General features: G+C 52.1%; 68 protein-coding genes and 2 tRNA genes (2 of these 70 cut by a window edge). 18 read left to right on the forward strand and 52 right to left on the reverse strand.

Annotation, left to right across the window (positions count from 1 at the left end; genetic code table 11):
• On the reverse strand, window positions 1-2 hold a 2-nt sliver of the coding sequence (locus ACS5NO_RS12555; protein ID WP_439415464.1) for a hypothetical protein. It extends 319 nt beyond the left edge of the window; a 2-nt sliver of its 321-nt coding sequence is all that appears in the window; its start codon straddles the left edge of the window (only 2 of its three bases are visible, at window positions 1-2); the stop codon falls past the left edge of the window.
• Between the two features lie 49 nt (window positions 3-51).
• Window positions 52-717, reverse strand: a complete 666-nt coding sequence (locus ACS5NO_RS12560; RefSeq protein WP_439415465.1) for an AAA family ATPase — start codon at window positions 715-717, stop codon at window positions 52-54.
• A 328-nt stretch (window positions 718-1,045) separates the two neighbouring features.
• Between ACS5NO_RS12560 and ACS5NO_RS12565 the strand changes: the two genes are divergently transcribed.
• Window positions 1,046-2,464 (forward strand): amidohydrolase, encoded by a 1,419-nt coding sequence (locus tag ACS5NO_RS12565; RefSeq protein WP_439415466.1) that lies wholly within the window; start codon window positions 1,046-1,048, stop codon window positions 2,462-2,464.
• A 16-nt stretch (window positions 2,465-2,480) separates the two neighbouring features.
• Here the strand turns inward: ACS5NO_RS12565 and ACS5NO_RS12570 are convergent, their stop codons facing one another.
• The 5 genes from ACS5NO_RS12570 to ACS5NO_RS12590 all read right to left on the reverse strand — a co-directional run bounded on the left by ACS5NO_RS12570 (window position 2,481) and on the right by ACS5NO_RS12590 (window position 6,024).
• Complete coding sequence (locus ACS5NO_RS12570) at window positions 2,481-3,263, reverse strand: M15 family metallopeptidase (protein ID WP_439415467.1); 783 nt, start codon at window positions 3,261-3,263, stop codon at window positions 2,481-2,483.
• 490 nt (window positions 3,264-3,753) lie between these two features.
• Complete coding sequence (locus ACS5NO_RS12575) at window positions 3,754-4,581, reverse strand: hypothetical protein (protein ID WP_439415468.1); 828 nt, start codon at window positions 4,579-4,581, stop codon at window positions 3,754-3,756.
• 643 nt (window positions 4,582-5,224) lie between these two features.
• Window positions 5,225-5,683 carry a helix-turn-helix transcriptional regulator gene (locus ACS5NO_RS12580; protein ID WP_439415469.1) on the reverse strand — a complete coding sequence of 153 codons (459 nt, stop codon included), beginning with the start codon at window positions 5,681-5,683 and terminating at the stop codon, window positions 5,225-5,227.
• A gap of 11 nt (window positions 5,684-5,694) precedes the next feature.
• The gene (locus tag ACS5NO_RS12585; protein ID WP_439415470.1) at window positions 5,695-5,859 is read right to left on the reverse strand and encodes an SHOCT domain-containing protein; all 165 of its coding nucleotides are present in this window, start codon (window positions 5,857-5,859) and stop codon (window positions 5,695-5,697) included.
• A 51-nt stretch (window positions 5,860-5,910) separates the two neighbouring features.
• Entirely contained in the window at window positions 5,911-6,024 is a 114-nt protein-coding gene (locus tag ACS5NO_RS12590; RefSeq protein ID WP_439415471.1) for a TM2 domain-containing protein, read from the reverse strand.
• Between the two features lie 264 nt (window positions 6,025-6,288).
• On the opposite strand from ACS5NO_RS12590, the gene ACS5NO_RS12595 reads away from it, so the two are divergent.
• The 8 genes from ACS5NO_RS12595 to ACS5NO_RS12630 all read left to right on the forward strand — a co-directional run bounded on the left by ACS5NO_RS12595 (window position 6,289) and on the right by ACS5NO_RS12630 (window position 10,267).
• A complete protein-coding gene (locus ACS5NO_RS12595; RefSeq protein WP_439415472.1) occupies window positions 6,289-6,531 on the forward strand; it encodes a hypothetical protein in 243 nt (80 codons plus the stop codon).
• Window positions 6,528-7,010 (forward strand): hypothetical protein, encoded by a 483-nt coding sequence (locus ACS5NO_RS12600; protein ID WP_439415473.1) that lies wholly within the window; start codon window positions 6,528-6,530, stop codon window positions 7,008-7,010. The genes ACS5NO_RS12595 and ACS5NO_RS12600 overlap by 4 nt, the downstream gene beginning before the upstream one ends.
• Window positions 7,011-7,361: 351 nt before the next feature.
• Window positions 7,362-7,643: a hypothetical protein gene (locus ACS5NO_RS12605; protein WP_439415474.1), complete on the forward strand. Its 282-nt coding sequence runs from the start codon at window positions 7,362-7,364 to the stop codon at window positions 7,641-7,643.
• Window positions 7,636-7,839, forward strand: a complete 204-nt coding sequence (locus ACS5NO_RS12610) for a hypothetical protein (protein ID WP_439415475.1) — start codon at window positions 7,636-7,638, stop codon at window positions 7,837-7,839. The genes ACS5NO_RS12605 and ACS5NO_RS12610 overlap by 8 nt, the downstream gene beginning before the upstream one ends.
• Window positions 7,840-7,902: 63 nt before the next feature.
• Window positions 7,903-7,975: transfer RNA gene (locus ACS5NO_RS12615), tRNA-Met, on the forward strand.
• Window positions 7,976-8,200: 225 nt separating this feature from the next.
• Window positions 8,201-9,655 (forward strand): hypothetical protein, encoded by a 1,455-nt coding sequence (locus tag ACS5NO_RS12620; RefSeq protein WP_439415476.1) that lies wholly within the window; start codon window positions 8,201-8,203, stop codon window positions 9,653-9,655.
• A gap of 2 nt (window positions 9,656-9,657) precedes the next feature.
• Window positions 9,658-9,921: a hypothetical protein gene (locus ACS5NO_RS12625; protein ID WP_439415477.1), complete on the forward strand. Its 264-nt coding sequence runs from the start codon at window positions 9,658-9,660 to the stop codon at window positions 9,919-9,921.
• Between the two features lies 1 nt (window position 9,922).
• Entirely contained in the window at window positions 9,923-10,267 is a 345-nt protein-coding gene (locus ACS5NO_RS12630) for a hypothetical protein (protein ID WP_439415478.1), read from the forward strand.
• A 528-nt stretch (window positions 10,268-10,795) separates the two neighbouring features.
• Here the strand turns inward: ACS5NO_RS12630 and ACS5NO_RS12635 are convergent.
• The 5 genes from ACS5NO_RS12635 to ACS5NO_RS12655 all read right to left on the reverse strand — a co-directional run bounded on the left by ACS5NO_RS12635 (window position 10,796) and on the right by ACS5NO_RS12655 (window position 14,998).
• On the reverse strand, window positions 10,796-11,218 hold the full coding sequence (locus tag ACS5NO_RS12635) for a hypothetical protein (protein ID WP_439415479.1): 423 nt from the start codon (window positions 11,216-11,218) through the stop codon (window positions 10,796-10,798).
• Entirely contained in the window at window positions 11,208-12,338 is a 1,131-nt protein-coding gene (locus tag ACS5NO_RS12640; protein WP_439415480.1) for a hypothetical protein, read from the reverse strand. The genes ACS5NO_RS12635 and ACS5NO_RS12640 overlap by 11 nt, the downstream gene beginning before the upstream one ends.
• A gap of 632 nt (window positions 12,339-12,970) precedes the next feature.
• Complete coding sequence (locus ACS5NO_RS12645; protein WP_439415481.1) at window positions 12,971-13,591, reverse strand: hypothetical protein; 621 nt, start codon at window positions 13,589-13,591, stop codon at window positions 12,971-12,973.
• Window positions 13,551-13,895 carry an STAS-like domain-containing protein gene (locus ACS5NO_RS12650; protein WP_439415482.1) on the reverse strand — a complete coding sequence of 115 codons (345 nt, stop codon included), beginning with the start codon at window positions 13,893-13,895 and terminating at the stop codon, window positions 13,551-13,553. Before ACS5NO_RS12650 ends, ACS5NO_RS12645 begins: the two co-directional genes overlap by 41 nt.
• Window positions 13,892-14,998 carry a hypothetical protein gene (locus ACS5NO_RS12655; RefSeq protein WP_439415483.1) on the reverse strand — a complete coding sequence of 369 codons (1,107 nt, stop codon included), beginning with the start codon at window positions 14,996-14,998 and terminating at the stop codon, window positions 13,892-13,894. Before ACS5NO_RS12655 ends, ACS5NO_RS12650 begins: the two co-directional genes overlap by 4 nt.
• Before the next feature lie 436 nt (window positions 14,999-15,434).
• Here ACS5NO_RS12655 and ACS5NO_RS12660 point away from each other — a divergent pair, with 436 nt between their 5' ends.
• The 4 genes from ACS5NO_RS12660 to ACS5NO_RS12675 all read left to right on the forward strand — a co-directional run bounded on the left by ACS5NO_RS12660 (window position 15,435) and on the right by ACS5NO_RS12675 (window position 18,394).
• Complete coding sequence (locus ACS5NO_RS12660) at window positions 15,435-16,031, forward strand: recombinase family protein (protein WP_439415484.1); 597 nt, start codon at window positions 15,435-15,437, stop codon at window positions 16,029-16,031.
• 47 nt (window positions 16,032-16,078) lie between these two features.
• Window positions 16,079-16,336 carry a hypothetical protein gene (locus ACS5NO_RS12665; protein WP_439415485.1) on the forward strand — a complete coding sequence of 86 codons (258 nt, stop codon included), beginning with the start codon at window positions 16,079-16,081 and terminating at the stop codon, window positions 16,334-16,336.
• Between the two features lie 185 nt (window positions 16,337-16,521).
• Entirely contained in the window at window positions 16,522-17,601 is a 1,080-nt protein-coding gene (locus ACS5NO_RS12670; protein ID WP_439415486.1) for a three-Cys-motif partner protein TcmP, read from the forward strand.
• Window positions 17,602-17,674: 73 nt separating this feature from the next.
• Window positions 17,675-18,394: a DUF5131 family protein gene (locus tag ACS5NO_RS12675; protein WP_439415487.1), complete on the forward strand. Its 720-nt coding sequence runs from the start codon at window positions 17,675-17,677 to the stop codon at window positions 18,392-18,394.
• Window positions 18,395-18,522: 128 nt separating this feature from the next.
• On the opposite strand, the gene ACS5NO_RS12680 is transcribed toward ACS5NO_RS12675, so the two are convergent.
• Window positions 18,523-18,945, reverse strand: coding sequence for a hypothetical protein (locus ACS5NO_RS12680; RefSeq protein WP_439415488.1), 423 nt, complete (start codon window positions 18,943-18,945; stop codon window positions 18,523-18,525).
• Window positions 18,946-19,050: 105 nt separating this feature from the next.
• On the reverse strand, window positions 19,051-19,236 hold the full coding sequence (locus ACS5NO_RS12685; RefSeq protein WP_439415489.1) for a type II toxin-antitoxin system HicA family toxin: 186 nt from the start codon (window positions 19,234-19,236) through the stop codon (window positions 19,051-19,053).
• Window positions 19,237-19,434: 198 nt separating this feature from the next.
• Between ACS5NO_RS12685 and ACS5NO_RS12690 the strand changes: the two genes are divergently transcribed.
• Together ACS5NO_RS12690 and ACS5NO_RS12695 are read left to right on the forward strand one after the other, a co-directional pair.
• Window positions 19,435-19,638 (forward strand): hypothetical protein, encoded by a 204-nt coding sequence (locus ACS5NO_RS12690; RefSeq protein WP_439415490.1) that lies wholly within the window; start codon window positions 19,435-19,437, stop codon window positions 19,636-19,638.
• A 213-nt stretch (window positions 19,639-19,851) separates the two neighbouring features.
• Entirely contained in the window at window positions 19,852-20,139 is a 288-nt protein-coding gene (locus ACS5NO_RS12695) for a hypothetical protein (RefSeq protein ID WP_439415491.1), read from the forward strand.
• Window positions 20,140-20,467: 328 nt separating this feature from the next.
• Here the strand turns inward: ACS5NO_RS12695 and ACS5NO_RS12700 are convergent, their stop codons facing one another.
• The 13 genes from ACS5NO_RS12700 to ACS5NO_RS12760 form a co-directional block, all read right to left on the reverse strand.
• On the reverse strand, window positions 20,468-21,958 hold the full coding sequence (locus ACS5NO_RS12700; RefSeq protein ID WP_439415492.1) for a hypothetical protein: 1,491 nt from the start codon (window positions 21,956-21,958) through the stop codon (window positions 20,468-20,470).
• The gene (locus ACS5NO_RS12705; RefSeq protein WP_439415493.1) at window positions 21,942-22,505 is read right to left on the reverse strand and encodes a hypothetical protein; all 564 of its coding nucleotides are present in this window, start codon (window positions 22,503-22,505) and stop codon (window positions 21,942-21,944) included. Before ACS5NO_RS12705 ends, ACS5NO_RS12700 begins: the two co-directional genes overlap by 17 nt.
• 48 nt (window positions 22,506-22,553) lie before the next feature.
• Window positions 22,554-22,964, reverse strand: a complete 411-nt coding sequence (locus tag ACS5NO_RS12710) for a hypothetical protein (protein WP_439415494.1) — start codon at window positions 22,962-22,964, stop codon at window positions 22,554-22,556.
• A 38-nt stretch (window positions 22,965-23,002) separates the two neighbouring features.
• The gene (locus tag ACS5NO_RS12715) at window positions 23,003-23,374 is read right to left on the reverse strand and encodes a hypothetical protein (RefSeq protein ID WP_439415495.1); all 372 of its coding nucleotides are present in this window, start codon (window positions 23,372-23,374) and stop codon (window positions 23,003-23,005) included.
• Window positions 23,374-23,589 (reverse strand): hypothetical protein, encoded by a 216-nt coding sequence (locus ACS5NO_RS12720; RefSeq protein ID WP_439415496.1) that lies wholly within the window; start codon window positions 23,587-23,589, stop codon window positions 23,374-23,376. Before ACS5NO_RS12720 ends, ACS5NO_RS12715 begins: the two co-directional genes overlap by 1 nt.
• A 60-nt stretch (window positions 23,590-23,649) precedes the next feature.
• A complete protein-coding gene (locus tag ACS5NO_RS12725; protein ID WP_439415497.1) occupies window positions 23,650-24,369 on the reverse strand; it encodes a hypothetical protein in 720 nt (239 codons plus the stop codon).
• Between the two features lie 85 nt (window positions 24,370-24,454).
• A complete protein-coding gene (locus ACS5NO_RS12730; RefSeq protein WP_439415498.1) occupies window positions 24,455-25,429 on the reverse strand; it encodes a hypothetical protein in 975 nt (324 codons plus the stop codon).
• Between the two features lie 52 nt (window positions 25,430-25,481).
• Window positions 25,482-25,958 (reverse strand): hypothetical protein, encoded by a 477-nt coding sequence (locus ACS5NO_RS12735; protein ID WP_439415499.1) that lies wholly within the window; start codon window positions 25,956-25,958, stop codon window positions 25,482-25,484.
• A complete protein-coding gene (locus tag ACS5NO_RS12740) occupies window positions 25,951-26,808 on the reverse strand; it encodes a S49 family peptidase (protein ID WP_439415500.1) in 858 nt (285 codons plus the stop codon). Before ACS5NO_RS12740 ends, ACS5NO_RS12735 begins: the two co-directional genes overlap by 8 nt.
• Window positions 26,809-26,875: 67 nt before the next feature.
• Window positions 26,876-27,259, reverse strand: coding sequence for a DUF1353 domain-containing protein (locus tag ACS5NO_RS12745; RefSeq protein WP_439415501.1), 384 nt, complete (start codon window positions 27,257-27,259; stop codon window positions 26,876-26,878).
• Between the two features lies 1 nt (window position 27,260).
• Complete coding sequence (locus tag ACS5NO_RS12750) at window positions 27,261-27,770, reverse strand: hypothetical protein (RefSeq protein ID WP_439415502.1); 510 nt, start codon at window positions 27,768-27,770, stop codon at window positions 27,261-27,263.
• Window positions 27,771-29,162: a hypothetical protein gene (locus ACS5NO_RS12755; RefSeq protein WP_439415503.1), complete on the reverse strand. Its 1,392-nt coding sequence runs from the start codon at window positions 29,160-29,162 to the stop codon at window positions 27,771-27,773. It abuts the gene before it with no gap.
• A gap of 2 nt (window positions 29,163-29,164) precedes the next feature.
• A complete protein-coding gene (locus tag ACS5NO_RS12760; protein WP_439415504.1) occupies window positions 29,165-29,716 on the reverse strand; it encodes a hypothetical protein in 552 nt (183 codons plus the stop codon).
• On the opposite strand from ACS5NO_RS12760, the gene ACS5NO_RS12765 reads away from it, so the two are divergent.
• Window positions 29,715-29,870: a hypothetical protein gene (locus tag ACS5NO_RS12765; RefSeq protein ID WP_439415505.1), complete on the forward strand. Its 156-nt coding sequence runs from the start codon at window positions 29,715-29,717 to the stop codon at window positions 29,868-29,870. The genes ACS5NO_RS12760 and ACS5NO_RS12765 overlap by 2 nt on opposite strands.
• Here the strand turns inward: ACS5NO_RS12765 and ACS5NO_RS12770 are convergent.
• From ACS5NO_RS12770 to ACS5NO_RS12790, 5 genes are all read right to left on the reverse strand, one after another.
• Window positions 29,867-30,355: a hypothetical protein gene (locus tag ACS5NO_RS12770; RefSeq protein ID WP_439415506.1), complete on the reverse strand. Its 489-nt coding sequence runs from the start codon at window positions 30,353-30,355 to the stop codon at window positions 29,867-29,869. The two genes, ACS5NO_RS12765 and ACS5NO_RS12770, sit on opposite strands and share 4 nt — an antisense overlap.
• Window positions 30,356-30,457: 102 nt before the next feature.
• Entirely contained in the window at window positions 30,458-32,026 is a 1,569-nt protein-coding gene (locus tag ACS5NO_RS12775; protein ID WP_439415507.1) for a hypothetical protein, read from the reverse strand.
• A 21-nt stretch (window positions 32,027-32,047) separates the two neighbouring features.
• Entirely contained in the window at window positions 32,048-35,800 is a 3,753-nt protein-coding gene (locus tag ACS5NO_RS12780) for a hypothetical protein (RefSeq protein WP_439415508.1), read from the reverse strand.
• 24 nt (window positions 35,801-35,824) lie between these two features.
• A complete protein-coding gene (locus tag ACS5NO_RS12785) occupies window positions 35,825-36,415 on the reverse strand; it encodes a hypothetical protein (protein WP_439415509.1) in 591 nt (196 codons plus the stop codon).
• A 90-nt stretch (window positions 36,416-36,505) separates the two neighbouring features.
• The gene (locus ACS5NO_RS12790) at window positions 36,506-37,300 is read right to left on the reverse strand and encodes a DNA adenine methylase (RefSeq protein ID WP_439415510.1); all 795 of its coding nucleotides are present in this window, start codon (window positions 37,298-37,300) and stop codon (window positions 36,506-36,508) included.
• 131 nt (window positions 37,301-37,431) lie between these two features.
• Here ACS5NO_RS12790 and ACS5NO_RS12795 point away from each other — a divergent pair, with 131 nt between their 5' ends.
• Together ACS5NO_RS12795 and ACS5NO_RS12800 are read left to right on the forward strand one after the other, a co-directional pair.
• Window positions 37,432-37,677, forward strand: a complete 246-nt coding sequence (locus ACS5NO_RS12795) for a hypothetical protein (RefSeq protein ID WP_439415511.1) — start codon at window positions 37,432-37,434, stop codon at window positions 37,675-37,677.
• Window positions 37,674-37,985 (forward strand): hypothetical protein, encoded by a 312-nt coding sequence (locus ACS5NO_RS12800; RefSeq protein WP_439415512.1) that lies wholly within the window; start codon window positions 37,674-37,676, stop codon window positions 37,983-37,985. The genes ACS5NO_RS12795 and ACS5NO_RS12800 overlap by 4 nt, the downstream gene beginning before the upstream one ends.
• On the opposite strand, the gene ACS5NO_RS12805 is transcribed toward ACS5NO_RS12800, so the two are convergent.
• The 20 genes from ACS5NO_RS12805 to ACS5NO_RS12900 all read right to left on the reverse strand — a co-directional run.
• Entirely contained in the window at window positions 37,936-39,342 is a 1,407-nt protein-coding gene (locus ACS5NO_RS12805; protein WP_439415513.1) for a hypothetical protein, read from the reverse strand. The two genes, ACS5NO_RS12800 and ACS5NO_RS12805, sit on opposite strands and share 50 nt — an antisense overlap.
• Window positions 39,339-41,372, reverse strand: coding sequence for a DUF5977 domain-containing protein (locus ACS5NO_RS12810; RefSeq protein WP_439415514.1), 2,034 nt, complete (start codon window positions 41,370-41,372; stop codon window positions 39,339-39,341). Before ACS5NO_RS12810 ends, ACS5NO_RS12805 begins: the two co-directional genes overlap by 4 nt.
• 623 nt (window positions 41,373-41,995) lie before the next feature.
• Window positions 41,996-42,226 (reverse strand): hypothetical protein, encoded by a 231-nt coding sequence (locus ACS5NO_RS12815; RefSeq protein WP_439415515.1) that lies wholly within the window; start codon window positions 42,224-42,226, stop codon window positions 41,996-41,998.
• A gap of 2 nt (window positions 42,227-42,228) precedes the next feature.
• The gene (locus ACS5NO_RS12820) at window positions 42,229-42,705 is read right to left on the reverse strand and encodes a hypothetical protein (protein ID WP_439415516.1); all 477 of its coding nucleotides are present in this window, start codon (window positions 42,703-42,705) and stop codon (window positions 42,229-42,231) included.
• On the reverse strand, window positions 42,702-43,577 hold the full coding sequence (locus ACS5NO_RS12825) for a hypothetical protein (RefSeq protein ID WP_439415517.1): 876 nt from the start codon (window positions 43,575-43,577) through the stop codon (window positions 42,702-42,704). Before ACS5NO_RS12825 ends, ACS5NO_RS12820 begins: the two co-directional genes overlap by 4 nt.
• Complete coding sequence (locus ACS5NO_RS12830; RefSeq protein ID WP_439415518.1) at window positions 43,577-44,527, reverse strand: DUF6712 family protein; 951 nt, start codon at window positions 44,525-44,527, stop codon at window positions 43,577-43,579. The genes ACS5NO_RS12825 and ACS5NO_RS12830 overlap by 1 nt, the downstream gene beginning before the upstream one ends.
• Window positions 44,524-45,810 carry a hypothetical protein gene (locus tag ACS5NO_RS12835; protein WP_439415519.1) on the reverse strand — a complete coding sequence of 429 codons (1,287 nt, stop codon included), beginning with the start codon at window positions 45,808-45,810 and terminating at the stop codon, window positions 44,524-44,526. The genes ACS5NO_RS12830 and ACS5NO_RS12835 overlap by 4 nt, the downstream gene beginning before the upstream one ends.
• Before the next feature lie 5 nt (window positions 45,811-45,815).
• Window positions 45,816-46,106 (reverse strand): hypothetical protein, encoded by a 291-nt coding sequence (locus tag ACS5NO_RS12840; protein ID WP_439415520.1) that lies wholly within the window; start codon window positions 46,104-46,106, stop codon window positions 45,816-45,818.
• Between the two features lie 19 nt (window positions 46,107-46,125).
• Window positions 46,126-46,488, reverse strand: coding sequence for a hypothetical protein (locus ACS5NO_RS12845; protein ID WP_439415521.1), 363 nt, complete (start codon window positions 46,486-46,488; stop codon window positions 46,126-46,128).
• Window positions 46,448-46,762: a hypothetical protein gene (locus tag ACS5NO_RS12850; RefSeq protein WP_439415522.1), complete on the reverse strand. Its 315-nt coding sequence runs from the start codon at window positions 46,760-46,762 to the stop codon at window positions 46,448-46,450. Before ACS5NO_RS12850 ends, ACS5NO_RS12845 begins: the two co-directional genes overlap by 41 nt.
• Window positions 46,759-47,151, reverse strand: coding sequence for a hypothetical protein (locus ACS5NO_RS12855; protein ID WP_439415523.1), 393 nt, complete (start codon window positions 47,149-47,151; stop codon window positions 46,759-46,761). The genes ACS5NO_RS12850 and ACS5NO_RS12855 overlap by 4 nt, the downstream gene beginning before the upstream one ends.
• The gene (locus ACS5NO_RS12860) at window positions 47,141-47,503 is read right to left on the reverse strand and encodes a hypothetical protein (protein WP_439415524.1); all 363 of its coding nucleotides are present in this window, start codon (window positions 47,501-47,503) and stop codon (window positions 47,141-47,143) included. Before ACS5NO_RS12860 ends, ACS5NO_RS12855 begins: the two co-directional genes overlap by 11 nt.
• Before the next feature lie 41 nt (window positions 47,504-47,544).
• Window positions 47,545-48,012: a C40 family peptidase gene (locus ACS5NO_RS12865; RefSeq protein ID WP_439415525.1), complete on the reverse strand. Its 468-nt coding sequence runs from the start codon at window positions 48,010-48,012 to the stop codon at window positions 47,545-47,547.
• Window positions 48,009-48,578 (reverse strand): hypothetical protein, encoded by a 570-nt coding sequence (locus tag ACS5NO_RS12870; protein ID WP_439415526.1) that lies wholly within the window; start codon window positions 48,576-48,578, stop codon window positions 48,009-48,011. The genes ACS5NO_RS12865 and ACS5NO_RS12870 overlap by 4 nt, the downstream gene beginning before the upstream one ends.
• Window positions 48,578-48,763, reverse strand: a complete 186-nt coding sequence (locus ACS5NO_RS12875; protein ID WP_439415527.1) for a hypothetical protein — start codon at window positions 48,761-48,763, stop codon at window positions 48,578-48,580. The genes ACS5NO_RS12870 and ACS5NO_RS12875 overlap by 1 nt, the downstream gene beginning before the upstream one ends.
• Before the next feature lie 207 nt (window positions 48,764-48,970).
• A complete protein-coding gene (locus ACS5NO_RS12880; RefSeq protein WP_439415528.1) occupies window positions 48,971-50,263 on the reverse strand; it encodes a hypothetical protein in 1,293 nt (430 codons plus the stop codon).
• A gap of 237 nt (window positions 50,264-50,500) precedes the next feature.
• A tRNA-Ser gene (locus tag ACS5NO_RS12885) sits at window positions 50,501-50,591 on the reverse strand.
• 61 nt (window positions 50,592-50,652) lie between these two features.
• Complete coding sequence (locus ACS5NO_RS12890; protein WP_439415529.1) at window positions 50,653-51,720, reverse strand: asparaginase; 1,068 nt, start codon at window positions 51,718-51,720, stop codon at window positions 50,653-50,655.
• A 1-nt stretch (window position 51,721) separates the two neighbouring features.
• On the reverse strand, window positions 51,722-52,501 hold the full coding sequence (locus ACS5NO_RS12895; RefSeq protein WP_439415530.1) for a TatD family hydrolase: 780 nt from the start codon (window positions 52,499-52,501) through the stop codon (window positions 51,722-51,724).
• On the reverse strand, window positions 52,498-53,269 hold the 3' portion of the coding sequence (locus tag ACS5NO_RS12900) for a glycosyltransferase (protein WP_439415531.1). 221 nt of this gene lie beyond the right edge of the window; 772 of the gene's 993 nt are visible here — the last part of the coding sequence; the start codon falls outside the window, past its right edge; its stop codon occupies window positions 52,498-52,500. Before ACS5NO_RS12900 ends, ACS5NO_RS12895 begins: the two co-directional genes overlap by 4 nt.

The raw sequence follows: 53,269 nt of genomic DNA on the forward strand, positions 1-53,269 counted from the left end.
ATAACAGACGTTTTTTAAGAGGTTAAAAATAACGTATTTTTCAACGTTATTTCAGACGTTTATTTCTGCGCCTAATTTTTCCATAATTATCTTGAAAACCATCGTGATTTCGTGAATGGCTTTCTGGTCAGCAGGCTGGTTTTCGATGACGCCAAGACCATTGCTGGAGGCATTGGCAAAACTCTTGCGTGAAACGATGGGCGGTCCCACGTATTCGATGACGCTGCTTTCCTGCAGCAGTTCTGCCGAGTCTTTGTTGTCGGTGCCTTTCGGATCGGCCCGGTTCAGAAGGGCAAACGCGTGAAGGTCGGTGGGTTTCAGCGCACGGACTTCTTTCACCAGCGTCTCGACGTCGGCGATGGTCCACAAATCGAAACTGCGCGGGTTAAAAGGAACCAGCAGTGCATCCGATACAAACAGGGCCGCCCGCTGGCTCATCGTATCGCGTCCCCCGGAGTCGATGACAATGTGATCGAACTTGGGTTTGAATTTTGCCACCTGCTGGCGGACAGCATCACCGGTCAAAACCGTTGCTGTATAACCGCTGTTTCCGTCGGTGTTCACTTCCCGCCATTTGGAAAATTTGGTGGCCGTCTGCTGTTCGTCGGCATCCACCAGCAACACATCAAAACCCTGTTTGGACAACCATACGGTGAGGTTTGTAGCAATGGTAGACTTCCCGCTACCCCCCTTAATGCCACCTAGAGTAAAAATCATACTGTTCAGATTAACGTTGATTGAAACGTCAAATATACTGCAAAGAATCACCTTATAAAAAACGTCTTAATTAACGTCAAATGGAAGGTGAAACGAAGACCAGTTCTCTTACCTGGGAGAGTGAACGGCTGAAATCTGACCTACTGGAAGCGAAGATGATGGCTCTAAAAAAGGTAGTCGAAAGAAAGGGTTAGAGAGCTTTTTTGTTGTCAATGTTACTTCATCCTTCTATATTTAGCCTAATTCAATTGATAATTTTGAGTTTTAGCAATATTTCCAAATTTTACACCTAAAATTTCTATTTATGTTCCAGATAAAGTCAGCATTTATGCTGTTGGTAGTAGTATTGTTGGGTCAATCCGCGCGCGCTCAAAAAGAAAAAACAGCGGCTATTTCTCAATTAGACAAACAATATTCCCATTATTCGGCTCTCGCGCAGCGAATCTGGAAACTGGCTGAGCCTGGTTATCTGGAAAACGAAACCAGCAAACTGCTCCAGAAAGAATTACAGGATCAGGGTTTCAGCATCACGACGGGCGTGGCGGATATGCCTACGGCCTTCGTGGCCAGTTTCGGGAAAGGCGCACCGGTGATCAGTATTCTGGCTGAAATGGATGCCCTGCCCGGTTTGTCGCAGGATTCCGTGCCGGTGCGCAAACCGCTCGTACCGAATGCCTATGGTCACGCCTGTGGGCATAATCTGTTCGGAGTGGGTTCGGTCGCTGCGGCCATAGCGGCCAAAAACTACCTGCAGCAGTCCGGTAAATCTGGCACGATTCAGTTGGTAGGCACTCCGGCCGAAGAAGGCGCGGGTGGTGGTAAAACGTATCTGGTCAAGGCGGGTCTTTTCGATAAAGTCGATGCGGTGCTGCACTGGCATCCGGGCGATAACAACAGCGCGAGTCCGTCGTCCTCGCTGGCCTACCGCGTTGCTACCTTTCAGTTCAACGGATTGGCCGCCCATGCTGCAGCCGCTCCCGAAAAAGGCCGGTCGGCCCTCGATGCCGTCGAAGCGATGAACTACATGGTCAACATGATGCGTGAACACGTGACGTCCAGCACCCGGATTCACTATGTTATCAAGAAGGGCGGTCTGACGTCCAACATCGTTCCCGACTACGCCGAGGTGGAATACACCATTCGCCATCCGTCGGCAAAAGGCCTGGAAGAAGTGTGGGCGCGGTTGATGAAAACCGCTCAGGCGGCTGCGCTCGGCACCGAAACGACGATGACCCACGAAGTGATGGCGGGGCTCTATAACCTGCTGCCGAATGAAACCCTGGCGAAGCTCATGCAAAAAAATCTGGAGCAGGTAGGGGGCAACAAGTATACGCCCGCCGAAACGGAATTCGCCAACAAAATCCGTAAAACCGTTAATTCGGAAAGTCTGCCGCCCTTAAGTCGCGCTTCCGACATTCAGCCGTATGCCCTGAACGGTGTGGGTTCGGCGTCCACGGATGTCGGAGATGTCAGTTGGGTGTTGCCAACGGTCGGGCTGTCGGCGGCCACCTGGGTGCCGGGCGTTCCGGCGCATAGCTGGCAGGCCGTAGCTTGCGATGGCATGTCGATCGGTTTTAAAGGCATGCTGGTGGCGGCCAAAACCATTTCGCTGACGGCCATCGATCTTTTTCAGCAACCGGCCGTCATCGAGCAGGCCAAAGTTGAATTGAACAAAGCGCGGGGCGAAGGGTTCGTCTACAAATCGCTGGCCGGTGATCGGAAACCACCACTGGATTACCGGAAATAAAGTCTGGGAGGAGTCTTTACATCAGCCTGGCTATTTCAAAGTGCATGCCGTCGAGCCGGGTAAAGTGACCACCCCAGTAAAAACCGTGTTTGTTGGCAATCGGGACCAGTTCGCGCAGACTCCCTTTTTTTCCGACGAGAGCGGGCATCGTCGACAGCATGTTCTGGGGTACATTGATATCGAAAGCCGTACCGAAAGCGTGGTTGCTCAACTCGGTGCGGCTGCCCCGGACAAACCGGGGTACGAACGATCCGGCGTAGCTCAACACCAGATCGATCAAGCCCTCGTTCTCCCACTCGGCCCACATAGACACCAGTTGGGGAGTAGCCAGATGGTGAAATCGAATGGTGCCATTGGCCGGAGCACCGGTTTTTCCGATCAGTTGCGGTATGGTTACTTTGACGATGTTTTTGGATTCCCAGTCGTCCAGGATCTTGATGTTTTCCGGATTTCCGGGAATGGGGGCAGCCGCGAATTTAAACTTTCCGAACAGTGCCTGACGGGCGGTTAGGCCAGCAAGTGGGGCGAAATCGGGTTTCTGAGGCCAGTTGGGTCCTTCTTTGGCCGGGTCGGGGTTGGTCAAAACCGGGAAGCCCAGTTGCATGGCAACGCCGACGGTTTTGTTGCCGACAACGCCATCGTCCAGCAGGTTATTTTTCTTCTGAAAAGCAACCGTCGCTTCGTGCGTCCGCAGGCCAAACTTGCCATCGGCCACACCGAGTTCAAAACCCTGCCCGATCAGGAATAATTGCCATTTTTTAACGTCGGCTCCTTTGCTGTTTTGTTTGAGGACTTGCATGGTTACGGTGCGTTGGAAAAAGAAAGATACGGTTCACCAACGGGGTTCCATACCGATGGAGAATAGCCCGGTTTGAACGTGCCTGGTCAGGAATACAGTACTGAAATAGAATGGAGAAAATAATAACGTTGAGTAATGGTAGCTTTTTTTAAAAGAAACGAACGGTTTAACGGTACACGTAAATAAAATGGTTAACAGTAGGGTATCTGTAATGAACCGGAATCACATTATAACTTTAAATCACCGTAGTTTAAACGGGTAACAAAAAAATAATGTCGGGTTTGTACTTCGTATTGCTTGACCGATTGATGATCATGACTAAACGTACAAAAACTTTTTAAAGGATTACGCCTTGTATTTAGCAAACGGTAAAGATCCCCGCTTTTACGCTTTGAACACCGCTGTCGAGCGGATTCTTTGTGTTCTCGACTATCCTGAATCAATCTATTTTTATTCTGGCTGTCGAGTGAATTTTATCTTAACCGAAGAGTCAACGCGCATCCTTCAATCCGTCGATTACCGCTGTTTCCACCCAAAAAATATCACCGTCCCGGGAAAAGAACAGGTATTTTCCATCATTGGTCAGGAAAGGACAAAACTCGTAGGCACCGGTATTGATCGCAGAACCCATGTTTTTTGCTTGTTGCCACTCGCCGGTGTTGTTCTTGAAGCTGATGTATAAATCGCCTTTGCCAAACCCGTCCGGGCGCTCGGCGCAGAAAATGACGAATTGTTCATCCGGTGACACGAAAACATCGGCTTCGTAATGGGTTGTGTTGACAGCAGGAGGTAGAGGCTGGGAAGCCTGGAATTTCCCCATTACAGACCGGGAAAACCGGATATCATAATTCTTATCCGTTGAGGCATCGGTGCCGCCATTCGACGAAAAATACATCGTACCCGCTTTCGTGATGGACATGTAATACTCATTCTTGCTGGTGTTGATGGCGGTTCCGGCATTAATCGGCACAGTCGACCAACCGTCTTTTTTTCGCTCAAGATACCAGATGTCAAAATCCTTCTTCTGGCCCTGCCCATCGACCGCCCGATCCGAAATAAAATACAAACGATTTCCATCCGGCGATAAAAATGGATCATTGTACTCGTATCGATCACTGCCAATGACGGTTTTGGGCGCGGTCCAGGCCTTGTTTTCAAACCGTATGCACCGAATCTGGGGTTTTTTATTGATGATAACTGCGTAATAAAATTCCGTACCGTCGCTCGAAAAAACCGACCCATATTCGTAATGATCTTTCAATGAAACCAGGTCAGGGGCAAATACGCTGGGTATCCGGCCCGGCAGATTCTGATTCAAATACGAGGTGGTTTTTTGCGCTTGCAACGAACCGGAGCAAATGAGTAATAGCGCAAGTACTGTCCGTAAACAATTCATAAGAGGGTAGAGGTTTGAATGAAACTGGCCTTGATAAATCTAATTTTAACGAAAATCATACCAGATAGTAAGTGGTTAAACTACAATAAATTGCTGAAATTCTGAACAGATATTCCGGTGCGGGATCACACCTTTTGTGCGGTATTGAACGGATTTTGTGGGTCGTAAATACGGAATGATTATATCAACAAAAAAGTCACTGCCTAACCAGACAATGACTTTCCAATTCATTAACCTAATGTATAGGTTAAAAGTACGAGTCCCTCTTTATCGAAGCTGTCTGATTTGGGAATGATCCTGTCAATTTTGGGAATAAATGAACCGGATTACCGATTTCACTTAGACGTGCCGGTAGTAAGTCAATCCGGCGTAGAAACGGAACCTTATAAAATAAAATAACCCGCTCATTGTGAGTGGGTTATTTTTCGCAGAGAGAGCGGGATTGGAACGCTCCCTATATTTTCAGTAGGTAATTATTTGAATTTAAACCGATTACGCTTCTTGCTTCTGAAGCGTTTAGTAGACGTAACCGTATCTGTAACCTCGGCAATGCCAAAAAAATAGATTACGCCGGTTGGGCGTAACCTAAACGAATGATTTTCGTGGCAGGGTGTTCGATGGTTAAAGACCGGTCCACAGTTACGTCTTCAGACTTTCCCACGAGAGCGTCGACTGTGCGTTGCAATCCGGCAATCTGCTGATCTTTGACTTTCAGCTGTTCAAGCAGCTTTGAAAAGTTTTGCTCCAATAAGATTAAGTGTTCCTGAAGGTAGCCGTCTGCCTTTGCGGACTCTTTTTGGTTCCCTCTGAGCATCTCACCTTCCCCATTCATTAACCAAGTTGGGTTTATATCTGGGAACTTCTTGAAGATTGCCTCAAGGACATCGTAGCTTGGTCTGGTTTTCCCTTTTACAATGCTTTCAATTGCGTTGTAACTTTTTTCGATAGCTTTTGCAAAGCTGCTGGTGTTCATATTGAACTCCTTAATCAGTTTACTGAGTCGTTCGTGAATTGTTGTATCCATGATTTAAGATTTTACATTTTTCTCAACAACTGTTCTTTTTGCTGCTCGTACTCTTGGTCAGTAATCATATTGTTTTGACGCAATGCAGCCAATTTTTCAAGCTTCTCTACATTAGAAATCTTTTCATAACCTTGTCTGCCCGCATTGTATTTATTGTTGAAAGATTCTTCGCTCATTGAAATCAATATTATACACTCAATAAGTGCAATTACTGCTGGAATAAATGTTCAGCAAAACAGTAGATAAGCAACTCCCCACCCAGTTTGGCGTAAGTAGAATTTATGTATTCCCAAGCCGCCAAGAAAGAATGCTAGAAGAGCTGCTGTTGATTTTGATTTCATAGAATGGTGTATTTTCTGGTTGAAAGAGAAAAAATGTTGTACTGTAATTAGTGTCCTCACTTCTTTGTAATATATTGAATATCAATGATATATGAATAGTAAAAAAAATTTACACCATAATTAGTTTTTTATTCACCAATATTGGTGTATAATTGCCTGCGAATTCATTACGAACTTACTACGATTTGGTTAATAATCACCAAAAATTGTGTGAATTCTTCGTAAACGGTCAAATAAAAAGTTGGAAGGCAAAACCGGTAGGCAATGAGATTCCTGGACGAAACGCTGATTGAAAAGTGGGAAGACGGCTCCATTCCGAAAAAAGCGAAAGGGGAGTTGGTGAAGAAGTTCAATCTACAATTTCATTATACGCCCACGTCGAACGCGTTTAATGAGTTGATTTTGAAGAAGGCCCAGCCGACGCCTGATCAGTACCAATTTTTGCTCGACCAGATCACCTATTACTGGGCATTTTACAACGAGCCGCAACTGGCGGAAAAGGTATGAGCAAGGGAATTATTCAGGAGCGGCTTACTCAGCTTGGCTTTAAAATCGATCCAAAACAAGAATCAACGCATATTCTCGCTGATTTAGAGGTCAAGTACGAGGGTCAGTTTTTTCTAAAAATTGATTTGCGGATTCAGACCATCAATTTCTCATTCAGCGAGCGGTTTGGTGAAAAAAGTCTGCTTTATCTACAGACGTTTACCGATGTAGATCACCTGGTTGAACTGATAAAAGGCAACTACATTTTTGATGAAATGGTCACTACCCGGACGCCCGATTCCACCCGGCTGCTGGACGTTGTGTTGCCCATTCAGGCCGAGTGGTACAGGCGTGATTTGGGCGATATAGAGCCCTTGTTGAATTGGATTAGGACCGGAGCTTCTCATCTATTCGCTGGCGAAATTCCGGACAGCAAGCCTCAATCACTGGGTCTACACTGCCAGAACCTGGATAAGCCTGGTGTTGAACAAACCGAATAACGGTGTCTTTATTCGGGCATTTCGGGCAATGCATGCCCTTCAATTTAGGGATATATGCAAAGTCACGTATCGTACGGGCTTTTTCATCAAGGCCAACACCAGTGCGACAATTGTAAGTGATTTTTCCCATTGCGGAGTGGGGGAGTTTAAGTGGATATTAGTTTGCACTTACAAACTTAACTCCCCGCTCTGCACAATACAAACCCGGCAACAAACGCCCTATGAACACTTTACAGCTTTGGTGCTACCCTTTGCCGTTTTGGCTCGTGTTGGCGGGTGTTTCGGTTCTTTTCTTTCTGTTCCTGATGGTGGCCGTTTTGTGGAACATACGGCCCGTAAAATCGAGACCCGATGAACGTCTGGTATCAGGAAACTGACACGATCGACGGGCCGGTCTGGATGCTGGTTCAGTTGAGCATCACCCTACTGGGCGACATGGACGTCAGGCTGTTGGCCGTCGTCGGTCAGCGTTGGAATGGCGGTTGGCAGGGGTTCATCACCCGAAAAAGGATTTTTCCGGACGAAGACCCGGCGGTGATGTTGGGGGTTCATGCCAACAAATACGAGGCTATGGGCGAAGTGATGGATCACCTGGGCGTAACCGCTGAAAGTTTTCTTCCGGAAGATGTTTGAGACCAGTCCCACCTTCCGGCAGCTCTACGACCAGGCCCGCAAACTGAAACAGAAGCGCGAGGCCGAACAGATGCGGCTCAAACTGTCGGACCCCCGCTTGAGCCGGGAGATCGACGACCTGGGCCGAACCATGGATTTACTGGTGCTGGCGTTCCGGAAGGTCGTGCCGGAAGGAGCCAGGGCAGACGATAAGTGATAGTAACAGAGGTAGACTGCTGTTATGCTGGCCAGACCAGATTCAGGCCAGCATACTAAAAATCGCGGGGTAGAGCAGTTGGTAGCTCGCAAGGCTCATAACCTTGAGGTCGTCGGTTCGAGTCCGACCCCCGCCACAATGGATTCGGGAATCCAGAATTAGGTTAAGGGTTTAGGAATTCATCAACAGCAATACCGGTTGGCACCTGCCGACCGGTATTCTCACCAACCACCCCGGTTCAGGCGGGTTCGATTCCCCCGGTGGTTCTTTTGCTTCGGAGCCTTTTAGAGTGCAGTCGGTCCGAACCCGGCACCCGGAGCATATTTCAGAACGCATTCTGACCCCGAAAACGGGCCAGTCTTTGACAGAAGTACACCCCATGAGTAACGTTCGGATTATCGAAAAAGACGTATTTACCCGCCTGCACCAGCACGTGCAGGCCCATAACGCGAAGCAAACCAAGCTTCGGCACCACATTCGACTGGGGTCGCTGCTGACGTTTGAAGCCGTTGTGGTGCAGTATATCAAGCGGTTCCGGGAAGCCAGCTATCTGCCCGAATTTCCCGATAGCGACATCCTGCCCAGCTATTACAGCAGCCGCAAGCGCCTGGCCGAGCTCACCAAATGTTGCCGCAAAACGATCTATAACCACCTCGGTTTGCTGGCCGACGCGGGGCTGGTGGCCAAGATTTGGCACGGTCGCCAGCACGATTTTGAATTGTGGATAAACCCCTGGTTTATCCTGGGTGATTGTTATGAGGAACCCGTCATTTGTGATTTGTCGGCCCAACTTCCCCCGCCCTTCCACCCGGATAGGCGGCAAAGTTTACCCCTTAAAAGCTCTTATGATACATCAGAAAGTCATAACAGTTCTAAATGCGGTGTTGAAATTGGGGAAAAACCGGGGGTGCCAAAGCTGGCGGAGTTGCTTCCCCCATTTCAACGGGCTGTTTTAAACACTTTAGATACGGCAGATACGTCAGAAAGGCGGGACGCGCACCCTACCGGCGATGCGTCAGAAACGTCAGAAAATGGCGGGGGGGCGCGGCCCGGCGAAAATTCGGGTCACAACCCCACTGAACAAAACAAGGCCGGAAAACGGCTAAAAAGCCGCTTAGGGCTTGACGATAAGGCGGGACAGCAGGCGGCCGGAGAAACTGAGGGCATAAGACCCCCGCAGCCGGCCGCAGCTCCGTTACCCGCAAAGCCTTCACTGAGAGATTTTTATAAAGAATTGGTGGTGGCTTTCTGGGACATCGTTCAGCCGCAGCTCTGGCCCGACGATCTGATCGGCGACCGGCACACCGGCCAGATTCTCAACATCATCTGGCGGGATGTCTTCGGCAGTTTTGCCAGCGAACCCGCCGAAAATGCGGCCACCGAGCTGTACCTGATGCGGCTCAAGCAAATTGAAAAAGCCACAGCTCACGCCCGGCGGCACCGGTGGACGAGCTTCCTGCCTCCGAAGCTGTATTTCTCGCTCCCGTATTACCAGGAGCAGAAAAAAAACAACCAGAAAGGTTCCTTCTGGTTCACTTACGAATGGCTCCAGGACGATATTTTGAAGCAGCAACGGCTTGATAAAGACCGGATTCTGGAAAAAGCCCTGTTTAGTTTCATTCACGAACGAGCGCCCCGGGGCCTGAAAGACGGCCGTCAGATGGGCCGCATCGAGCTCTACCACTACTGGCGCAACCGGCTCAGTAAATTATCCGACCCGGGCCTGGTCGACCGGTTCGATTCCGCCGTGGCCGCAGCCCTGCCGGGCCGACCGAGTGCCACACCCTTTCCGAAGCAACCTCTAAACCAAAGATAGCAATGCCAGTATCCCAACAGCAGTATGAGAGTTTTCGGCTCAAAGCCTGGATTCGCCACGCCGATGGCTCGGTCAACCAAACGGCGGGTGTCTTCAAGTGGCGCACGGAAGGCCAGCGAATGACCAACATCCGGGCTTTTTTGAATAAAGTGGTGAACAATTACCGGGGCAAAGTACCGATCCATGAAATCCGGTTTTTCGATAAAGAGCAGGGTGGGGCCTGGGTGGCCACCTGGTCGAACGGCACTTTTATAGACCACCACTGAGATGCTGCGGCTCAAGCTCTATCCCAACGAATTCCGGGGCCTGATGGAATTTCTGACGGCCCGGTTGAAGCTCCTGCTGATGCTCGAACCGATGAGTCGCAGTATTTACGATCAGGTGCTGGTCGAGTACTGGCACAAGGCCCGGCTCCTGGACAAACTGGCTGCCTGGCAGATGCGCAACAGTCGGCAGCGGTATTCGCTCCCGGTGCCGCTCTCGGTCGGTCGGGTATTGCACCAGGAAATGCAGCACGTGGAATTAACGATTTATGGCCAGGCATTTCTGGCCACCCTGGATCAGTGTCTCACCAACGAAATCCCCCAGAACGTATATGCGTGGCGTCATTAATTTCTTCACCGGTCTTTGCCTGCTGTTCTTCATACTGCTGATCGGTATGAGTCCCAAAATGGAGCAATGGTGGCGCTCTGACGAACGAATCGTAGAATAATCACCCAACGCCCCCCCCCCCATGTCGAAACGAAAACTTTTCGCCTTTAGCTGGTCTAAGTGGCTTGTCCGACTATTGCTTATACTGGTCGCAATCGGCTATTCTATACTGCTTTTCAAGGTCTTTAAATCCATTTTTATTCCCCACTGAAATGGCAACTTTGCGAAAGTGATTGATCTGGAGCAGGAATAAGCCCAGGGCTAGTTTGTATCGACTACAATACGGTCGAAGAAGTGTATGAGCTTTTGGTGCAGACCGAGTTTGACGGCGTGTGGGCTAAATCGACGCTATCCTATTGACGATCGGGAATTGGCCAAGCAATTGTTGGTCCGTTTTGGCCATGAAAAAGCGCAGGGGGGCAACTGTAAAATGACGAATTCAGTTTCCTTCTTTGGAGAAAGCCCCGGTTAAGGGGCTTTTTATAGTACTTATTGGTTTTTTCGAAAGGTCCAATTACGTTTTACAGCTTCATCTCTAAGTTTTCTGCCTTTATCCTTAATTTGTCCTTTAGAAGTTACTTGGGAGAAATCAATGGAACAATGTCCATCAAAAGGGACATTGTCTTCTTCAACCATTAGTTGCCCAATTTTATCACATTCCCCTTTAGTAACTGACAGTACACCACAAGATTCGTAGCGGCTGTCTTTAGTAAAATGTTTATGTGATTCTTCTGCCGTAAAAACATCTCCATTGTATAGAGACAATTTCTTTTCGTCTTTAAGAGATGGTGTGAAAGCTAAAGACGAAACAGCCAGTGATCGAGGCTCTTCAGTAAATGCTTGAATCGAAACAACTTCATTTTGTACCCATGAAGGATGCACTTGCCTATGTAGGTGAGTATTATTGTTCATTGTACAGCATTTTAACCTTATCGCTTAAATATTGCCATTCTTTTTCATTCTTTAATGAAATCACTGATTCTTCAAAAGTATTGTCAAACTTGTTAGAAAATAAGAAGTCAGCGTTAAGATTGGCAAGATCAACTTCTAGTATTATACTGGCTCTTTCAGAATCCCATTCTAATTGAATATTACCTTCCACTGTCGGAAAGATAGCTGGCATCTTTAAGTTTCGATTATAATATGAATTGAAATACTCGCCAAATATAAGTAAAGAATCGGTGTTAGGGGCCTTCCCATATCCATTAAACCAATTTTCTCCTAATTTGGATATGTGATTAAGTCTAACATCTACATCGAATGGATCTAAAATATCCATTGATTCTATTAACTCAATCTTTATTAACCGGTCTTGTGCACTATATATGCCAGTTGCTTTAATTGAAACTCGGGTATTTTTCTCATATTCATTAAAGCCTTGAAGAATTATATCATAAAAATCACTTGCTATACTCGTATTATATTCTATACTATTTCCATCAAAAACTAAGGTAAAAGTTTTTGTTGCTTTATTTATACCGCTAATGGAAGCAATTGCTGAAATGTTTTCAGAATACTCAAGTCTTTCATTCCTCGAAAGTAGAAGCCTTTTTCTAACACCTTTGTTTAGAACAGCCTTGCTATCAAAATAAATGGATTCACCTTCTTGAAGATTTTTGCCAATTTTATTGAAATAATTTAGGTGTTTCTGGTCTAATAAATTGCTATAATTTTGGCCTTCATGAGCATTGCTTATAACTTCTATAACACGATCCCTAGCCCTTTCTAAATATCTGACAGATTGAGTGGGGGAGTTTTGGAACAAGCTGGCTGTTGCAACACTAGAAACAAGAAGAATTTTGGGTATAGTGCTACCCTCATCAAGCTTTGAAAGCTTTAAGCTAAAATTGTCGGTAAAGCCTTTAGGAACTCGTTTTCTATCTTTATTTTCTTCTAAATATATCTTTTTAGCTACTTCAAAAATTAATTCTCCTAAAGCCGTAAAATCCTCTAAAAGGTTTAGGGGTAGAGTATGGTCATCAAATCTTCTACCTTCTAGTCTAGGAGCTAAGAACTCTTCGTTATGTCCCATTCTATAAAGGGTTTGTATAGAAAAATAAAGTGTAAAGTTAGCACTTTTCAGGCACAAAGTGCTAAAATTTGGATTAAATCTCAAGCACTTTTGGTGCCATCCCCAATTTTATCATGGTAGTTTTCTAAAATTCACCTAATCAGTCAGTTCTACAATTTGATGAACAGTAATTGGTTTCTTCGCCAAATCCGCTTCCATTGCGGTTTGCTTCCGCAATGGAAGCGGATTTGGCAGAAGTTGAATTAGACAAAGTGTAGCGCAATCCCATGGCAGTGGTTCTCACCCTTTTTTAAGAAAGTATCAGTTTAACGTGTAAACCGACGCATGTGCATCCCCATGGTCAGATTTTGGTGTTCCACATACGAGGTAGAGATATGATCTGCGTCAGAGCAACGGTCAATATCCGTTTTGGTAGCTCCGACGTATGCCGGTGAACTACACCGTTTTTCGTTGCCTTCCCCGCCCTTAGTACTGTATATCTTTACAAGCTGGGTAAAGTCTACTTGACCTTTAAACGTTTCGTCAACTGCCTTTATAAGTTTACTTATCTTTGGCATATGGCAAAGATCGAAAGTCACTGATTAACCGGTCAAGTATTTTCAAAGTCAGATAAATTCAAACTTAAACACTACCTAAGCTTGCAATATCGCTATCTGGAATTTCAAAGTACTATTTTTAATTTTATTAAAGCTATTTTCAATACTTGTGATTCTATCATCTCGCATTTTTATAAACCCTTCTCGAACACGTAAAGGAGTGTTTTGCAATTCCTGTTCCTCTGTTGCAACTGGAGTATTAGTAAATAATTCTAAGGCATCACCTAATTCACCATTAAGATTGTCACCAATCGTCATCACTCCCATTTCAACTTCTTTACATAATTCATTAACTAAATTAGCTGTCATTCTCATCCGTTTAAAGTATGCAGCAGCATTGGAGTACCCCATCTGATTGTTACTTTTCAGTTCAGATAAGCAAGCATCAATTTCTGTGTCCAATTGGCTAAGTCTTTGTACGAGCTGAGATTTTATATTATTATCTATCTCTTTTCGCCGATCAATAATTCTGGACACCCAATAAGCAGCAAAAAGGGTGACAGCTCCCGAGAAGATGTCACCCAAATCTATATTTTCACCAATACTGAATTGAGGGAAATTTAAATACTTGGCAATGAAAAAGCCAAGCAGGAAAGATGCCGCAATTAAACCTATTTCAATAAACCCCGCTTTTCTTTTTTTCAGCTTCTCGGACATACTCAAGAATATCATCTTTTAAATAAGGCTCATCATTTGAGATTACTTCCAAATACTTTTGCACTTTTTTGATTCCTTCTTCTCTAGCTAATCCTCCAAAGACTTCTTCTAAAAATGATGTACCATAACCAGCAGTGCCGTCTAATTGTACAACTAACGTTGAATTTTGATCAACAGCTTGATGAAATTTATCTGTTAATATTTTTTGGCGAAAAAGCTCACCAGAAAACTCTCCTTCCCAAATATAACGCGGGCCGGGTGTTTTCGTAAATTCTTTTGCAATATTCACAATTAATTGTTTCATACCGGTAAATTTTCACTATTTATTGTCACTTCCCAACATACGAAGGTCCCATCGAAATGGTTCTCTAAAATGCGATACGCATTATTTTCTACATCAGCGTAGACGTCATTACTGATAACATGCAAATTAGAAAGTTGGTTACGATCCATAGTCTCCTTTAATCCAGGCAGCCCTTTCCCCCTATAATGTTTTCCAGTTACAGTGGAGTGAAAAGCGCCATTTAACATTAATCGTAACAAATCGCTATTGTCTGCAAACTTAAAAAAACGTTGCATTGTACTTTGCCAATTTGCAAATTTATCAGATAACGGCTTAGTTTCCAAGCTTTTGAAGATTCCTACCCCAAAATCTATGAATGCAAAGCAAGCTTTATGTTCTGCCTGATCTAAATACATTGACAACCACCAGTGCTTATCTGCTGGTTTGTTTGGATCTGCATGATCTGTAGTATTTTGCATTAACTCCACCAATGCCCGTTGTACGCCTGTGCATCTACGTTTTTCATGCCAGAGAAAGACAGCTGCCTGTTCAATCAATTTTGCAGTTTGACTCGAATCGACTGTTTTAAAGGCATGTGTGCAAATAATTTGATTTTTATCACCTATTCTATAACGAGCTTGATCATTGAAAGTTCGATTTAATCCATCAAAAAAGCCAGAATCTATCAAAATTTGTTTAGCTGTTCTATTAATCGGTAAATCACCTTGAAATCCTATACGTAAGGCTTTGAATCTCACCATTATAGATAAGAGGGCTACAATGGCGTCATAATCCAAAGTCTGAACTTTGAATAAGTGTACATAGACCTTGTCTCTTTTTTCGAATGCTTTGCGGAGCCTTTGGATAAAGAACAGTAATTGCTCTGGGTTATGCTTGAATGAGAGGTTCGCCGGGGCAGTGATATGCTTGTATGAACCGTATTTGTATTCCATTTTGGATTTCCATGCCTTATATCCTTCTTGAATACCTAGCCACATGCGATTTCGTTCTCGCCTGTATTCTTTGTGTTTTAATTTCCTTCTAAATTGTTTAATAGCTCTCTTAAGTGCAGTTGTTTTTTTTAAATTGCTACCCTTTTTCTTTTTTTTGTTTAATAAATTCATGAAATAGTTTATTTTTATGTTAAAAACAAGTCGAAAAATATAAATAATGTTGAAAAAAAGCGGAATTGCGATTAAGGCGTCCAATATTATAATTAAAAGAAACACTAAGTATAAATACTTAGTGTTTCTTAGTTAACGGTAATATTGAGAAATAGTAGAATATTAACTAAACTGCCAAGTCTGTGCACTTCATTCCAGGAAGAAGTAGGCCCAGCTTACAAAATTGGCTCCTTTTGTAAACTATCCTCCGAAATTCAGCCTTGGGAAAATCTTTCACAATAGAAGTATTTTGGTTTACTAAATTCAGCTCTTTCGACAATTTGTAAACTTTGAATAAGTAAACCAGTTTTGTAAACCTTTTTTATGCCTCTTATGCACCTAGTGTGCCAGGGCCTGGACGGTATACATAAATACTCCATTTTGTAAACTCCTATTTATGACCATTGGCTACGGAAGAGTATCGACCCGCGATCAAAACCTGAACCTTCAGGAAGACGCTTTGAAAGCCGCCGGTTGTGAGCGGATCTATATGGAAAAGAAATCGGGTACCAGGCTGGCCAGGCCGGAACTGATCAAAATGCTGGAGCAAATCCGGGAAGGTGATATCGTCGTGGTATGGAAGCTCGACCGGCTGGCCCGCTCGACGGCTGATCTGATTCACCTGATGAATGTGTTCCAGGAACGCAAAGTTGAGTTTCGGTGTGTGACCCAGCAGATCGATACCACCACACCCCTGGGCAAATTCTATTTTACGATTATGTCGGGCTTGGCTCAGTTGGAAGTAGAGCTCACCAGGGAGCGGAGCGAAGCTGGTCGTGAAGCGGCTCGGCTTCGTGGAATTAAAGGTGGCCGAAAACCGGGACTTTCAAAAACGGCCGATATAAAAGCGAATGCCGCCGTCACTTTATACAAGGATGGCAATTCGACCAGCCTGATTATGAAACAGCTTGGAATCGGTTCTAAGCGGACACTTTATCAGTGGTTGCGGATAAAGGGGGTAAAAGTCGGCGCAGAGAAGGTAGTAATGGCCTGAAGTTGCCTTTACAAGGTAACATTTATGGTTATTTCCACTTAAAAACAATGAAAGTGAAGACTAAAATTTATTTGTGGTCAATGGATGGATCGGTTGAAATTGGTAAATCGCTCAAGTTTGCAGAGTTTATTGAGCAAATTGAAGCTTATTTTAACCAGTTTGGACACCTACCAAAAATAGGTGACTTAGTAAAGCCTGATCCGGATTCTGATACTATATCCGATGTTATTGCTGTTGATCGAATTGAATATGGAGGAATTGATGACGAAAGTTTTGTTATAAGTATCTCACTCAAAGTAGAATAAGGATAATAAAGCCGACAGGACTTCCTTGTCTATATAAAATAATAAAGCCCGGCCAATCGACCGGGCTTTATTATTTTATATACTACTAAAGATCAGGCACGGTTACGATATTTTTATAGTTACTTTCCATCAGTATTTTTATTTAAACTCCGCCTTTTTACTTTACCTCACTAAACTCTTTTTTCATGGCTGTACCTAAAGGAACTATTTGGGAGTGTGCACCACATACCCGTGCCAAACACTTAATTTTACAAAAATATTTACAAGCTTGGTTTCCTATATTAAAAAAATATCACTTTAAAGTTATTTACATCGACGGGTTTGCCGGGCCTGGACAATACCTAAAAGGAGAAAAAGGGTCACCAATCGTGGCATTGGATGTGGCAAAACAACACGGAGAGAGGCTGAATGGTGAACTTAGTTTTTTGTTTGTAGAAAGTGAGCCAAAAAGGGCTGAACATTTGAAATCTGTAATTGATTCAGATACTTACCCCGATAACTTTAAAATCAAAGTTGACAACAGAGAATTTAAGATAGTACTAGAAGCTGTTTTAAATCGGATTCATGAAGTTAAGCTGGAAAGTGCTCCAATATTCGCATTCATTGACCCTTTCGGCTTTAGTGGAGTTCCTTATTCACTTATAAGCCGCCTTTTAACGTTGTCAAGAACAGAGGTATTTGTATATTTTGCTAGGGAGAGCGTAAATAGATTTTTGACACAGTCTAATGTTGAACAGCATATACAAGAACTTTTTGGGCTTGAAAAAATCGATTTACCAAGAGGAGTAAACCGGTCTGAACAACTAAAAATCCTTTATGAGGAAAGACTTAAAGAAGTAGCAAGATATGTTGGTGCCTTTACCATGCTGGACGACAAAGGTCAACCTATATATGACTTGTTTTTTGCCAGTAATCATTGCCTAGGTTACGTAAAAATGAAAGAAGCTATGTGGGGAGTTGATGAGTCTGGAGGTTTTAGATTTTCTGATAAGGATGACCCCAATCAAGGAACATTGTTTAAAAGTGACCCAGTGAGCCCACTCATCAAGAAATTGAAAGAAATTTTCAATAAAAGAATAAAGGTTTTTGTAGATGAAATTGAGAAATACGTAAATGAGGAAACTGTTTTTTTGGCTAAACATATGAAAGAAGGCCTGAAAAGAATGGAAGCTGAAAAAGAAGTATATGTTCATCCTGTGAAAGCCGATGGTCAACCAAGAAAAGGTAAGTTCTTTGCAAATGGAACCATCATTGATTTTTATTGAGTAATGATTTGGAAGCGTCTTTGTATTATATTCGACATTTATATTATATTTATATTACAAAAATCAGATAACTATGGCTAAATCGTCGATTGAATGGACCGACATGACCTGGAACCCGACGACTGGTTGCGATAAATTGTCGGCAGGGTGTAAATTCTGTTACGCTGAGATCATGTCTAGGCGACTGAAAGCAATGGGTCTAGAAAAGTATAAAAAGGGCTTTAAACTGGCTTTACACGCAGATCAGATCAATTTGCCTTATACATGGAAAAAGCCTAAGACGGTCTTTGTAAACTCCATGTCTGACCTTTTCCACAACAATATTCCACTAGAATTTATACAGCAGGTATTTAAAGTAATGAATGACTGTCCACAACATGTTTTTCAGGTGTTGACTAAACGAGCTGAGGTTTTGGAAAAATATTCACCTTTTTTAACTTGGACTCCAAACATCTGGATGGGGGTTTCTGTTGAAGACAGCCGCGTTATTCATAGGGTTGACGGATTACGCCATTCTGGGGCACAGACCAAATTCTTGTCCCTAGAGCCGTTATTAGGTCCTATACCTGACTTGAACCTTTCCGGGATTCATTGGGCTATTGTTGGTGGTGAATCAGGTCCAAAAGCAAGACCTATAAAAGAAGACTGGGTGCAAGATATTCGACAGCAATGCGATGCTGCTGGCGTGGCCTTTTTTTTTAAACAGTGGGGTGGTCGTAACAAGAAAGAAGCTGGACGTTTTTTAAACGGGCGAACATACGATGAAATGCCAGAGCGAAAAATGGCTGCTTAGCTTTTGATTAGCAATCATATGCGTTGCTTGAGTGCCAAATTCAAACAAGAAAGGTGCTTTTAGTTCTAAAAGACAAATGTAAGCCCGATCAATTGACCGGGCTTTTTCGTTTAATGGGTCTTGTAAAATCAGGCAATTTGCACCTGCAAGAGTTCGTTGGCCAACTCGTGCACCGCTTTTTCGATCCGTTTAGCCTGTTGCTCAGACGGATGTTTTACGCCAGATGCATATTGTCTGGCCAAGCCTTTATTAATTCCCGCCTTCTCAGCGATCACGTTGATTTTAACGGCGTTGAATACTTCAAAAAACGCCGTCAGATCGTAGACGTAATTGAACTCAATATCATTGGGATTGACGCCAGCCCAGTACGGATCGTCTTTCAATTCGTGTTCTATTGAATCCGCAATTAAATCACGAATGTTTTGTGTGATTTCTGCCACGTTGGCCCCAACCGTGGTGTGCAGAAAACCTTCTTTGTCCTCACCGGGATCATAAGAGAGACGGCCCCAGAGTTCGCCGTCACCCTTTTCTAAAATGATTGTTTGTTTCATTGCTTTAGCTCAATACGATTCAGTTAAAATTTACGAAATTATCCTTTTCAGCATTTAACCTACTCAACCTCAAAGAGTAAAGGTGCCCGCCGGAGCGGGCTTCCCTTATTTTAATTTGGCTTGTTTTAGAAGGTCGTTCAGGATGCCGGGTTTCAAATCTTTTTTCCCGTGGTCTGGAATCGAAATGTGACCTTTAATGTCGGGATGTTTGAAAATCCGGTGGCTTCCTTTCCGGCGATCTTCGTACCAGCCTTTCTCCTCGATTAGTTTGATTAGGTCAGTTGCCTTCATCGGGGTTGCTTATTTAGTACGTATCAAAGGTAGCCTTTTTGCTACTTATGTCCAAATTTTAAAGTAACTTTTTTGCTACTTTTGTGAAAATAATTAGGTAGCAAAAAAGCTACTTTTTTTTATTGAAAAGACTTGACTTCGCGGCAACAAAGTGCGTCCTTTATATCATCAAAAACGATATAACACGCAGATAACCAGATGAAAACATTCATTGAGGTAACAAGGAGCAATAACCAAAAAGTCATGATCAACATAATCTCTATTCGATTAATTCTCAAGCACACTCATACGGGAAAGGCAGTCATTTCAATGGCAGGTCAAGGCAAGCAGGAGATTGAGTTTAGTACCGAAGAATCCTACGAGGAAGTTTATAAAATGATCAAAGAAATAGAGTTAATCTAACCATTGTCCCAGTGAGACCCGGCCTTATGACCGGGTCTTTTTTGTTGTTTTCTGTATTAGATTGCGGTAGCAAAAAGGCTACCTTTTTTCTTTAAAACACTTGACTTCGCGGCAACAAAGTGCGTCCTTTGTTCTGTTAAACAAACAATATAACACGCAGACAGACAGATGAATATCCAGAAAATGTTAAACAGAAAAATGACCAGAAATGAAATGAAAAACCAAATTATGGCACTCGAATTAGGCCGCTTATTCGAGACCAAAATTGAAGGCATGAACGTCGATCCCCACGAGCTGGCCTGGAAACTGACGCTGGCAGGAATCGCCGTCGAAGTCAATGCATTTAGCTTTTTGACGAAAAGCCGCTGGAAATTGAACACCACGCCCTGCGGCTTTGATTTGATTAGCCCCTTATTGGAAAATGGGATCGACGAATTCGTAACGGTTATCCGGGTAATTGATGAGATGGGCGCATACATTCAGCGTACTTCTTTTAAATAACCGTAATTCAAATCAGACCTTATCCAACCGATAAGGTCTGATTAAAAAATAGTTTAAGGCGTAATGGATTGTTTTACAGGGATTTAATGAATTTGTAAAAAGTTGCACTTTTTTTGCCCCTATTTTTGGTGTTTCGGTCTGTCATTCAGTAAGTTGTCAAAAAAGAAATTTTGTTTTTTGGCACTTTTCACTATTCTGACCCCGCCCTTTATCATTTAGGCGATCCCCAAAATAAAAATTTGGCGAATAGCTGTAGACGTGGGGAGTCCCCGTCTTTTTCCAGGGCAGGAGAGAAGTCGGTCGGTGCATTAGGTGATGCACCGACCGATCAATAGAATTCAATCTCGAAGTCTTCGGTGGCCCGGGCCAGTCCGGTCTTGAGCCGCCGGATGATGTAGTAGTCGACCGTGTCCGACAAGTGGGTCGCCCGTTCCTGTTCGCCGTCTCCGCTCTCGGATGATTTGTCCTTCGAGTAGTCGGGCTGGATCGGGCTGTTCTCGATACTGATCACCGTTGCCTTGGCTCGCACTCCATCGATGCGAATCCGCCACTGGTCATCCACCTGCTCGGCCAGCAGCCGGTTGATGTCGTTGTGCTTATCCTTGTGCAAGGGGTTATAGGTGATGGGTGCCGACACCACATCCCATCCGGCCTCGGTCAGGATGGCATCCACCTGCTCATACATGGTACGGTTACTACCGGCACTCTTATTCTTCCCATTGCGGTCCCCGGTCAGTATGATTCGCTTCTTGGTATGGCTACTGTAGCGCTCTCCTATGGCCGTGGCCAGCGCCTGGGCCATGGTGCCCCCTTCCTGGGCCTCCTTCACAAACACGTTGTCCACCAAACGCCCGTATTCGTAGTCCTCCTGCCAGATGGTGGCGCTGGTGAAGTGGGCGTTAAAATCACAACTGGCCACCAGGTATTGTTTGGAATTATAGAACAGCGCCCCGTCGAGCTGTAGTCGGTCGTCTTCATCGTGGTCCTCCAGCACGTGCTTCTCCCGGTTGAACGAAGGGTAGAAGGTTTTGGGCAGCTTGGAAATTCGCTTGCCCAAAACTTCGACCTCAAAATACATCTTCATTAAAATCCGCTTCAAATCCGGGATGTAATCGGCGGGTAAAAACGCCTGATTATCGACTGTTTTGACTTCCATGAAGTAGTAATTTTCGGGCTCCTTTTTGGCTAGCTCCTCAATTTCGTACATCCACTGGCCGTCCGGTGTCCAGGGCGGTGATGAAAATACGAAAAAAGAGTGATGCAGATAAGACGAAAATAATCCGGGGTTGGCCCGCAAGGTGGGCAAAACCACGGTCAACCAGGCTTTCTTAAAATTCAAGCCTTCATCGACGACGTACATATCGAAGTTTGCCCCCCGGTTTTCCTCCGAGCTGAGTTTGAAACCCTCCAATTCGATGATAAATCCATTGGCAAAACTGATGCAGTTTTCCCAGTTATCGGGGGCTTCGTAGGCTCGATCAAACGTTTTTGGTGGTTCTCTCCAGAGCACGTAATCACCCTGACCGGTTTTGAAATCGTACTCGGAGCATTTCCAGCCTTTTTCCCAGCGGGCTTTCAATCCGGAGGTCAGTTTCGATTTGGCCTTGGCCACGGTTTTCACGCCCCAGCCACATTTGGCTTTCGGCATTTCCTCAGAGGCAATCTTGAGCAGATCGGCCAGGCTGATGGACTTACCCGATCCCCGCCCGCCGACCATGCCTGCCATTTTATAATGCTTCGAAACGACCGCATTCAGGAAATGCCCCTGTTTTTCATTGACTTCTAAAATTAGCTCTTCTTCGTTATCCGACGATTTCATGGGTGGTGTCCTGGATTTTTGGAAAGAATTCTTTACCCATCGCTTCCTGGAATTGTTGAGCTTCCCCCCGGTTGATGTTCATGGTTCGCACTTTGATGACCACTTTCTGTGGTTTTTTCTTCGATTCGGTGTCGACCTCCTGCTGGGTGTCGTAAGCGCCGTCGATTTTGGCGGCTTCCTTCAGCATGGCCGCCGTGGCCCGGTAGTCGCCCGCTTCTTCGGCCCGTTTGGCGGCCTGGCGGAACATTTCGGCGTAAACCGCTTTGACGCCTTCCTTATCCCGGCTGAGCTTCAATTCGCCGTAGGTCGCGTAGGCCATCGACAGGATCTCGCGGCCCCGGCGCTCCTGAAGCCGGTAAACCCGCTTGATCCGGGCCAGCACTTGGCCGTCACTGAAGCCGTCGCGCAGCCAGGCCCGCACCGATTCGATCTTTTCGAAGGTTTCCAACTGGGTCGGGGTTAGCTCCAGTTGGTCGTCGAGCAGAAACCGCTGATAGATCGTCAGCTCCTCCTGGACTTTGATCAGGTATTGATTGTGCTGTCTCATTGAAATGGTTGAAAATGACAGTTCTGGAAAAGGCCGCGATTTTTCGGCCTAGTCATTTTTCGGGGAAGTCGCGTATTTTCGCTCGACCAGCTCCGCTTCGTAGGCATCGCGCAGGCCCATCAGCCGGTTCAGCTCAGCCTCCCATCCGGCGGCTTTCTTGTGATCCGGACGTTCGGCCAGCTTGTCTTTGTACTTGGAAATATTCTTCCGGATTCGCCCCAGCTCAACCTGAATCTCCGCCACGGTCAGCCCGCTGGTGGTGGTCGTTGGCCTGGCCACCGGTTCGGGTTTGAAAGGCTGGCCGGTTTCAATTTCGTACCGTACAGCTTTCCACGCGCTGCGCAGCTCGATGATCCGGTCGACCACGGCTTTGCGCCCGGCCACGTCGTCATCGTCGAAATCAGCCAGGCTATTCGACAAAAGAGCAGCGTCACGATGAAGACCATCGGCCTTCAGCATGAGCTGCTCTTTTAAAGGATTGCTACCGGTTAAGGCGACTATTCGCTTTTTTTTTCAGCCGTTGCTTCGTCGGATGAGTCGGCCGTTTCCTCGTTGGGTGTGGTTTCGTCAGAAATCTCATCCGGATCTGCGGTTTGCTCCGTCTCGGTGGGAGCGGGCTCCGCTTGTTTTTCAGGTTCCGGAGCCGGTGGCGTAACGTTTTTGGCCGGTGCCCGCGATGGGGCCTGGGGCGTTTTTGGAGCCGCCGGGGGAACCGGTTTTTTCGGGGCCGGTGCCTGACCCGGATTCAGTGCAGCCTGGTAAGCCGCTTCGGCCGCATCGAGCACGGCCTTTGTTTCTTTCGTCTGGTGCGAGGTGTGATTCATCCGGGCCAGATCCCGGGTTCCTTTCAGTCTTTTTAACTCTTCCATTACGCTTTCGTTGGGGCTTCAGCCTCTAAGCTGAGTGCCGGTGAAACTTTCTTTTCAACAACTTCGACATACCGGCCCGGGTGCTGCGAAGCGACCAGTTCGGCCTGCTCGACCGTCAGTTCGCCGACCGGAATGGTCCGGCTGCCGATGCCGATGTGAACCGCCGGATCACAGAGCACCCGCACGGTTTTTACTTTGGTGGTTGGCGTTGCCATACGAATAAAAAAAGCGCTACAGGCGGGCAGGCCCGGACTGTAGCGCGGTGAAAAAACAATTTATACAATACCCGGAAGTGTGACGGTGTCGGCCAGAATCGGGCAGCCAAACATGTAGCCATCCTGTTTTGCCTTCAACGTCCACTCCCGGCGGTCCGAACCTTTTGCCCCCGACGTGTGGGTAATTTCAAACTGGAGCCCCGAGAAGCTGGCTCCCACCACCTGCCGCTGGCCATCGTTGAGTGTGGCCACCGCCACCACCTCCTGGTTAAGCAGTTTTTCGATGGCCGCACATTGTTCCTTCGAATAGCCCGCAATTTTGACCTCGATGGCGTGTTCCCAGCTCTGGTAACCCGACGCGCCCTTCATGTTGTGGTCGATCTTCAGGGAGTTATCCGAAACCTGCACTTCCACAAACGTACCGGCCGCCACGGCAGGTGGCCCCACCACCGCAGCCGACATCGTGGGGGCCGTGGCCAGTTCGCCGTCGACGATCGTTTCCAGCGTCGGCCAGTCGGTAGTGATCATGTCGATCGGCGCCAGAAACAACCGGCGGCCACCGCCCGGGTTGGCCACGCCCTGTTTGGGTTTTTTCAGGGCCGCCAGCGCCCCCAGTGCCAGGCCGCTGCCGTCGAACAGGGCAAAACCCGTCAGGGCCTGCACGCCGTACGAAACCGCTGGAATCACGGCCACACCGGCCACCACATTACCCGTCGCCTGGGTCACCAGAGCACTGAGCATAATCAGGCTCAGCCCGAAAATAATTTTAACTGCTTTCATGGAATTGAAAAAATAAAAGGGATTTGAAAATACGATAGGGAGAGAGCCCGCCCCGATCGGGGCGGGCTGATCAACGGGAGATCGGTTAGATCTGGTCGTTGATAAACAGCAGGTCGGGGCTGGCGTAGTCGAAACCGACCGACACGCGGATGGAGAGCTGCCAGCTTTTCACCTGCCGCACGATGCTGATTGAGTAGACGCCCGGCGCTTCGTTGGCGATGAATTTAAGGTTCTCCTTCGGCGTGATGGCCATCGTATTTTTACCCGTCAGGCCCGGATCGATCACGAACCGGATGTTCGAGTAATCGTCGAGCGTAGCCGGTTGCTCACTGGGTCCCACGTGCTCTTTAAACAGCGTCCGGCGGTTCCGGCGGTACTTGTCGTAAGTCACCTGCGAGAGATAGAAGTTCAGCGGCACGTTCAGCAGGTCCTCCCGGGTGGAAACCATCAGTTGGGCCAGGCCATTGACCTGCTCGTAGGTGTTCGCATCGGTCAGCGTGTCTTCACCGTCGAAGACGTGGCTGGCTTTAATATCCCCGCCCGCAGCCCGTCCGGTGGCAAATCGTTTCAGGAAGCCATCGGCGATGTTTTCGGCCCCCACCGGTGTGGTGTTGTAAATGCCCTTCCAGGCGGTTTTGGTGCGCACGAACTGGAAGTGGGCGGCAATGATCTGGCGCACGAAGAACAGCTCGAACGGATTGTCGCGGATCTCGGCTTCCGATCGGGTGAGCTCCATGACCCAGCCCAGGTAGGAGCGGTAGGCTTTTTTGATGTCCTCCAGGGTAATCTCCAGGTCGATGTCGCCTTCGGTAAACTGGGCGTAGCGGCTGTTGATGTTCACCGCTTTCTGACCCGTAAAGGTCTGGCTGGCGGCTTTGAAGGCATCGACGAACTCAACCGACAGCAGCAGGCCCCGGTCGCGGATAATTTCGGTAGAGAAATCGTTGCGCAGGCTGGCCACGCCATCCATCACCGCGTTGATGATGGTGATGTTGCCCATTTGCTCCACCACCCGTTGCAGGTCGGTGTGAAAATTGGTGAAATCAAGTACTTGTGGCATTGGGATAAAAAAGAAAAAAGTGAAAAAGAAACGAACGGTGACCGCTTCGGGCTTACACCAGGGCTTTGCGTTTGCGGAGCAGGGCCAGGGCGTCGGCGGTGGCGGCCGACAGCTCGGCGGTTTCCGGCTGGGTGCGGTTAACCGCATCGTTGCCCGGCAGTTTGGTGCCGCTGGCGCTCTGTTTGTCATGCCAGGCTTTGTACTTGTCGCGGTCGGCTTCCGCCGTAGCCAGTTTGTCCTGTAGTTCGGTGACCGTGCTTTTCAGGCCCGTCACTTCACCCGCAATCTTTTGCTGGGCGGTCAGGTCCGACTCCAGTTGGGTGATCCGGGCTTGGGCCGTGGCCAGGTCGGCAGGCGCTTCGACTGGTTTGTCCCCGGGAAGGGCGGCTTCCAATTTCTGGTTCAGCACGGCAGCTTCCTGCTCGGCTTTCAGCACGTCTTCCTGGGAGGCATTCTCCAGAAACGATTTGGCAAACGAGGGCAGCAGCCGCATCAGCAGACTGCCGCCCGATTGGGTGTTTTTAGACATAGTTTTTAGAAAGTGAAATGACTTTTTGGTAAGCCGCCTGCTGGTCCCCGATCCGGTCGGCCAGGCCCAGGCGGATGGCGTCGGCGGCTCCGTACACCTGGCCGGTGAAGACGTCGTCCGACTTGATTTTCGAGCCCCGGCCCGCCCGCACGGCCCCTTTGAACACCTTGTTGCTCACGTCCAGACTGCGCTGAATGTCGGCCACGGTCTTTTCGTCGAGCGGCTCAATGGCGTTGGGCTTGGCCTTGTCGACCGATCCCGACGAACGGAAAATCTGGACCGCGACGCCCTGCTGCTCCAGTTGTTTGGCGTAGTTGGCGTGGATATACATCGTGCCGATCGAGCCGATGGCCACCGTGGGCCCCGGGCGCATGATGATCTCATTGGCGGGCGAAGCCGACCAGTAGGCCGCCGACGCGCAGAAACCGACCAGGGCAACCACCGGTTTTTTCTGATTCAAAGCCGCCACGGCGGCCGCCAGCTCATCGGTCGAATCGACGGTGCCCCCGCCCGAATTGTAATCCAGGATCACGCCCTTCTTGGCGTCGTTGTCGGCAATGCTGCCCAGCATCCGGATCAGAAACGTATTGGAGAAATAGTTGTCGTAGGAGTAGCCCCGCGACATCGTGCCGTAAATGGGAATGACCGGCACCTCGCCTTTGGCCCCCACGCTGAGCCGGTCGGCCCAGTAGCCCTCCGGCGTATAATCGACGGCGGCCATGGCAGCCGCCGAAACCTCGGGATGGCCCGTCAGGTACGGTTTGAATTGATTGGCCAGCAGGGCGGCCCTGATGCCTTCTTCCTGAGCCTGGTGAATGGCCCAAAGGCCGGAAATGAGTGATCCCGTCATGGTCGACGCTGTTATTGCGGTACGAAAATGACGGGATCGGAATCGGAAGGAAAGGACACAAAACCCGCTAATTCACCCACCAGCTCCGCCCAAACCAGCGGCAGGCCCAGTACATGATTCGGTTGCGTAGCGCCCGGTCCGCTTCGGCTTCATCCAGTCGTTTCCAATACTCCAGATCGGCCAGGCGTCGGGCCAGGTCCGTGCCCAGCTGGGCTTCCCCCAGCCGGTGGTCATACCAGTAATCATGCAGCAGCGAGGCCCGGTTGTGCCGCCCGATCGGCGGAAAAAGACCCCAGAGCAGGGTAGGGGTGCTGGCAAAATCCGTCACGTAACCCACCGGAACAGTCACCGGCCCCAGCAGGGTCGTGTACGTAATCGCCTGGGTAACTACCCACCGGTCGGGTTTTTGGGGATCTTCCTCCAGGTAGCGCACGTAAATCCCGTTTTCCATCTTAAAATTCGTTTAGGGCGTCTTTTTCGCGGATAATGTTGCTCAGCATCAGATACACCACCACCAGGTACGGTTCCGATCCGGTCAGCGGCAAGCCCTGGGCCTGCAAGTGCGGAAGGGCCATCGACTGGAAGAAATGAATTTCCGGAAGGGCGTTCGGCGCATCGTAAGCCACCAACGCCCCGGTCTGAGCATCCCGGAACGAATCGCGGGTCGTGCGGGTGATTTCGAGTGGTTGAAGACGCGACAGGCGTTCGCGCTGCACCGAAGGGGATAGCGTTCCGTCGCGTTGAACGGCCTCGAACAGGTCCTGTCCAGCCGCATCGAAGACCCGCAGTTCAAAAATAACCGTGATCTCCAGATCGGCATCGAAGGTCAGCCGCTTCAGCCGAACCCGGCGCTGCATGCCTGCGGCCAGCAGGGGGGTGGGGGAAATCGACAGGTCGATCCCGGTAATCAATCCCGCCGGATCGATCACCAGCCCCAATTGCTTTAAAACCGTGTTTTCCATTTACGCAATGATGATATAGTCCAGAATATACGTGGTGCTGGCCGACAGCGCTACGTCCGTCGAGCTGATGGTCCAGGCCGTCGCCGTTTTGGTCGCGATGAAAAAACGGGCCAGGCTCATGCCCGCCTGGTTGTTGCGGGCGCTGATGACGATGGCTTTGGGAGCCGCGGCCATCGCACTGGCGAAGGTGATGGTGGCCACGGTCTGCACCGTGGGCGGGCTGGTTCCGACGTTGAGTGTAATCGTCCCGGCGATGTCGGTGGAACCGGCCATAATAGAAACCGTACCCCCACCACCGGCTCCGGAACCCGGGGCGGCACTGGGGGCCGAGCCGCTGGCGGTCAGGCGTTTCATCGACACATCCCCGGTGAAGGTAGTGCCCCCCGAAAAGGTATTCGCTTTCGAGAACAGGTTGGGCTGGTGCAGTTCCGCCAGGGTTCCCCGGCCAAACGCCAGTTTCATGTGGGCAATGCCCAACTCCATCAGGCGAACCGTTTTGGTAGCGGGAATCGTGTAGGTCACCCGCAAACCCCGAAGCGGGAAATCCGGTTCGGCAGTCGCGGGTGTTTCAAAAAAGCCCTTCCTGGTGGCATATACTCCGTCATGGATCGTTCTGAAGGGCGTCCCGCTGGCCGACGTCTGCCATTCCACTTTCAGGTTGGAAACGTCGGCTGCCGTGTAGGGGAATCGTTCGACGTGAAAGAACCGAAAAACGGCCTGCGAAAAAACCGGCAGGGGATTGGTGAAGGCGTAGGTAATCTGAACGGTTCCCCCCGCAGCGCCCCCCATTAAGACGGCATCCACGTTATCCCCGTCGTCCGTCAGGGCGTTGGCGCTCGTGATGGTAGCCGTTCCAGTCACCGCCGTCGTGGGAGCCGCAAACAGCCCTCTGGTGATGCCAAATGCCATCAGGTTCGAGAGCTTTCCCCCCAGGAGCATGGTAATGACTTCGGAGCCTAACGCCATATTCAGCCGTGTGGGCGAAAACGGCTGTTCCAACGATGACGAAGGAGCCAGCCCCAGCATCCGCAGCGACAGGGTTTTGATCAGAGCCCCGGCAGCGGTATAGGCTACCAGTAGATCCGTATCCCAGCCATCGCTTTGGGTCAATGCCCCGGCGGTTATCGTGCCCGGATCACCTTTGGGGCCTTGAATCCCCTGCGGCCCTTTCAAGTCCACGTAATTCCCCGCCGTTCCGTCCGCCCGGGTAAAGCGGAGCTGGGTGCCGCTCCAGTCGTGGTCGGGCACATAATTCTGAGCGGCCAACAGATCGAGAAAGTGTTTCAGGAAGTCCCGCACGGTTTCGGCGGTGTTGCTGCGGGGAGCCGTGGGGGGGGAGCTGGGGAGTAATTCGTCGATCGTCTCCTTGAGCGCGGTCAGATTGATTGCCATAATTAAGAATTGAAAGAAAGATCAAACGAATAATCAAAGTCGACCACCGGAAACAACGTGGCCAGATCGGTGGTGGCCAGCCGCCAGGCCGGGTGCCAGTTTTTGCCGCTGAGTTGCAGATTGATCAGCGCCGTTTCCGATTGCTGGCGGCCGATGGTCAGCCGCAGGCCATTGCCCGCGTCGCCCGCCACCCAGCCCTGGCCATTGTAATCCAGCCAGAAAACCACCCAGCGCACCGCCTGGTGGTCGGTCAGGTAGCGGTCGAGTTCGGCGGGGGGGCGGGGCAGGCTGAGTTGCAGGCTGGGCAGATACATCGTTCCGGCGCGGTCGCTCTGAGTGGGCTCGGCAAAGGTCGCCGTCCGGCTGGGGGGCTGTAGGCGGGTCACCACCGCACCTACCCGGGCCAGCAGACCCGCCGGGCTAACGGTCATGCTTACACGCTCCGGTTCCATTACGGCCAGCACGTCCGGTTCCCGCAGCAGCCACAGGGTGCGTACATAGCCCGCGTTGGGCTGCATTCGGTCGACGCCAAAATGTTGGGGGCTAACGGTCATGGGTCAAAAATACGCCCCGGAAACCGTCGCCAAAAGGACGAAAAAACGCACCTGTTTTAACGCCAAAAACCGCCCCAGCGTGCTGCTAAGGCGGTTTTTGCCCGGACTTTTTACGCACCAGCCGGACTTACTGGTCCAGAGCCGGACTTTCTAGGCCAGAGCCGGACTTTTTAGGTGAAAATTTTCCCGGATTTTGCGGTTTTTCTGATCGTTTCGGGCCAGATAGTCGCGGTAAATCTTCCGGATCGTCTCGAAATCGACATCTTCGTCGTCAATGCCGTAGCGACCCAGGAAGTCCCGGATGAACGGGCTGTAGCTGGTGCCCGCCAGTTCGTGCACCTTTCGGACCTCGCAGATCAGCGACCGGCGGAAGATTTCGTCGAGCTGGCGGACCAGCGCTTTCTTTTTGTTGGGCGAAATGTTGTAGGATTTCTCCCGGCAGTAGTACCGGAAGGTGACCGTGCAGCCGGTGGGCGTGGCTTCGACCTGGGTGAACGGAATGGGGCGCGACACTAGGTGAATCAACTGGCCGACCTCGCTCCATTTTTCCACGTGCACAATCCCGTCCTGGGCGTTGAATTCGCCTTCCAGGAATTTTTTCAGGTATTTGGGTACGGACAACGTAATGCGTTTTAGCATGGGTATTGTAAAGGGGGTTGAAAAGACTACGCTGAATCCGGGAGGGTAGGAGAAGGGTGGTCAAATATACCCCTTCCCCCCGGCAAAACAAAACCCCGGGGCTCAGCCGCCCAGGGTCGAAATGGCACCGATCAGGGTCTCCAGTCGCCCGGCCTGGTTGGTCGCCCAGATGGCCCCTTCCACACCGTGGGTGGCGTTGCGGGCCTGGTGCACGGCTCCTTCGACGGCGTTGATGCTACCCTTCAGGCCGCGCACTTCCACCGACAGCGTGTCGAGCGATCGGGTGGTGCGGTCGGCCGATGCCTTCAGGGCCGCTTCGGTCTGGCCACCCAGGGCCGACAGGCTCTTCTGAGTCCCCTGGCTGAGCTGATCCAGTCCGCCGGTCACGTCGACGCCCAGCGCGTCCAGGGCGGTCGTGACATCCTGGCTCAGCGCATCCAGCGACCGGACGGTGGCTTTCTCCAGGCTCGTCAGCGTCAACTGGCTGGCCAGACTCGCCAGCCGGATCGTCTGCACGGTTTTATCGCCAGTCTGCTCCAGCACCCGCTCCAGGGCGTCGAAGTCGTTTTTCGACTGATTCCGCAAACTGGCAAAACCGGTGCTGTTGGTCAGCCGCAGCAGCGCCAGTTCCCGGGCGTTCTGTTTTTCCAGTTCGTCGATGGCTTTCATCAGGTTCTGCCCCAGGCTGCTCAGGCCCAGGGTCTGGCTCAGCCGACTCAAAGCCAGGGCGTTGATCGTCTGGGTGCCCTGCTCGGTAATCGCGGTTTTCAGGCCCGTTTCCAACTGGGTCAGTCCCAGCGCCAGCCCGGTGGCCAGCCGCTCGATGTCGTTGTTTTGCTGCCGGGCCGTCTGCGCGATGGCCAGCACCAGCTCGTCGCTGAGCCGCCCCATGGCCGTGGTGAGCGTCGCCGTGGCCTGCATCCGCGCCAGCCGGTCCATCATCGAGGTCGACGAAAGGGTTTGCTTCAGGCCCGATTCCAGGGACTGAAAAGCCGTCGCCTGGTTGGTGACCAGCAACTGCACGCCGTCTTTGATGGCCGTCAGCAACTGGAGCTGCTCCTTGCCCTGGGCTTCGGCGCGTTCGCTGGCCGCCCGGGCCTCGGCTTCGTTGAAGCTCTGTCCGCCGTCCGAGCTGCCTTCCGACTCCGAAAAACCGCCGTCTTCGTACCGGCGCGGGGTGGTGCGGCCCACCACGCCCCCGTACACATACATCGGCTGTTTCCAGCGCCGGGGAGCCAGTAGCCCCCCGTCCCGAAAGCCCAGTGGCTCCGGGTCGCGCCCGACCGGGTCGCGCAAGACAGGGTCGCGGTCGATGGGAGCCACCGGTTGGTTTCGCCGTCCGGGGGTGCGGGCGTTGGCAAACATGCGCCGGATCAGCGGCAGGTTGGCCTGGGTTTGTTCGCGGCTGATGATGGCCTCCCCGCCCTCCATTTCGCCCTGTTCCCGCCCCGTTTCCCGCTCGATGATCGCCAGGCCACCGGTTCCGTAGGTGGAGCCGTGCCGTCCACCCTGGGGAATGAAACCGCCCTTGTCGAACGACGGCGGGCTCTGCCGTTTGATCATCGCAATCTGTACGCCGGTGGCCACCGCCGTGGCGGCCGCGAAGGCAATGTTGACCGGAAAAAAGCCCGATGCCAGGGCCTTCACCGCAGCCAGGGCTCCGGCAATCACCGCGCTGGCAATATCCGCTTTCTACTGGGCCTTCCAGGCTTTCTCCTTGGCCGCCCGCTCCGTGTCGGCGGCTTTTTTGTTTTCGGCCTCGATCGAGCGGTTCAACTCCTTCTGGTTCTGCACCCGGGCCTGTTTTTCGGCCTCCACCTTCTTGAGTTTTTCCCGCTTCTCCTTCTCGGCTTCCTCGATCTTTTTGTCGGCTTCCTCCCTGGCCAGCCGAATCTTTTCTTTCTGGTCTTCCCTGGCCTTGGCCAGAATCTCTTTGGCCGCTTTTTCATCTCCCTTCTGCACGGCCTCGATCGCTTTCAGCTCGGCGTCCTGGGTGTCTTTGGCCAGTTCGGCTTTCAGTTTGGCGGTTTCTTCGGCCTGCTGCTGCTGATTCTGGGCGGTTTTTTTAGCCTGGTCAATTTTCTCCTGGGCCTCGTCCTGGGCCATTTTCTTCTCGGCCTCGAACTTCGCTTTGGCTTCGGTCAGCAACTGCGTCCGCGTAGCCTGGTCGATGTCCTTGCGTTTATTGATGGCCGCAATCTCGGCGTCGCGGGCTGCTTCGGCCGCATCGATCTTTTGATCCTTCTCGTTGGTAGCCGACCGGATGGTTTCCTTTTCGGCCTGCTGGGCAGCCGCTATACTTTCTTTGGCTTCCCGCTGAGCGGCTTCGATAGCATCGGCGGCCGTTTCCTGGGCTGCCTGGGTTTTGCCCGTCGCGTTCTCCTTATAGCCCGCCAGTTGCTGCTCCAGCTTCTGTTTTTCCTGGCTGCTCGACAGCTCCCGGTACTGTTGCTCCAGGGCCGCAATCGTTTGCTGGGAACTGGATTTGATCGCCTGAATCTGGTCGTTGGATTGCTGGGTAATTCGCTGTTTTTCGGCTTCGGCGGCATCCTGGGCGACTTTCTCGGTGGCCAGTTGATCGTTGAGCAGCCGTACCTTTTCGTCCCGTTCCCGTTTGGCTTCGGCGATGGCTTTTTCGGCCTTCTTTTGTTCGAGCTGGTTCAAAAAATTCACAGCCGCCGTCGCCATCTGGGCCACGGCTTCATACTGGGCCATGTTCTCCGCCAGCCGCTTCTGCCAGGCTTCCTTTTCGCCCTGCACCATTTTGTCCAGGTGGCCCACAAACGCGTTCAGGTCTCCCTTCAGCAGCGCACTGAAGGCGTTGCCCGCTTCGGTCCAGACCGCGTTTTTCTTCTCCTTCAGTTCTTTCTCGATCTTCAGGATTTCGTCCGCGTTTTTGGCCGTGGCCAGTTTGCGCTCCAGGTCGTAGCGACTGCGGATCGCGGTTTGGGCGGCTTCGGCCTGCTCGGTGGTGGTGGCATCGCGGGCGGCTTTGGCCAGTTCGGCGGCTTCCTCGGCGTCGAGCCGGTCTTTGGTGAGCTGGAGCTGTTTGTCGGCCCGCTCTTTGTGGATGGTGGCCAGTTTGTCGGCGTTGCCCCGGGCCATCAGTTCCCGCCAGTCGAACAGGGCGTTTTCGGCCTGCTGCTGCTGGGCGATGATCATTTTCTCGACCTCCAGTCGGCGTTTTTCTTCTTCCTCGGCTTTCTTCCGGCGCTTTTCGGTGTAGTCGGCGTGAACCCGCGTCAGATCGGCTTCCAGTTCCACGTTCAGGGCCTTGAGCTGGGCGTCCTTGAGTTTCTCACTCGCCAGGCTGCGCATGATCTCCTCGGCCCGCTGATCGCGTTTGACCATGATTTTGGTCATCTCCCGCATTTCCTCGTCCTTGATGGAGGCAATGTGGGTGTCGGCTTCAATTTTCGCCAGCTCGTTCAGCGCCTTTTCGTTGGCTTTTTTGACCTCCTCCAGGTGCTGCTCATGGTCTTTTTCTTCCTTTTTGCGGGCGTTTTCGGCTTCTTTTTCCCGCTCCTTGATGGCTTTTTTCTGCTCGTCGGTCAGGCCCCCCTGGAATTTTTTGCCCTGGTCTTTTCCGGCAAACTCGGCAGCAACGCCCCCATTCGGGTCTTTCCAGGTATCGATGATCTGCTTTACGCCCAGTTTGGTATTCTCCTGCATGGAGCTTAGTGCAGCCGCGCCAAACTTTTTAGTTTCGTCCCAGGCTTTTTTTGCCCCTTCTACATTCCCCTGCGACAACTGCCAGGCCGCTTGTGCCAGGCTGTAGAGCATTTGACCCGTGTTGGTGAAAGTCTCGACCAGGCCGATTGCGAAGCTTTTAGCAACCAATAACACCGTACCAATGGCCTTCCCAAGCACACTCAAAATCGGGATCGAATAGCCGATTAACTCCAGAATAACGATAAAAATCGGACGCAGGCCCGTTCCCAGTTCCACTTTTAGGGCATCGAAGGAGTCCCCCAGGTTGCTGGATTTCCCGTTGAGCGTATCCATCATCTTGGCATTCTGTCCGCCCACGCCATCCATTTTTCCCAAGGCCGTCATAACCCCCAGCGTCGCGTCTTCCTGGTTTTTAAAGGTGTTGACCACCTTGCCCGTCGCTTTGTCCAGAACATCAAAGCCATTGCCGGTATTTTTAATCACCAGTTGGGCGTCTTTGAACTTGAAAGAGACTTCTTCGCCCGCTTTTGAAGCCCGCGTACCGAATTCTTTCAGCCGTTCAAATTCCCCCGTGGCCGCATCCAGTAGCCCTTCGACCAATTGATCAAAGGTTTTGCCCTGGGAGGCTGCCAGATCGGTTAGCGCCACCATTTCGGTTTTACTGGGTCGGATGCCCCGGTTGACCAGTTTGACGTAGCCGTCGGTCAATTCGTCGACGGAGAAAGCCGTCTGGGCTCCCAACTCTTTGAGAGCGGCAACGGATTCCCTGGCCATTTTGACATTTCCGCCGAAGGCCGTAGTCAGGACCTTCTCATATTTTTCAAATTTGGCAGTCGTCTCGAAAATGGACTTGCCGATATCGACGATGTAGCCGATGATCTGTAACGCGAACAGAGCTTTGAAAGCTGTGGAGACGGTATTGACGCCACTGGCAATCTTCTGCCAGATCGTGGGTTTAGCCAGTTCCTCCGATTCTTTCTGGACCCCTTTCACCTGTTTCTGCACCCCCTCAAAATCCTTCTCGGTTTGTTGCAGGTTTTTGCTGGCCTTGATGAAATCCTCGGTGCCGGGCTTGAGTTTTTTCAACTCCGCATTCAGCAGCTTCACTTTCGTCTCCAGTTGGCCGTAGGTCAGGTCGCTGTTTTTGGCTTCGATGAGCTGTTTGTGCAGTGCCTGGGTGGCCTCGTTCACGGCGTCCTTGACGTCGTCGTAGGCGCGTTGGGTGGTGGCCAGTTGGCGGGCGGTGGTGATGAATTCCTTGCTGGCGGGCGACAGCGTGTCGAGTTTGGTTTTGAGCTGCTCGACCTTGGTTTTCAATTCCCCGAACGTCAGGGCCGAATCGGCTACATCGGTCAAGTCTTTGGCCGCCTGCTTGCTGGCGGTGCTCACGCCTTTGGCCGACGTGGTGACCTGTTCCAGGTAGGTGCGGGCCGTTTGGAGTTTGGCCGATGCGGCCACGAACTCATCGGTGCCGGGCTTGAGCGTTTTCAAATCCCGGGCCAGTTGCTTGACGTGGTTTTCCAACTGCCCGTAACTCAGGGTCGTAATGTCCACTTCCTTGCGCAGGGCTTCACTCGCCTTGCGCGTAGTGTCGAGCTCGTCCTTTACCGCCCGCCACTCTTCGGATTTTTTACCGGGACCGGTTTTTTCGATCTCTTTGAGCGTTTTGAGCAGCTCTTTACTCCGGTCGTCCAGCGCCTTCATTTCGGTGTTGAACTGGCCGGTCTGGGCTTTGAGGGTGAGGGTTGCTTCCTCGTTGAGATTCAGTGCCATTGTGGGTGGTCCGCCATTGCGGGGTCAGTTAAAGTCGACGGCGAGTTTCATTCCCCGGATAGCCGTCTGCCCGGCAGACTCGAGCAGATCGCGGAACAGGTAGGGCAACACGTCGGCCAGCAGCGGATCGGAATAAATGCCCCGGTAGCCGCGCTTCACGTTGGGGTAGCGCCGGAAGTGCATCTTCAGGCCCCAGGCAATGCGTTCGATGGCGGCTGTCTCGGCGGCTGGCCACACGCCCGGGGGGTAGCCCGGCACCTGGCGATAAAAACCGCGTCCCTCTTTTGCGATGGTGTTTTCCACCATCCGGACCATGGCCGACAGGGGCGGGGTGCGCGAATAATTCATCGATTGCAAGTCCCTGATGCGGGCGACGGGCGATAGGCTCAGCCTGGCCGCGACGTACCCTTCCGCTTCGGTAGCGGCATAGGTGCGAAACGAGCCCAGCATTTCGCCGGTCAGGTTCAATCCAGCCGCCTGGGCGCGTTGTTTGAAGAGTTCTTCGGTCTTTTTGATGTAGCCGTTTAGAATGACTGCCGCGTCGCGGTTGGTGGTGAGCCAGGTGGCCCGCGCATCCCCGCGCAGGCCCGCTGAAGTTCCGGGGGAATCTGCCATGCTACGAAAATCCGCAGGCAGTCTCCCGGAAAGAAGGACATAAAAAAAAGCCCGGAATTTCCGGGCTTTCGGGTTTTTGATCGGGTACGATCAGTAATTCCAGGTCAGGCATTCGACTTTCGTTTTTGGGGTCGACCGGGTGCCGTCGACGGCCAGCAGTTTGGTGTGTTCTTCGCTTTTCCAGCCCCATTTCTCCCGGTAAGTCAGCAAATCCGTTTCTGGGTAGGAGCTGAGTAAAAACTTCCCTTTCAGGCCCGCGCAGGCATCGAGCAGCCGGACAAAATCCGCCCGGGTATACCCTTTGTACATGCCCTGGTCGCTGGAAACATAGGGCGGATCGAGGTAGAAAAACGTCTCGGGTGTGTCGTAGGCTTTGATCACCTTCAGCACGTCGTAACTTTCGATCGTGACCCGTTTCAACCGCTCCTGGTAGGCGTCGGTGAGCAGCTTCTTTTTATTGAAGATTTTCAGGGCGCACTTGCCCTTCCGATCGTAGCCGAAACCGGCCCCGATCTCGCTACTGAAACTCATGTTGGCCTGCACCCAAACCGCCCAGGCCATCCGGAGCAGATCCGGAATTTCGTCCGCCCCGGCCTTATACTCCGCATCCGTCTGGCGGTGCTGCTCCCGGCTGTGAAAGGTTTCGTCGATCAGCGTCTGCAACTCATCCAGATCGTATTTGAGCACTTTATAGAACGAAATGAGCCGGTTGCTAATGTCGTTGACCACTTCGGCCGGGCTGGGTGGTTTGGCCCAGAACAGTGCCCCACCCCCGAAAAAGGGCTCGACGTAGGTGTAGTGTTCCGGTACTTTGGGCAGCAGGTGGGGCAGCATGAGCTGCTTGCCGCCGTAGTAGGTAAGGGGCGTTTTTAAAAGAGCTTTCATGGGACGTTGAGTAAATCTATCCCAAAACTCTTGCGAACCCGGTTGCCGGGAAAGGACAATTATTTGTCCCTGATTTTTGTAAATTGCCACCATTCCCCGCCAGCCAGCGGGTTACCAACAGGCTTAAATACATGATTACAGAAGCACAAATTTTCCGTCAGGGCATGGCTCTGGCCCGGTCGACGTTTGCCCAACTGGATGGGCGCAGTACCAAATGGAAATCGCGCAACGTGCCGATTTACATTCGTCAACAACTGTGGCGACCTTTTTACCTCACCGAGAACCAGGGTGAGTCGGAACTGTACATCATCCGGCCGCCCGACGTTCAGCATGACAACAAAGTTCATTTTGAGCGCTGGGAGCCACCCAGCCCATGAGAGAACGCTATCAATTGGAAAACAATGAAGCCGCTCCCCAGGAAGGAGCGGCTTTTATTTTGGATCGAAAAACCGGGCTGCGAGTGAAAGTCCTGCATTTTCGCACCTTACTACAGATGGATAGTTACGAACCAACTGGCTTTGCCATGCCCGTACGGCATCTCCCGATTTTATTGGAAGCACTTCCGTCAAATTTGCAGGAAAAAGAGTTAATCCGGATTGTAGTTCGAATGGTCGACTGGTATTACTATACTGAAATTAACCCGCCACCAGCAGACAATCCGCCGGTTTCCGGATCGGCAGGCTGACGGTCACGCTGAGCACGAAATAGTCCGTTCCATTGATGTGAACTTTCTGGTCCCACCGCAGACTTGCCAGGTCCGTCTCGTTAAAATCAAGGGCCTGTTTGATATAAAACTGTTCTGCCCGCATAGACTCCAATATGGACCAGTTTCGGTCGACCAGGCCATTTGTCCCGTTCCAGAACAGCGTTATGAAACCACTGTCACTGATGGGGCTGGCCGATGGTACCCCACCAATGACCCCATTCCAGAATAACAATCGGGGCGCAAACGCCTGGGTAAGTTGGCCAAATTGCTCCGTGATCCCGGGCTGGGCGGCTTTCGCCGTGCCGGTGGTGCTGTCCACCAGTAGCGTCGAAAACTTGCTTTTCAGGCTGGCCAGGCCCCCTTCCCCCGGGCTCAGGTAGTCGGCCAACTCGGCGGGCTTGTCCTTCATCAGCCCGTCCCCGCCGTCGAGCTCATAGCTCAGTTGCAGCCGGGTGTTAAGCTCCGGCGTTTTCACCGGTGGCCCCACCGCTTTCCGACTCCAGTCCCGGCTGGCCGGTTGGTTAAGGCAGGGGTCCCAGAAGCCAATCCGCAGACGCCGGGCCACCGTATTGAATTCCAGTTGCAGGTTCAGCAGCCTGCGCAGTTCAAGGAAGAATTCGGCCACCGTCAGACCCGGCACATGCTGATTCACCACCACGGTCGTGCGGCCATCCAGTGCCCGGGTGTTGTAGAGCACCAGGTCGGCATAGGGCGGAGACTCCATAAAAACCGGTCCATAAATGTCGACCCCCGTCGCCAGGGCAATGCGCTCCAGCACAGATTTGACGGTCAGCATCGGCACCAGCGGGCGGGCCGGGGTGTTCAGATAGCCCCCGCCCGCGTAGTCGTTCACCTTCCCGGTGTAGCCCACCGCCGGGCCATTGGTGCCGTAGAAATCCGGGTTGACGATGGTGGGAAACACCAGCCCGGCACCGGCCAGGCTGGGCGGAACCACGGACGGCAGCTCCACCGTGCCCAGGTCCAGTTCAGTCAGGGGCCGGTTGGTCCAGTCGCCGAAAAACTCCCCGATCGGCTCCACAGCCTGGCCGGTGTAGCCCGTGGGTCCCGCTTCCGTAAGCAGATACACCGCTTCCCGGATCAACTGGCCGTTGTAATATTGCCCCAGCCGGTGGCGCTGCAAAATCCCGCCAGCCTGGGGCTGATCCCAGTAGCCGAAAATCCGCCGGTTGCGAAGCGTCAGCGGAAACGGGGGCAGGTTGGCCACCATTCCGGCAATCTTGCCGTAATCGAAGTGCGGGTTGGTCAGGTTCAGTTCCAGCGAACTGCCCGCCGACAGGTCGACCGATTGGTCGTCGATGCGAATGTCCAGGCTCATATGAGTTTCAAAAAGAGTTTGTCACCCGATGTTAGGGCGATGGGGCTGCCCTCGTGCATGAGCAAATCGTGGTTTTCAAAACCGTCGCTGTTGAGCGTAAACGCCCGGGTGTAGAGCAGCGTCCCGTTGCGGTACAGCACCACGCTGCGGTTCTGATTCGGCGGGCCGAAAGTAAAAAAGCGCCAGGCCGAATCGCCCACCGGAAAGTTCAGGTCGTTGGAGCGGGCCGGATAAACGAACGTGCCGGTCAAATCCTGGAGAGAGGCCAAGTTGCCCATGTCGGTGCCGCCCCCTCCGGCGTGGTAAATCGCCAGGTTCACCGCATCGCTGAAGCGGATGTGCCACTGGCCCGCCGGAACCGCCCAGGCGTAGGTTTCCGATAGCGAACAACTGCCGAACTGATCAGCATACGCCTGGGTATTGAGGGCCGCAAACTCGGCTTCCGCCCGCTGGTTGGCCTCGCCGGCCGATTCCCCGCCGTACTTTTCCGCCGGAACACTGATCAGTGCTGGACCGCCTTCCTGGCCACCGGGGCAATTGCTGCGTCGGAACGTGCCCGCCCGGCTAATAGCCGCCGAAGGAAACGGTGTTGACCCCACGACGACGCCCGGAATCGGGGTCGGGCTGATGTAATCCGGATCGCCGGGGCTGTTGGCCTTTTCGGTGACGGGTTTGACGTCTTTTTCGTCATCGGGGTAGTATTTCCGCAGGCGGATCGGCACACCCAGGCCGGTGCGTTTGCCGAAACTGTCGAGCACATGGCGGAAGCCCACGCCCCGCCAACCGGTGGGCCGCTGGGGCTGGGCCGTGGCCACTGGCAGCGCACTGAAACTGTGCCGGGGGTTGCTTTTCTGAAACACCAGGGTGGTGGCCCACAAATCGGCCTCGTCGTCGTGGGCCACCCGCTCGGCGGTCACCAGCGTGAGCGGAATGTGGCCTTTTTCGTCGACCAGGTACACCGCCCGGCTCAGCAGCAGTTCCGATAGATACCGGTTCCAGCCTTCCGCGTTCTGCTCAAAATAGCCCGTCGACACCGTCAGCGTGGTGGCGGTTTCGGTGTGCACGATCCGCAGGCTGGAGAAGTCCACCGCCGTTGCCCCAAACTCATCGGTTTCGACGGTGTAGCGGCTGACGGTTTCCTTTTCCTCCAGGCTACCCAGCAGCCGCAGCGAGTCGAAGCCCGACAGGCTGTTTTCGAACAGGATAAACCGTTCGGTGGTCCGCAGCCGCCCATCGATCCGGTAGGTGCGCACCTCGCTGAGCCGCCGGTGGTTTTCGTCCGACAGCCAGAGCTGGTAGCTGACGATATTTCCCGAAAGGCTTTGGGCTGATAGTCCCGCCGGACAACACACCACCTGGTACAGGGCCGCGCCTGTCAGTGTGCCGGTAGTGTGTACTTCGCTGTGGCCATCGGCGTAAACGGCTTTGACCCGGCGCAGGATCTGGGCGGGCAGGGGCGAACTGTTGAGCAGAAAATACAGGTAATCGGGCTGGGTGGCCGCTATGGTTTTGGGATTGGGTTGCCAGGTCAGAAACTGGCGGGTGGTGGCCAGATGCCCGTCGAAAAACCGGTTTTCCCAGCCCGCAAAGTCTTCCGGATTGAGACCACCCCGAAACACCCACTGGCGCTCACCGGTCACTTCGGTGTTGACCGGGGGCGTGCCGCCGGTGACTTTCTCGACCAGCGCGTAGGGCATCGTCAGGGTGGGAATCACGCTCAGCTCCGTCTGGTTGAAGGCCGGTTTCTGGCTCTCCAGAAAACCGTCCAACACCGCATCGATGCGGAAGGGAGCGCCTTCGAACAGGGTGATGCCGCCGGTCTGGCGGGGTGGACGCTCCCGGCCCTGGAGCGTCGTCAGCCCCTCCAATACGCTGCTTTGGGGGTATTCCGGCACCAGCAGGGTGAGCGAATAGCGCAAATCGGTGCGGTCCGCCAGCGTGGTGTCGGCGGCATCGATGAGCACTTCCAGGCGGTTGCGGGAAAAGTGTAAGGGGTAAAACACCCGATCGGTGGCGCGTAAATCAATCATGATTCCTTGCAAGTTAGGCCCGCAAGGTGCCACCAGCCCAGTTGGTCGAAAAGGACGTTAAATAATTAACTTTACATTCTATTATTCACCCAAGAGAAATGTGGGATATTGAACTATACAGACAAGACCGAAAGGATTTGCCTTTCCAAACCTTTCTCGATAAGTATTATGAGAAACCGGACTTAGTAAAGTGGGATAGGTGGATGAACAAATACATCAATCCCGCTTTCAATTCGTTCCAAAGAGACGATTTAGTCAGGTTGTGCAGGACTCAGGGTGGGCCTTTACTTCCCGAATTCGATGTGATGGAAAAAGCCTATCTTGAAATTGGGGCTAGTTCCACGTTTGACGAAGACTTAACGCGGTTCTTCGCTTATTTAGTCGGCACTGGTTTTTTGAAAAACTATCGCTTACACTTTAACCAATGGATCAATATACCGAATTGGCAACATCCTTTCCAATCGGATCATCTAGAAAAAAGAATCTCCGAAATCATAACCTTTCGGAATGGGGACAATTATTTAAAATACAGACTGGTAGAGATGCCTTGGTGGAGACTTTAAAATGATGCTTAAGTTTTACACTTTTTTAAAAGATTAAGTAGATTAAAATTGAGGTTAAAACTACCGCCGTCGACGGTGTAGATTATGCAGGTGCCGCTGAACGGGTTTCTGCTGCACAAGGTTCTGCCAGACCGACAGGCGAACCAGGGCGGTTTTGGTCCAGGGTAGTCCCGATCGCCAGTAGGCAAGTTGCGCCCGCACCGAACCGCGTCGGCTACAGACGTAGTAAATAAACACCAGGGGGGCAGCCAGTAGCCAGACGGCCCAGAACAAAATCTTTTTACGCAGCATGGTTACTCGTCGAAATAGTTGCGAAACACCTCATTAGCCGCCAGCACCAGTTGGAGCTTCACTTCGTAACCCTGTGTCGCGTCGAGCGTCATCAGCGTGACGGGTTCCAGGGCGGCCGAATTGTAGTCGAAATCCACATCCACCGTTTCCAGGTGATCGCGCCGAAGTTGCTTGATAATCGCCAGGGCAATCTCTTCGGCCTGGTCGAAAGCAGCTTCCTGGCTGGCTTCGTCCCCGGCCTTGCTCTTGCAAAATACGTAAAAGATGACGCTAAACCGCAGGGCAAACTGTTCGGCCCCGTTGTCGATCACCTTGTAGGCCGGGCGCATCGAAAACACCGCCGGGTAAATCTTCTTGTTGACCGACGCCGTCAGCAGCCGTTCCATGCGGTCGGCTTCGGCCATCAGCACCAGTCCCTCCGGAGCGATGGCCGTGGCCAGCGGCTGAAAGTAATTCCAGTACAGTTCCCGGGTGATCATTGGTCGGCTTGTTTTTGGCGTTCATATGCGGTCAGGGCGTCCTGCCGGTGCTCTTCCAGAAACAGCAGCACCTCGTGAGCGTTGGCCTGCTGGGTTTGCTTCAGGGTGCCGAAAATCCCCTTTTCGGCCAATAGGTGTCCATTCTTGATAAAGCCCTGACCGGCGTAAGTCTCTGTGGAGTCCCCACCCGCGTCCGCCGGATCGAACAGCGTGTACTTGTCCAGCACGGCTTTGATGCTGCTGGTCACATAGAGCAGAATGGGTAATTTTTCGTCGAACGGCAGCACCGCCACCCGTTGGCTGCGCTGCCGGGCAATGAATTCGTTGTAGGCTTCCCGCCGGTCGCCGTTCCAGTCCGGCAGCATCATTTCGGCCAGGGGACGGTGCGGACGGCAGGCCGTAGCCACCAGGCTGTCCAGGGCCGCCATCGCATCAGTGGCCTCCACCGTATTCACTGGCTGGATGAAGGCCTGTAGGTGAATGTACAGATCGGTCAGTTCGCCAAAACTGGTGCTCACCAGGCCCGGTTCGGGCAACAGCCACCGCTCCCGATCGACCTTTAAAAACTCGACTGGCTGGCGGTCGACCGGCTGCTCCCAGGCCCAGGCCAGCCAGCGGATGAGCTGGTGCAGCACTTCGGCGTTTTTCCGGCGCACCCAATCGGGAAGGTTCGCACCGAAGTGCTTTTGCTGGAGCTTTTTCCAGCGTTTGGCGGACACGCCCAGCGCCAGCCGCAGCAGCTCGTGATACATCGCCCCGGTAGCGGGCGTCAGGTAGATCAGTTTGATCCATTTCGGCAGGAACGGAGCGGGGATTTCATCCCAGGATTGCGGCATCTGGTACGAAACGCCGTCGAGTTCAAACGTTTTCATCAGAGAATGACGTGGGGTTTGTCGGTGAAATCGTCGGCCGCCAGGGCCGGGCCGCTCAGGTTGGCCTGGTAGTAGCCCGCAAACCGGGTGGGGGTGGCCGTTTCGTCCAGAAACGTGCGAATCCGGGCCAGCCGGATTTGGCCGTCCTGCTCCAGTTGTCGGCGCAGGTGGTTGCGCTGCCCGCCATCGGCGGCTACTTCTTCCCCGCCGGTGCCGTCCTTCTGCCGTCGTTCGGCAATACCGATTTCCGAAAACGACAGCGGCAAATAAGGCCAAGCCTGGAACACCGCCAGATAGGCCACCGCCGGGCGGATCAGCTCGATCAGCTCTTCTTCCTCCAGTGTCCAGGCCGTAGTGGCGTCGCGCCAGCGGGTCAACAGGTCCCGGTATACCGGGGCCGTCAACGTGGCCCGGATCAGCTCACGCTCTACGTCGTCGATGAAGGGCACCAGCTTCTGGAAAAACCGGTAGTTGCGGCCCGCAATCGGCAGCAGGTCGGCCAGTTCGCCCGCCGATCGCAGGAAATGCCGGTTCCGCTGACCAAAGGCCGCCGATCCCGTCCAGGCTGCGGGCCGGATGGCTTCCAGTTCCCGAAAAAAATACTCCAGCGATAAGTCCAGCATCGACAAATTCGCGTCGCGGCTGTCGACGTATTCCCACTTCGTAACGGCAATGGCCCCCTGGGGCGTCATTTTCATCATGCCCAGATCACCCACCCGGAACTTCTGGTGCGGAAACGCCAGGCTGTAGGCTTGCCAGGCCAGCGTGCTGTGCGCCAGCCGCAGCAGCTCCGAATCGGTCTCGTTTTGCAGGAAAGCGTACAGGTCCGGGCCAATTTCGTCCCGAAACCAGCGTTCGGCGTGACGGCAGAACGGGGCCACCGTTTCTTCCTCCATGCTGGCCTGGAGGCTCCCCAACTGGGCTTTCAAAATCTCCTGGGTCAGCATCATGCGTCGGTTTTCTGGTTCGTGACTGGCTGAGTGCCTTCTTTATTGACGTCCAAAGTGGTGATCTGCACCCCCGTAAAAACGGGCACCACATCGCGGTAACCCATCAGCCGCAGGGCATACTGAATCGGTTCGAGCAGAATCTGGTGGTGCACCGGCGTGCGGAAATGCTGCTGAAAGTCGGCCATCACCCGGATTTGCGAACCCGAGTCGTTGCCCTTGCCCGGATTCACGCCCGCCAGGGTGGGCAGAATCCCTGCGGCATTGGCAATGCTGACATTGGCCATTTCCCAGACCTTGGCGTAGGCGTCGTCCGACATCTCGTTTTTCAATGGCACCACGTCGATGCTGTCCAGCGGCTTGTTGTCGTCCCCGCGCAGGTATTTCAGGATCAGCGTCTTGTTGACGTTCTTGGTGCCCGCCATCCACTGCGACAGGTTTTCGGAGAATTCCCGCCACCGGGCGTGGATCTTCTCCACCGGCAGCGGCTTGCCGCCTTCCGTATCGAAATAATCCTTCGGCATTTTCACCAGGTACTTGATGTTGTAGCCGTTGGTGATGCCGCTCCGGTGAAAAACCGGGATCAGGTTGGCCAGTTCGATCCATTCCGACGCCCCCCACCAGCTCGGAAAAGCGTAGTGCGGGTTGCCCGACAGGTGCTCCCGGCTGTGCAAAACGCTGACCACGTGGCGCAGCGGATCGGCGAAATTGAAGCCCGGCAGGGGTTCCGATTCGCGGGGCCGGAAATAGGCGTATTCGCCGAAGTAGGGGTTGAAAAAGAATCGGCGTTCCTTTTTGCTGCTGGCCTGGTCGATGCGCATGCTGTAGCAGTCGACCACGTCGAGCGTGGGCAGGCCGTCCAGATCCAGCTCAAAGCGGGTGAAGTGGTTGCCGTTGGTCAGCCGTTCGTTGATGGCCGCAATGGCGTAGTAGGCCAGGCGGGTTTTGAGCTGCCACTCGTCGAGTTGCGGGTCTTCGAAGGGTTCCAGGCGCTTTTTGCCGTTTTCAACGATGCGCTGAAAAAACGTGATGCCCGACCCGTAAATCATGTCGCGATTGGACTCCAGCAGCGGGCGGATCTGGTTGTTTTTCTGCACCAGCACACCCATCGTGTTCGGCTGGTTGTCGCCCGCCCCCCAGGGCACGTGCTCCAGACCCGAGCCGCCCAGCGTCACGGCCAGCGAGCCGTAGGCGTGGTCACGACCCAACCGGTCCGTGAGTTGCAAGATAGCCGCCGTATGCCCTTTGGAGGTGACCACGGCCACGTTATCGTTAATCCATTCCATGCGTGTTAGTAGGTATGATTGATCCGGATGCCGTTGTAGTGCGTCAACAGATCGATGAGAACTTCGAAGACCTGGCCGGTGGCCCGGTTTTGCAGCAGCAGCACGTGGTTCAGATTCACGTGGCCCCGGTAGCCGCGCTGGCCCGGCAGGCGCTGAGCGGTTTTGCTCACCCGCTCCTTGTGGCCCAGGGTGCCGTCTTTTTTGACGTAGTCGATGGAAAATTCGTGGGGTTGCCCGCCTTCCCGGATGTCCTGGTGAATCTCGGCGAACACCGCCCGCTTGCTGATGGTCTTCATACGGCGAAGAAAACACCCCTTAGAACCGACAGGAAGGACACAGTTTACGGTAGATCAGATAGCCCGTCAGCGCTCCCAGTCCCCAGTTTCGCCACTGGGCCCGCCGTCGTTTTTGCCGCTCGAGCGCGAGTTGCTGTCTCAGGGCCAACTGGTCCTGGCTTCCCTGGCCGATCTGCTGCTGGGCCAGCACATAGCCCTGGGCCATCTGGTCGCGCTGCTGCCGGTGGCGCTGATTCTGCTCGTTGAGCATCCGCAGCTCCAGCCGCGCAAAATGCAGGGCCGTCAGGCTGTCCAGGAGTGGTTTGGCATTGCCCACAAACTGACGGACCACGGCCAGGCTGTCAGCGTTTGGGGATTGCGCCGTTGATTTTGCGCAGGACATCCAGGTCAGAAAGGCGAGCATGAGCCCGCATCGAATCAAGTACATGACGGTGAAGCAGTAAAAGAGTGAGCGAATCGATCCGGCGTTGCTGTTGCCAGACCGCCAGCAGCGCCTGCACCGAATCGGCCCGGTGCTGGGCCTGGAGTGCGCCCTGAATTGGGGTGGAATCGGGGGTGACCGCTGGGGTTTTAGTCCACCGGAATAAGAAGAATAGGCACAGGGCTATCATAAGTCCCGTCCAAATGCCCATAAAATAGAAGCGAATCGTAGTCATGGCTGGATAATTTGAATGGCCTTGTTCAGCTTGCGGGCGTAGCGCCGGTCTTCACTGTACGTCTGGGCGATGAATTGCCGGTACTGGGTTTCCGTGGTCAGCCGGTAGCGGTCGATCACCTGCCGTTCGTAGGCCCGGTAGTCGGCCAATGACCGCTCGACGCTGGCGTAGATGCAGTACCCGCCCGATCCCAGCCCGCTGGCAAAATCCCGGCTGTTCTGGCGAAAAGCAAACCAGTTGTTATAGCGCACGATCCGGTGACGGGGGTTCCAGCCGCCGGTCTCCAGATACGAAATGCCCACTGCCGTTTCGGGATATATCAGACCTGCCCGGCGAATCCGCTGAATGCAGTCGGTTTTTAGATCGGTCGCTGGGCCGCTAAGGATCACCGCCCGACTTCTTCTGGATTTCGGTCATGGCGTGAATCTCTTCCAGCGAGACCAGGTCCTGCTGCTTTTTCCGGAGCTTCTTTTGCAGGCCAGCAATGCTCTTTTCCTTCGCCTTCAGTTCCAGCTCCAGCACGCGTTTCAGGCTGTCGCGCTGGGCCACCCGCAGCGACAGTGTGTCGACGGCCGCCGGGGGTAGTTGGATGATCATGGGCTGGGCCATCAGGCTGTCGGACTCCAGCGGAATCAGGTTTTCGGAGGGGGCGGGCTCCAGCCCCAGGTGGTGGTTGATGAGCCCCCAGGGCCGGGCCGCTACCAGACCCAGTAGCAGCGCCAGCACCCAGAGTTGTTTCATTTTCAGAATGTTCACGGGTATTTAGAAAAGAAAAAAGTGAGTTAAAACGGGTCGATGCGGTTGATCACCAGGTACGCTTCGTGCTTCAGGCGCTTCTTGATGTAGACCCCCTGCTGCCGCGCATTGGCCGGGTTGGAGGTGTTGCCGCCCAGCGCCCAGAAATAGGTTTCGTCGTCGTCGAGCGCCCAGCGCACAATGATTTCGATGTGATTGATGCGCCTGCTCTGAAACCGGTACAGCGCCAGATCGCCCGCCACCGGCACGCGCCCGGTCGTCATTCGGCCCGATCGGGACACGATGGCCGTGGCCGGAATGGCCCAGTTAGCCGCCAGGGCCGGGCCTTTCACGCCGTGCTGCACGTGCGCGGTCGTAAAAATGTGGTGCACAAACAGACCACACCAGGGCGTTCCGGGCGGATAGCCGTAGGGCTGCATGAACAGGCGGGCGGGTTGGCCCCGGTTTTCGCCCGTTTCCCGCGTACCTACGTACTTCTGGGCGGTCTGGATCACAGCCCGACGCTCGGCGATTCGGGCAGTCTGACCCCAAGCAGCAGAATGAACAAGTAGCAAAGCGCAAACAAGAGTGCGAACGAAAACCATAGACGCTGGTGGGGAGTAAGGTGAAACAGAAAATCGGTGGACGCATCGAATCCCGTTTCGACATCCCGTCGCCAGTAGCGGATCAGGGCCGGAACGGTGAGTTTGATGATGGCTACCACCACGCCGATGATGAACACCAGGCGGTAGGTGGCCGTCCAGAGCTGGGCCATCTCGTTGGAGTAGGCATACTGGCCGGGGCGCATGCGGGCACCGGTGGCGCTGGTCCAGTCGGCCAGGTTCCAGAACAGCAGGAAGGCAATGGCCAGCCCGATGAGCACCCGGCTCTGCCGGAGCCATTGCCCCAGCGACGTCGGAAGGGTCGCCACCCAGCGCTGAAACCCCGGTCGGTCGGGTTCCCCGGAAAGTTCCGGATCGTCCGAAAGATGGACGTCGGGCACCGGTTCCGGAGTGGCCTCCGGCTCCGGTGTCTGATCCGGAGCGGTGGCCGATTTGCGGAGTGAAAAAGCGGATTTCATCAGATCGACGAACGCAGGGTTTGCAGTTTGAGGATGTTGTCGTCGATCTGCTTGCGGATCAGGGTGTCGAGCTCCCGTCGAATGGCGATTTTCTCTTCGATGGAGTAGCCTTCATCCCCCATCAACTGGTTGATCTGGTGGGCGGCTTCTTCGGCTGTGGCCTTGGCGGTTGGATTGATGTCCATTGAAAACTTCGGTTTGGTTGAATTGAAATGAAAGCCGAAGTTCCCGGGATCAGAGGGGGTAGGAAAGGACGAAAAAAAAACGCCCGGTCACGATGACCGGGCGTTGTAATACAATGAGTATCTATTTTAAAGCACAGAATCTTGTGATTCAAAACGGTCAAATGTTACGCCAAACAAATATCTGGTAACAAAATAATTCAAACTGGCTTAAGCAGTTAAACCGCTAATGGATTCCCAGCTTGTGATCAGCTTTTCGAGTCTTTGCTGGCGGATTTTTACATAGTGACGAAGATATTTTGTGGAAGTAAGCCCCAGCATGGCGGCTACATCTTCTTGGGAAATCATCATGACATTCAAGGCCATGTCTGCGAACGTTTTACGGGCAATTTTAGTGCTTAAATTCATTTCAATGGATGTCCATGCGGCAATCAGCTTCAAAGAATCGTTTCGTTTCTGATTAGATTTCGATGGAAGCTTTGTTAAGTCGCTTCCATATTTTTGGTAGATATTGACTGCTGGTTCCAGCAACTTCAGAAGAAACTCTCTCCCCGTCTTTTGCCTTTTTCCTTGAAGCCAATAAGTCCCTCTTATATCTATATTGATGTGAAAATGCTTCGAGGTGTAATCAACATGGTGCATTCCTGAAAAGCAGTTGAATACGAATGCGTCGCGCTCCTGCTCAAGCCGATCAGCAGTATCGGGATGGATAACTCCTTTACGAGCAAGCCGGTGAAAATCAAAGTGAATGAGCCTAGTTAGATCGGGAACTTCCAAGTGAGTTGTATCTGGTTCATAGTCTGAAGATTCCACAATATACTCAGCAATTGGGTTTTTTCGGATTAAGCTCTTATTGAAGGCCCAGGAGAAAACTGATTTCAGGTAATACATGTGTTTTTCAGTATGTTTATCACCAAAGCCCTTATCACTGAGTAAATATAAAAGAAGGTCTTCCATATGATTCTCGGTCAAGGAGGTGGCTGGACTACTTAATAGTCCTTCCGACTCAAGAAAATGCAGGATATTTTTGGCATAATTCGCCCGCACCTTCATCGTCTCTACCGATAGTTTCTTTCTGTCAACTCTTTTTTGGTCGGCGGCTTTCCTGAAATCGAAAAGATCACCGACATTATAGACAAATCGGCGGACCATGTTTGATTTGGAAGCATCCTTTTTTCTACGACTTGAAACCGGTGCGCAGAATAATTGCTTAATTAAATTTGCATTTATTTCATGACCATCCCGATCTAAATCTTCATAAATTTTGTGGATTTGGCTCCGGAGTTTTTCTATTTTTTTGGTCTGCTCGGATGCCCACTCGGTACGCCCTGTAAATGACTGATTCTCCTGATTCCATGCTTTTCGAATGCATTTAATGTGTGTCGAACCAAGCTCGACTCTTTCGGTGTTTACGGTGATTCTAATTTGGATTGTACCATTCAATAATTCAGGATTTGTAACTTCATTAACTAAACTTTTACGGAACCAGAAAAGTACTTCCATTCGATTAACATGATAAGACATATGAAGTAGATTTGTTACTACTTCTTGTCTGTTTAAATGAATCGATTCAAATTCAAGATCAACTTTCAGTCTAAAAGGCCAACTGTAACCTTAAAGTTTTAGTGTAACCTCGGATGTAACCTTGTCTGTTAACCACTTCAAAATGAGCAAAAAAAATGGCTGTCAATGTTTGAAACAAGGACAGCCATCGGCTTAAATTCACCTAATAATTACTTCTGGCAGAGAGAGCGGGATTCGAACCCGCGATACGCTTTAGACGTATACACACTTTCCAGGCGTGCTCCTTCAACCACTCGGACATCTCTCTGGGTCGAAACGGGATGCAAAGATGCGGGTTATTCCTGAAACTTACAACCAGTTTTTGATCCTTACAGGCTCATTTCTCCACAAATCGGCGTAACCAGGCGTTTTTTCAACCGGTCCTGATCCGGTTCGTTGGCGAGCAGGAACATCAATTTGGTGATGGCCGCTTCGACAGTGCTGTCACTGCCGCTCAACACGCCAATTTGGTCCAGGGCTTTGCTGGTTTGGTAGCGCCCCTGCGTCACCCGGCCGCCGTCGCATTGGGAGACGTTAAAAATGACCAGACCGCGTTGAATGGCACTCCCCAGCGCATTCAGAAACCAGGCTTCCGTCGGCGCATTTCCGGAACCGTAACTTTCCAGTACCAGCCCTTTTAAACCCGGAATGCCCAGAATGGCGCTGATAATCTGGTGGTTGACACCCGGAAAAAGCGGCAGAACGACCACGTGCGTGTCCATTTCCTCGTAAACTGTCAGCTTTGATTCCGGCACATACGGATGAATAAACGGCGTATTGTATTCGATATTGACACCGGCCATCGCCAGATGCGGGTAGTTTTCGGAATGAAATGCGTTGAAATGCACACTTTCCTTTTTCTTCGCCCGATTGCCCCGCAGCAGCATCGAATTGAAGTAAATACAGACTTCCGGCACCATTGGCCGACCGTTTTCCTGCGCAGCGGCAATTTCCATCGCCGTAATAAAATTTTCGCGCGCATCCGACCGGGCCACGCCAATGGGCAATTGCGCACCCGTCAGAATCACCGGTTTGTTTAGTCCTTCGAGCAAAAAACTGAGGGCAGAGGCCGTGTAGGCCATCGTGTCCGTTCCGTGCAGGATAACAAAACTGTCGTAGGCATCGTAGTTGTCCCGAATGATGCGGGCCAGATGAATCCAGTTTCCTGGTTTCATGTTCGAAGAATCGATCAGTTCGCTCAGCACAATAACCGTTACTTCAAAATCGAGCCGCCGGATTTCGGGAACCCGATCCAGAATCTGATCAAAATCAAAAGGGATAAGCTGGTCATTCTGGCGGTCGTAAACCATGCCCAGCGTGCCGCCGGTGTAGATGACCAAAACCGAAGAACGGGACTGTCCGGGCAAAACCGGATTGATATGAATGGTGCGATACATGTTAGCGAATCAAAAGCTGTTGGGCATTTTTGGTGGTTTGCGCATTGACCTGTGCGAGCGGAACCTGCTTCAAATCGGCGACCCGCTGGGCAATCAGCTTTAGATACGCCGGTTCATTTCGTTTGCCCCGGTAGGGGACAGGAGCCAGATACGGCGCATCGGTTTCGAGCACCAGATGCTCCAGGTCGATGAATGGCAATACTTTATCCAAGCCGCCATTTTTAAAAGTCGAAACGCCACCGATGCCCAATTTGAAACCCAGTTCAATGGCGCGGTGCGCTTCCTCCAAAGTTCCGACGAAACAGTGAAAAATGCCGTTCAGGTTGGGCAGAGCCAGTTTTTCGATGAGATCGGCAGCCTCGGCAAAGGCATTTCGACCGCCGTTGGCAGCGGAACGGCTGTGAATGGAAATGGGTACATTTCGCTGCGAGGCCCATTGCAACTGAACCGTGAAGGCTTCAAACTGGCGGTCGACGTGGGTCAGATCCCAGTAAAAATCCAGCCCAATTTCGCCGATGGCAAAAAACGGATAGCGGTTCAGCCAGCTTTCGACGGTCGCCAGTTCATCCTCGACGGTTTCGTTGACGTAGCAGGGGTGAAGCCCCATCATCGGCAAACAGCGGTCGGGAAACTGTTCGGCCAGGGCCATCATGGCGTCGATGGTTTCGGTGGCGCAATTGGGCATCCAGATTTGAGAAACGCCCTGGGCTTCAGCCGCCGACAGCATGGCTTCCTTGTCCTCAAACTGCAAATCGTAAATATGGGCGTGGGTGTCGATCATGAATACGTTCGGCCTTTCCAGACCAGCTTCGTGGGTAACCAATAATAAATGAGTGAAATAAAATAGCCGATGTGCAGGTAAAACTCGAAGCCGATCAAATACGGCAACAGGTCCCACCGGCGAAACCGGTTTAGAATCCAGAGCAGTTGGGCCGTCTGGGTAACAAACTTCAGAAGCCAGATCGTTGCCGCTGCGGTCGGAAACCAGAACGCCAGAACGATCAGCAGAGGATAAAAAAGCAGTTGCAGAACAAAAAGGACGATAAAGTACGGCGGTAACTGCAATGCCCCGACCATCCAGCGTTTTCGTTGGTGCAGCCAGCTTCGCCAATCCGGTAACGGTCGGGTAGTTGCCAGAACCTCCCGATTGAAAAGGTGGCCAAACGAAAAACCGTGTTGAACGATCTCCGTAAACAGTTGGTAATCTTCCACCACCGAAAAAGGGAGATTTTCGTAGCCGCCGATGGCATCATACGCCGTTCGACGCACCGCCATGTTGTTGCCCATTGCCGTCACCGGAACGTTCAGATCGGTCAATTGCTTGATCAGGTACTGACCATAAAACCAGTCGACGGCCTGTAGTTTCTGAAAAACCGTTTGCCCGACAATCTGCGTACAGCCCGTCAAAATCCCGAGTCGTTCCTGTTCAAACGGTTTTACCATCCCGGAGAGCCAGTCGGGCGACACTTCGCAATCGGCATCGGTAAACAGCAGAATCCGGCCCTGCGCGTGCTGGGCTAGCTGGGCCAGTACATTAGCTTTTCCGGAC

The organism is Larkinella fluvii (assembly GCF_051857545.1).
Taxonomy (GTDB): domain Bacteria; phylum Bacteroidota; class Bacteroidia; order Cytophagales; family Spirosomataceae; genus Larkinella.

Coding starts and splice junctions, on each gene's coding strand:
- ACS5NO_RS12770 (WP_439415506.1), bottom strand. CDS start 30,355: ATGCTAAAACGCATTACGTTGTCCGTACCCAAATACCTGAAAAAATTC.
- ACS5NO_RS12790 (WP_439415510.1), bottom strand. CDS start 37,300: ATGAAAGCTCTTTTAAAAACGCCCCTTACCTACTACGGCGGCAAGCAG.
- ACS5NO_RS12840 (WP_439415520.1), bottom strand. CDS start 46,106: ATGAAGACCATCAGCAAGCGGGCGGTGTTCGCCGAGATTCACCAGGAC.
- ACS5NO_RS12795 (WP_439415511.1), top strand. CDS start 37,432: ATGATTACAGAAGCACAAATTTTCCGTCAGGGCATGGCTCTGGCCCGG.
- ACS5NO_RS12590 (WP_439415471.1), bottom strand. CDS start 6,024: ATGAAATCAAAATCAACAGCAGCTCTTCTAGCATTCTTTCTTGGCGGC.
- ACS5NO_RS12565 (WP_439415466.1), top strand. CDS start 1,046: ATGCTGTTGGTAGTAGTATTGTTGGGTCAATCCGCGCGCGCTCAAAAA.
- ACS5NO_RS12680 (WP_439415488.1), bottom strand. CDS start 18,945: ATGAAACAAACAATCATTTTAGAAAAGGGTGACGGCGAACTCTGGGGC.
- ACS5NO_RS12580 (WP_439415469.1), bottom strand. CDS start 5,683: ATGGATACAACAATTCACGAACGACTCAGTAAACTGATTAAGGAGTTC.
- ACS5NO_RS12765 (WP_439415505.1), top strand. CDS start 29,715: ATGGGTCAAAAATACGCCCCGGAAACCGTCGCCAAAAGGACGAAAAAA.
- ACS5NO_RS12780 (WP_439415508.1), bottom strand. CDS start 35,800: ATGGCACTGAATCTCAACGAGGAAGCAACCCTCACCCTCAAAGCCCAG.
- ACS5NO_RS12750 (WP_439415502.1), bottom strand. CDS start 27,770: ATGGAAAACACGGTTTTAAAGCAATTGGGGCTGGTGATCGATCCGGCG.
- ACS5NO_RS12685 (WP_439415489.1), bottom strand. CDS start 19,236: ATGAAGGCAACTGACCTAATCAAACTAATCGAGGAGAAAGGCTGGTAC.
- ACS5NO_RS12835 (WP_439415519.1), bottom strand. CDS start 45,810: ATGGAATGGATTAACGATAACGTGGCCGTGGTCACCTCCAAAGGGCAT.
- ACS5NO_RS12695 (WP_439415491.1), top strand. CDS start 19,852: ATGAAAAACCAAATTATGGCACTCGAATTAGGCCGCTTATTCGAGACC.
- ACS5NO_RS12670 (WP_439415486.1), top strand. CDS start 16,522: ATGGCTGTACCTAAAGGAACTATTTGGGAGTGTGCACCACATACCCGT.
- ACS5NO_RS12890 (WP_439415529.1), bottom strand. CDS start 51,720: ATGTATCGCACCATTCATATCAATCCGGTTTTGCCCGGACAGTCCCGT.
- ACS5NO_RS12715 (WP_439415495.1), bottom strand. CDS start 23,374: ATGGAAGAGTTAAAAAGACTGAAAGGAACCCGGGATCTGGCCCGGATG.
- ACS5NO_RS12760 (WP_439415504.1), bottom strand. CDS start 29,716: ATGACCGTTAGCCCCCAACATTTTGGCGTCGACCGAATGCAGCCCAAC.
- ACS5NO_RS12820 (WP_439415516.1), bottom strand. CDS start 42,705: ATGATCACCCGGGAACTGTACTGGAATTACTTTCAGCCGCTGGCCACG.
- ACS5NO_RS12655 (WP_439415483.1), bottom strand. CDS start 14,998: ATGAATTTATTAAACAAAAAAAAGAAAAAGGGTAGCAATTTAAAAAAA.
- ACS5NO_RS12850 (WP_439415522.1), bottom strand. CDS start 46,762: ATGACTACGATTCGCTTCTATTTTATGGGCATTTGGACGGGACTTATG.
- ACS5NO_RS12745 (WP_439415501.1), bottom strand. CDS start 27,259: ATGGAAAACGGGATTTACGTGCGCTACCTGGAGGAAGATCCCCAAAAA.
- ACS5NO_RS12725 (WP_439415497.1), bottom strand. CDS start 24,369: ATGAAAGCAGTTAAAATTATTTTCGGGCTGAGCCTGATTATGCTCAGT.
- ACS5NO_RS12815 (WP_439415515.1), bottom strand. CDS start 42,226: ATGCTGCGTAAAAAGATTTTGTTCTGGGCCGTCTGGCTACTGGCTGCC.
- ACS5NO_RS12660 (WP_439415484.1), top strand. CDS start 15,435: ATGACCATTGGCTACGGAAGAGTATCGACCCGCGATCAAAACCTGAAC.
- ACS5NO_RS12625 (WP_439415477.1), top strand. CDS start 9,658: ATGCCAGTATCCCAACAGCAGTATGAGAGTTTTCGGCTCAAAGCCTGG.
- ACS5NO_RS12880 (WP_439415528.1), bottom strand. CDS start 50,263: ATGGAAGTACTTTTCTGGTTCCGTAAAAGTTTAGTTAATGAAGTTACA.
- ACS5NO_RS12705 (WP_439415493.1), bottom strand. CDS start 22,505: ATGAGACAGCACAATCAATACCTGATCAAAGTCCAGGAGGAGCTGACG.
- ACS5NO_RS12630 (WP_439415478.1), top strand. CDS start 9,923: ATGCTGCGGCTCAAGCTCTATCCCAACGAATTCCGGGGCCTGATGGAA.
- ACS5NO_RS12640 (WP_439415480.1), bottom strand. CDS start 12,338: ATGGGACATAACGAAGAGTTCTTAGCTCCTAGACTAGAAGGTAGAAGA.
- ACS5NO_RS12635 (WP_439415479.1), bottom strand. CDS start 11,218: ATGAACAATAATACTCACCTACATAGGCAAGTGCATCCTTCATGGGTA.
- ACS5NO_RS12650 (WP_439415482.1), bottom strand. CDS start 13,895: ATGAAACAATTAATTGTGAATATTGCAAAAGAATTTACGAAAACACCC.
- ACS5NO_RS12645 (WP_439415481.1), bottom strand. CDS start 13,591: ATGTCCGAGAAGCTGAAAAAAAGAAAAGCGGGGTTTATTGAAATAGGT.
- ACS5NO_RS12700 (WP_439415492.1), bottom strand. CDS start 21,958: ATGAAATCGTCGGATAACGAAGAAGAGCTAATTTTAGAAGTCAATGAA.
- ACS5NO_RS12730 (WP_439415498.1), bottom strand. CDS start 25,429: ATGCCACAAGTACTTGATTTCACCAATTTTCACACCGACCTGCAACGG.
- ACS5NO_RS12875 (WP_439415527.1), bottom strand. CDS start 48,763: ATGGACATCAATCCAACCGCCAAGGCCACAGCCGAAGAAGCCGCCCAC.
- ACS5NO_RS12595 (WP_439415472.1), top strand. CDS start 6,289: ATGAGATTCCTGGACGAAACGCTGATTGAAAAGTGGGAAGACGGCTCC.
- ACS5NO_RS12605 (WP_439415474.1), top strand. CDS start 7,362: ATGAACGTCTGGTATCAGGAAACTGACACGATCGACGGGCCGGTCTGG.
- ACS5NO_RS12895 (WP_439415530.1), bottom strand. CDS start 52,501: ATGATCGACACCCACGCCCATATTTACGATTTGCAGTTTGAGGACAAG.
- ACS5NO_RS12830 (WP_439415518.1), bottom strand. CDS start 44,527: ATGATGCTGACCCAGGAGATTTTGAAAGCCCAGTTGGGGAGCCTCCAG.
- ACS5NO_RS12870 (WP_439415526.1), bottom strand. CDS start 48,578: ATGAAATCCGCTTTTTCACTCCGCAAATCGGCCACCGCTCCGGATCAG.
- ACS5NO_RS12785 (WP_439415509.1), bottom strand. CDS start 36,415: ATGGCAGATTCCCCCGGAACTTCAGCGGGCCTGCGCGGGGATGCGCGG.
- ACS5NO_RS12665 (WP_439415485.1), top strand. CDS start 16,079: ATGAAAGTGAAGACTAAAATTTATTTGTGGTCAATGGATGGATCGGTT.
- ACS5NO_RS12585 (WP_439415470.1), bottom strand. CDS start 5,859: ATGAGCGAAGAATCTTTCAACAATAAATACAATGCGGGCAGACAAGGT.
- ACS5NO_RS12720 (WP_439415496.1), bottom strand. CDS start 23,589: ATGGCAACGCCAACCACCAAAGTAAAAACCGTGCGGGTGCTCTGTGAT.
- ACS5NO_RS12800 (WP_439415512.1), top strand. CDS start 37,674: ATGAGAGAACGCTATCAATTGGAAAACAATGAAGCCGCTCCCCAGGAA.
- ACS5NO_RS12570 (WP_439415467.1), bottom strand. CDS start 3,263: ATGCAAGTCCTCAAACAAAACAGCAAAGGAGCCGACGTTAAAAAATGG.
- ACS5NO_RS12600 (WP_439415473.1), top strand. CDS start 6,528: ATGAGCAAGGGAATTATTCAGGAGCGGCTTACTCAGCTTGGCTTTAAA.
- ACS5NO_RS12610 (WP_439415475.1), top strand. CDS start 7,636: ATGTTTGAGACCAGTCCCACCTTCCGGCAGCTCTACGACCAGGCCCGC.
- ACS5NO_RS12810 (WP_439415514.1), bottom strand. CDS start 41,372: ATGATTGATTTACGCGCCACCGATCGGGTGTTTTACCCCTTACACTTT.
- ACS5NO_RS12825 (WP_439415517.1), bottom strand. CDS start 43,577: ATGAAAACGTTTGAACTCGACGGCGTTTCGTACCAGATGCCGCAATCC.
- ACS5NO_RS12805 (WP_439415513.1), bottom strand. CDS start 39,342: ATGAGCCTGGACATTCGCATCGACGACCAATCGGTCGACCTGTCGGCG.
- ACS5NO_RS12710 (WP_439415494.1), bottom strand. CDS start 22,964: ATGCTGAAGGCCGATGGTCTTCATCGTGACGCTGCTCTTTTGTCGAAT.
- ACS5NO_RS12735 (WP_439415499.1), bottom strand. CDS start 25,958: ATGTCTAAAAACACCCAATCGGGCGGCAGTCTGCTGATGCGGCTGCTG.
- ACS5NO_RS12560 (WP_439415465.1), bottom strand. CDS start 717: ATGATTTTTACTCTAGGTGGCATTAAGGGGGGTAGCGGGAAGTCTACC.
- ACS5NO_RS12675 (WP_439415487.1), top strand. CDS start 17,675: ATGGCTAAATCGTCGATTGAATGGACCGACATGACCTGGAACCCGACG.
- ACS5NO_RS12690 (WP_439415490.1), top strand. CDS start 19,435: ATGAAAACATTCATTGAGGTAACAAGGAGCAATAACCAAAAAGTCATG.
- ACS5NO_RS12740 (WP_439415500.1), bottom strand. CDS start 26,808: ATGACGGGATCACTCATTTCCGGCCTTTGGGCCATTCACCAGGCTCAG.
- ACS5NO_RS12860 (WP_439415524.1), bottom strand. CDS start 47,503: ATGAAACAACTCTGGGTGCTGGCGCTGCTACTGGGTCTGGTAGCGGCC.
- ACS5NO_RS12755 (WP_439415503.1), bottom strand. CDS start 29,162: ATGGCAATCAATCTGACCGCGCTCAAGGAGACGATCGACGAATTACTC.
- ACS5NO_RS12845 (WP_439415521.1), bottom strand. CDS start 46,488: ATGTCCTGCGCAAAATCAACGGCGCAATCCCCAAACGCTGACAGCCTG.